Here is a 57671-nt window from a genome sequence, read left to right on the forward strand (position 1 = left end):
GTGTTGGCCGGTTAAGCCGCTAGACTTGTCACGTCTATGGAGGGGAGGGCTATGGCTGGCTTAGTCGAAATCTTGGTTCTTATACTCCTTAGTGTGGTGCTGTTCTATGTCGTGGCGTCCAGGGAGCGGGTCATCCGAGAACTGCGCGATCAGGCAAGTCAGCAGGGCAGGGATATCGCCGCGTTGCGACAGGTGATGGATGCAGTTGCGGATAGGGTGCTTCTCAGCCGCGAGCAACGTCGCGTCAAGTGGTTTGACGAACTGCCACCTCTCGCATTGGAAGACTTCAAATCACTCACTACGGGAGCCGAGCGCGAGCTGATCTTGGCGTGCGGGGGGGGCGATGACGCTGAAGTCCTAGGCTTGCACTACCGGCATGCCCACCTTGAATTTCGTTCGGATGGGGAAAAGGATGCGGTTGCCCACGGTTTCGCCCGCGAATGGGCGAAGGCTGAGACCGACCGTCCTGTTAAGATCTATTTGAACCAGTACGCGCTGACTTCCAAGATTGTTGGATTGAATCAAGATGGCTTCGTTAAGATCGCGCCGTACCGTGCGCGGCTTCCCGAATGAGTACATTGTCCGTTGATGAAGAGCTGGCGCTATTGCTAGCCGAACTTGAGAGAGCGAACGGCGGAAGCGTCGATTTCGATTGGAGCGAGGAGTTCGACTTCCCGAGCTTTGTAACAACAACCAATGGTCAGCAGTGTCACTTCACTCGATCAGCGCTCGCAAGCCTGCACAGGTTGGCGAGGTTGCTCCATAAAAGTAGAAGTCCGTCGGCCACACGAATTGAACTTCCAGAATTCACCAAACAATTGCGGCGCGTGACTGCAAATGCGTTCGCTGATGGTCTTTTGAGTCGCGACGACGAGCAGTTATTGCGCGCAAGCAAGCGAGTACTGAAGAATATTTTAGACACGAGCATCGAAACTGCAGCAGGACGCGTTACGCACTATTTTCCAGCATGGACGACGGGTTTCGTAGCGAATAAGTATTTCTCACTTGGCCCACTTATCATCACCGATATTCGAGGCTGGCTGAAGTTGGTGGAGATATACTCCGGCATTGACGATGAAGTCCTCGATCCGACTTGGAAGGACGCTCTCCTTGGTAGTGCGCCTCGACCGAGCGCAAGTCGCACAACAAATTTATTGCATGAAATCGAGGAGGCGCTCGGCACCTGTGACGCAGTGATCGTCGTCCCCGTGGTCGGCTTTGAGATGGAGTACTCCCGCAAGTTGGCCAGGATCGTCAGCAAGACCTGTCTCGACGCCGTTTCTCTGTTGCATCAGAGTATCGAGGTGTTCCAGCGCCAGAGTCTTTACGATGAACGTTTGAGTCCATTGGACAGTCGTACGCTGTTTGAGGTTGACGGATATCTGGAAATCTCAGGCAAGATGAATCTGCGCCATAAAATGGGACCACGCCAAAATTCGTTCGTGACAGAGGAGGTCAACAGCCATCGGAGGGCTATTGAAAAGGTAGTGGACGGCCTGTTGAGCGAACGCACTGCAACGCATCCAAAGTTGTCTGCACGATGGGCGACGGCACTCAACTGGTTTGCCGAGGGATGCAGAGAGCCTGACGATGCGGTAGCGCTGGCGAAGATCGGTACGGCTCTCGATGTCCTCTCGTACGTCGGTAAGAAGGAAGGCATTATTCAAATGGCATGCAATTTCATCAATGCCGAACGAGGCAGTGTCGTTACGTCCGGGGCGCTCAGCATGACTATGGAGGGTCTCATCAAGCGCATTTACGAATATGGACGCTCTCAAGTGCTGCATGGCAACCATGTTGACCGTCTCAAGTCATTTGCAGACGATCGGCGTGTCGCTTCTCAGTTGACTGGGCACGTGCTGCGTGAAGCCTTGATCCGCTTTGGGAAGTACGAAGGTGCAGACGCCGATGATGCGTTTCGGGCAATGCCGTCGCGAGACTAATGATCTTCTTCTAGAAGTGAGTTGCGATTTCGCACATGCCTCTCGATGAAAGAAGCCACTCATCCTATTAAGAACTAGCTCCCAGTTTCGGGGTGTTTTTCAAGCTGCAGGCGCATCTGTTCAACAATGGTCTCGATGATGGCCTCATCGTTCAACTGGCCCTTAAAGTCCATTGCCTCAGTATTGTCTAAGAAAGCTCTTGCCACCATCGCGAATCGCCCTGGATCCGCCTCGATTCGCTTTAGTAAGCGAATAAAACCCTCCCCTCGGCGGAGGAAGTCCGCATTTAAGTACATGCATGCAGAGGCAATTTCCTCGTTAATAGTATTAATTGGAGCGCTGAAAGAGCCGTCCTTATAGTCTACGTACAACCCTGTGTTTTTTATTTCGTTCATTTCCTTGTGAAATTTGTCCTGGAACTTTTTGAATTCCGCGCGGGCGGCATCCCAGTCGCGACACTCGCGTGCAGATCGTTCTTCGTCCGTTGGCTCTGCGTTGTACGCGTTTGCGTGGTTCTTTACTTTGTGGTCGCGAAAGCTCCTCGTGAGCTGAGCCTCATTGAAGTCGTTCCCTGTGAGGATCGATACAACCGCGCCACCTAAAATGTCCACTTTAGAACACTCCTCCATCGAAATTTGGTGGAGTGTAGCGGCGCGGGCGAAGGCACCGCTTTTCCCAAGAGTCTGTGCCTCCGAGTACAGAGCGATAGCATTCGTGTGGATCAATTCCGCGCCCACGATCAAGCTCTGCATGCGCGACATCGTGTCCTTAGCAACGGTCATGTTCTAATCTTTTAGGTTGGCAAGTCGCTTGGCGACTGAATAGTACATGAGTGGCTCCTCGCGCAAGAGAGGAAGATAAGCAGGTGTCCCAACAAAGCAAGAAGCTTTGGCGCACATAAAGCTGTGCAATAAATCGCACAGGATGCAGTGCGCAGCCCCCTCTCGGGGTGTCTGCTTTCGGCCATAAGCAGACATCCACCCCATCCCTGATAAACATCCCTAGGCCGCAGCAGACCTCGAGCCTGCTGCGGTCAATTGGTTTTGGGGCAGACTACGCCAATGGCCTAAATTCCCCTAGGTCAGTGAGTCTAGCTCGTCCCTTCTAGGACGCCTTAGGCCACTTCAAGTTGATGCATCGTCCGCACAGAAAATCCCATGCATCGCGCCCAGCAGTGCTGCAACGCGCGGGTCTGCCATGCGGTAGATGATCGACCGCGATTCCCGCCGGGTCGCTACAAGCTTTCGTTGGCGGAGTTCGGCCAGTTGCTGGGAGAGCGCCGGCTGTCGAATGCCAGTTGCGTCCTCAAGTCCGCCCACCGTCATTTCACCTTGCGCGAGCTGGCATAGCAGCAACAGGCGCGAGGGGGTGGCCATGAAGCGCAGCAACTCGGCCACTTCGGGCACGCGCTCCTTCATCGTGGCTAGGTCAGACGGGCTGAATGGGGGGCTGGTCACAGGCAATGGCAACTTGGGCGGCTGAGGTGATGCGAACACCATGGGTAACCCGTTCAATCTAGCATGTTTCAATAGTTGCACATATTACGTAACTATGTAATTCTCAGGCCACGAAGCCTCCTGGAGCCAGTCATGATCCCATCCGTAGAGACAGACGCCCCCCTGGAGCAGGCTGTGCGCCTAGTCAGCGATGCGCGTGCCGGCCTGCTTCCCTCGCCTTCCGTGAAGACGTTCTTCGATCCTGCTACGTTCACTGCCAGCCACGTCGTACGCGATCCAACGTCTTCAGCGTGCGCCATCATCGACAGTGTCCTGGACTTCGACATGGCCGCAGGCCGCACGTCCACGTCCTCCGCATCGGCGTTGGTGGACTACGTACGTGCCGAGCGCCTGCAGGTTCAATGGTTGCTGGAAACCCACGCGCATGCCGACCACCTGTCCGCGGCTCCATGGCTGCAGGAGCAGGTGGGAGGCGCGCTGGCTATTGGCGAACACATCACCGCAGTCCAGGAAACCTTCGGCAAGGTCTTCAACGCCGGCACTGCATTCAAGCGGGATGGCAGCCAGTTCGATCGCCTGTTCGCCGACGGTGCCTCCTTCCGCATCGGTAATCTGCAGGCGATGTCGCTGCACGTGCCAGGCCATACCCCCGCTTGTCTGGCGTACGTGATCGGCGACGCCGTATTTCCTGGAGACACGCTGTTCATGCCGGACTACGGCACCGCCCGATGCGACTTTCCAGGTGGCTCGGCGCGCCAGTTGTATCGCTCGATCCAGCGCCTGCTGTCCCTGCCCGACGCCGCCCGCGTATTCCTGTGCCATGACTACAAAGCCACCGGCCGGGACCATTTCGCATGGGAAACAACCATCGGTGCCGAAAGGACAACAAACATGCATGTGCACGAGGGCGTGAGTGAAGCCATGTTCGTGGAACTGCGGGAGGCTCGTGATGCCACGCTTCCGATGCCACGGCTGATCCTGCCGTCAGTGCAGGTCAACATGTGCGCCGGCCATCTGCCCGAACCCGAAGAAAACGGCGTGCGCTACCTCAAGCTGCCGGTGGACCTGCTATGACGCTCTCTCATCTGGCCTGGTATTGGCCGCTCGCTGGCGGTGCCATGATCGGAACAGCGGCCGGAGCCTATCTACTCCTTCTCGGGCGCGTTGCTGGCATCTCGGGTCTGCTTGCCAGGACACTGGGCATGCCGGGTGACGGCGGACGCAGCAGTGCTGCCCTGTTCCTGGCGGGACTTGCCCTGGCGTCAGGCTTGGCAATGGTGGCCAGGCCCATACCCCTGCCGGCGCTCTCCGCAAACGGAGCAGTGGTATTGGTGATTGCCGGACTGCTGGTGGGTTACGGAACTCGCCTTGGCGCTGGCTGTACCAGTGGGCACGGTGTCTGCGGACTAGGCCGGGCATCGCCGCGTTCGGTGGTGGCGACCTGCGTGTTCATGCTCGTGGGCATGGCCACGGCAACCCTGGTACAGATTGCGACCGGAGGCCCGGCATGATCCGTCCTGCCGCGTTCCTGTGCGGCGCACTCTTCGGATTGGGCCTGGTCGTATCCGATATGGCCAACCCAGCCCGCGTGCTTGCTTTCCTGGATGTGAGCGACGCCTGGGACCCCTCCCTGGCCCTGGTCATGCTGGGCGCACTGATTCCTTCCGGCGCAGCCTACCTGTGGATACGCGCCCGAGGAACACCACTGCTTGCCGCATCGCTGCACATTCCCACCCTTCGCATCATCGATCGGCGCCTGGTCATTGGTGCGGCGATATTCGGCCTGGGTTGGGGACTGGCTGGCGTGTGCCCCGGCCCAGCCATTGCGTTGCTGGGAACCGGCCAGCCCTTCGCGATCATCTTCGCCACGGCAATGATCGCTGGTGTGCTCCTGCATGGCCTCATTCATCGCCCCACTACAACTACGGGACAACCATGAACCTCAAGCCACTATCTGCCAGCCTCAAGGTGTCCGGCCAGCTCCTGCCAGGGAATATTGAAGCCCTGAAGGAGCAGGGCATTGCGAGCGTGATCTGCAACCGGCCCGACGACGAACAGCCGGAGCAGCCCAGTCACCATGCGCTGCAGGCTGCCTGCCACCAGGCGGGCATGCAGTTTGCCTATCTCCCGGTGGTGCCTGGCGTCATTACCGATGATCAGGTGAAGACCTTTGCCAAGTTGATCGACGCGCTGCCGCGCCCTGTTGCCGCCTACTGCAGAACCGGCACCCGTGCTGCGATGCTTTGGGCGCTGTCGGAAGTCGTTCACAATGGAGCGGCGTTTGCCGACGTCCTGTCTGTTGCTTCGGACGCAGGCTATGACCTTTCCTCCATCGCAACACGGCTGCAGCAAGGACCGGCGTCCGGCGGCTGACATATGGAAACGCTATCTCTGCTGCAGTGGGTGCTGGGCGGCCTGTCTGGCGTCCTGGTCGGCTTCGTCCTCGGGGTGGTTGGCGGGGGCGGATCCATCCTGGCGGTACCACTGATGCTCTACGTGGTCGGAGTGGAAGATCCGCATGTGGCTATCGGCACCAGCGCCCTGGCAGTGGCGGTCAATGCGGTGTCGAATCTGGTGATACATGCCCGTAGAGGGAATGTTCGTTGGCCCTGTGCCTCGGTCTTCGCCCTGGCGGGGATCGCGGGCGCCTACCTGGGTTCCAGCTTGGGCAAGGCGTTCGACGGCAAGAGGCTGTTGGCGCTGTTTGCTGTGGTCATGATCATTGTCGGCATCGCCATGCTTCGCAGGCGCAACACGCTTGGCTTCGCGGACGCTCGGCTCGGCAGACGCAACGCGGCCGCACTGATTGGGCTGGGCGCCACCGCCGGCGGGCTTTCCGGCTTCTTTGGAATTGGCGGAGGGTTCCTCATCGTGCCCGCACTGGTGGCCGCGACGGGAATGCCGATCATCGCCGCCGTCGGAAGCTCGCTCGTCGCCGTCGCCGCATTTGGCATGACCACCGCATTGAACTACGCGCATGCAGGTCTGATCAACTGGAAGCTCGCGGCAGTCTTCGTCGTTGCCGGAATGGCTGGCGGTACTGCAGGAGCAGCAACTTCGACGAAGCTTGCCAGCTATCGTGGAGCCCTGAACACGGTATTTGCAGTACTGATCTTCATTACTGCCGCATACATGCTGTGGAAGGTGAGCTGACCGGATGTATGCCAGCCCCCGCCAAGGCCTACGTTGGGTCACCTTCACCGAGGGCGGCGCGCAGCAGGAGCAGTTCAACGATGAAACCCAGCGCGGCCCGATCCTCAATGCCACCTGGCGGCCGGACACCGCGCTGGCCGAGCTGGTGGTGAATGCTGGTGTGGATGGCCAATGGCAGGACAACATCGTCCAGCGCTACCGCACCGTGCAGCGCCAGCGCCAGCGCCAGGCTACCCTGCGCGACTGGGACTTCGATCTGGATACGCGCGGTGCGTACGTGCAGGCGGTGATATACCCGATCGACCGGCTCAAGCTGGTACCGGCGCCCTGCGCTGGACGTCGCTGAAGTCCGTCGAGAACAGCAATATCGGCGTGGCCAACGGCAAGACCCTCAGCCATGTGTCTCCCCACTTCGGGGCAACGTACGATCTCGCTCCCGGCATCGCCCTGTTTGCGGGCTACTCGACCGCCTTCCGTGCACCGTTCGGCTTCATCGGTCTTGCAACGCCGGAGCCTGAAACGTCCACCAACGTGGAAGGGGCCTGAAGCTGTCACTGCTTGGGCGTGGACTTTCCGGCGCCGTTACGGTATTCCGGCAGAAGCGCGAAGACGTGGCGGTATCCGAGACTGTCGAGCTGCATCCGCGTTTTCAAGGTTGGTTGGCCTCGCGGCTAAGCTCCCGATCTTGAGCTCCCAGCCGGCCCGACGACGTGGGACCGCCTCATCGCGTGCACAGCGAATGCCATCCGTAGAGACGGGGAAAGTCGGCGCGTTGGAAAGGGTCCGTCAATAGTCGTGGCTGTCATTGTCCCTATATCATCGCCACCTACGGAGCCAACAACTCATCGCCGATGCCGAACGCCCCGACACGACGCCGCCTCTGTACCGCCCTGCTCACCGCAGGTGCTGGGCTGATTGTGCCTGGCGTCCGAGCAAGCAGGCGACTGTCTGGGAGCCGCCAGTCGTTGACGGCCCTGCTTGAGGCTGAGCACCAGCCGGGAATGGCTGCAGTCGTCGTGGAGCGAGGACGGGTCGCCGAAACAGGCACTGCGGGACTGCGCAGGGATGCCAGCGCCGCGCGGGTCGATCGGCATACCGTGTTCGAAATCGGCTCTATCACCAAAGTATTCACTGCCCTGCTGGTGTTCCGGCTCCGGCAGTGGGGCTGGCTTGATACGGACGCCCCTATAGGACGCTACTTGGATGCACTACCAGTGGCATGGGAGCCCATTGCACTGTCGCGCCTGCTGAGCCATACATCCGGCATTCCGAACTACCTGAACGAGCGCAACTTTCTCGAATTGATGCCGATGGATCCTGCGCCTAGAGAACTATTGGCAATGGTCGGGAAAGCGCCCCTCGAGTTCGCCCCAGGAACACGATTCGCTTATTCGAATACGAACTACATACTTCTCGGCCTTGCCATTGAGCGGGTGACGGGCATGGACTACTGGCAGTTTCTGCAGGACGAAATCCTGGGGCCGCTGGACATGCGCGATGCCGGGCCCCGTCGCACCGGCGACCGCCGCAGCATTGCCCAAGGACACCTCTACCAGGATGGACATTGGCTCGATCCGCCCCTCACCGCACCGGGCTCCGCCTGGGCTGCTGGAGGGCTGCTCGCCAGCATCGACGACATGGCACGTTTCGCCGTAGCGCTGGACCGGGGCGATCTGCTGCCCCATACATTGCTGCGTGAGATGTGGCGCGGCACACGCCTTGCCGACGGTACCACAGCCAGCTGGGGCGCTGGCTGGGAGTTGGCTGAGGACGGCGACGTGGTGGGGCATGGCGGCGGGACGGCAGGCTTTACGGGATACATCCGACACGTTCGTTCGCTGCGGCGAACCGTCGTAGTGCTTGTCAATCGCGCTGGAGACATCGGCCCGCAGGGCATCGCTGAGCGCCTGGACTTAGGGTTGCGCGCAAGCAAGGGCTGAACCGCCCGGGTACCAACTCACGCTCGCTAGCAAGCCCAATTCAACCAGCTGCCACAGGTTGTCCCCAGCTTGAGAGTACCTCGCAGCAGGATCATCGCTCCAACGCCGCGGCTTGAATTGCCCTTCGATCAAGTTCGAATTCGAGTGCTTGGATAGCTCGGGACAGTGCTGTACGGGCGTGCTCTCCTGCCGCGTTCACAACGGCGGGGTCTGCTGACCGTGCTAGCGCCCCGAATGCCTTCTGCAGCCGGATGTTGACCTCCAGCGAGCCGGCCGCATCCCTGGAGATTGGTGTGAATGCATCCTCGAACATGTCGCGGACATCGAGGCACTGCACGTGCACATGCGGATAGAGCACATCACACGTCTCAGCGTCCCCGGTGTGGCTGGCCCATGCACAGAGCAGCCTGACACAGGTCCCGATGACGTCGATGCAGGTGCCAGGGTCGTTCACCGCAGGTGACATGGCTCGCTGGGCAATTTCCGCAAGCACGACCAGCCCGAACCGTGGGTCATTCTCGATGGAGCGCGTGTCACTGAAGGAAATGGCTGAGATCACTTCACTCTGCACTTCCGGAAGCGGGCTCCCTTCGATGGCTATCAAGGGACGGGCTGGGGTCGCGAACGTACCCGGCTGGCAGAGCAGATGAACGCGCAGATCATGTTCCCGTGCAATGCCGTCGATCCGGGCGACGTCCACATGTTCAACGTACGCAACCTGATCGCCAACCAGCAGTACCGCCCCCTCCCCTACCGGGACCGCACTGGCTCCGCCGAGTCGAGGCTCCTCGGCGCGGCGCTTCATTGCCGCTTTGGTCGCCCGCTCCACCAGATCGATGGTTTCGCCAACGCGGCCAAAGCGTGAGAACTGCTCGATAGCCCTGAGCAACGTCACTGTGATGACGATGATGACCGCGATGGTTGCCCCGAACAGCACAAGCCGGCCGCTGTCTCCGTAGATGCCGGTGCTGAGCGCGATGAGGCCCACGATCGAGAACAGGAAGGCACCAATGAAGGTGGCCAGCGCACCTTGGGCCCGGGTGTCTTCGATCAGCAGGCGGGCCGCGCGCGGGGTGGCGCTGCTCGACGCGGACCCGTAGGCCGAGACCATGGTGGACAGCGAGAAGGTGGTGACCGTCAGCATCGACGCGGCAAGTATGCCAAGAATGTTACCGACGGAATCGGCGCCGATCCGTGCGGCAAGGCCGGTGGGAATGAGGAACTTCAGGAACGCGCCGGCCAACGCCGTGATGATGCCCAGGGCGCCATACAGGGTCGAGCGGAACCACATCCGCTTTGTAACTTTGCTGGCTGCAAGCCTCAATCTGGTGAGCACGGGCAACTTCCTGGGCAGTTGCGCCATCAATAACACGGTCGGGCGCCGAGGACACGTCAACGCAGGGTCACGCCCGGCCCAAGGCAGATGCCGCTCCTCCGGGCGGCATCTGTGTACGGATTCTACGAGCGCACCTTGTCCAGGAACTGACGGTGGCGCTCGTACTGATCGAGCACATCGTGGATAAGCTGAACCTTGGTCCACCCCATGACGTCGTAGTCCTGCCCGCCCTCCCGCAGATAGACCTCCGCTCGGTAATGACGGGTACCCTCGCTGACCGGTCGACGGGGATCCTGCAGGGCGAACGTCGGCGGCTCATAGGGCTGGGGCCGTACGGAGTAGAAGAAGTCCATCTCCTCGCCATGGCCAACCTGCAGCCACGCACGACCATCCTCCCCCTTGGAGACCTGGACCGGAAGATCCTGCTTGCGCAGCTCAGCCGCAACCTCTTCCAATGCAGGAATGACGCGCTGCTCGATGAAGCCGGTCACCTCGATCTTCAACGGGTTGTGCGCCAGCAGGCGCAGGCGCGCCCGCCAATCCTCGCTGGTGCCCGGCAGGATACGTGCCTCCCGCAGGATCGAGCGCTTGGTCGCATCGAGATGCATGGCCTTCAGCAGTCCCCAGCACATCAGGATCATGACGATCGTAAATGGCAACGCGCTGGCAATGGTGGCTGCCTGCAACGACTCCAGCCCGCCGGCCACCAACAGGGCAATTGCCAGGCCGCCGACCAGCAGCGCCCAGAAGATCCGCTGCCAGACCGGCGATTCCTCCTCACCCTTCGAGGTGAGCATGTCGATTACCAGGGCGCCGGAGTCCGCTGAGGTTACGAAAAACAGCGCAACCAGGATGACAGCAAGCGAAGAGGTCAGCATGGTCAGGGGCAGGTGTTCCAGGAACTCGAAAAGCGCCATCGAGCTGTCGGTTGAGACCGCCTGCACCAACTGCTGGATGCCCTCTGCCCGCACCATGTGCAACGCGGTGTTGCCGTAGATGGTCATCCACAGGAATGTGAAGCCAAGCGGCACAAGCAACACCCCTACCACGAACTCACGGACGGTGCGTCCACGTGAGATGCGCGCGATGAACATGCCAACGAAGGGCGACCACGCAATCCACCAGCCCCAGTAGAACAGCGTCCAGCCACCCAGCCAACCGGTGGGTTCGTAGGCATAAAGGTTGAAAGTCATCGAGAACAGCTGGGAAACGTACATGCCGGTGTTCTGCACCAGTGCCTGCATCAGGTGCACGGTGGGTCCACAGACCAGGACGAAGGCCAGCAGCGCCGCCGCCAGGATCATGTTGAGCTCGGACAACCTGCGTACGCCGCTGTCCAGGCCAGCCACGACCGATCCGGTGGCCACCAGTGTGATGACGGTGATCAAGCCAACCTGGGCGAGCGTACTGACCTCCAGGCCGAACAGGTAGTTCAGGCCGGCGTTGATCTGCATGACGCCCAGTCCCAGCGAGGTGGCCAGGCCGAAGATGGTACCCAGCGCGGCAAACGTGTCTACGGCATGTCCCAACGGGCCGTGGATACGGTCGCCGATGAGCGGATACAGCGCGGAGCGGACACGCAGCGGGAGATTGTGTCGGTACGCAAAGTACGCCAGCGACAGCGCTACCACCGCGTAGATCGCCCATGCGTGGATGCCCCAGTGGAAGAAGGTGATGCGCATCGCCTGGCGGGCAGCGGCGGCGGACTCAGGCGAACCAACCGGCGGCGTGGCGTAGTGCATGATGGGCTCGGCAACGCCAAAGAACATCAGACCGATGCCCATGCCGGCAGCGAACAACATTGCGAACCAGGAACCGTAGCTGTAGTCCGGCGTACTGTGGTCAGGGCCGAGCTTGATGCGGCCGTAACTGCTGATGGCGACGCCGACGACAAAGACCAGGAAGCCGGCTACTGCAAGGATGGTGAACCAACCTGCATCGTTGGCGGCCCATGACTTGGCCGCGGTGAACCACCGCGTGGCCATTTCGGGCGCGAAGGCGGCAAGCGCGAGCAGCGCGATGACGATGGCTGCCGTGGGAATGAACACCTGCGGAAGGATCCGCTGGCGAACGGGGGGATGTTGCGGAGCCGTGCTCTGCATGGATACCTCCGTGTTATTGGGTGGAAGAACCTGCGGCTTGCGCGAGGCCGATCAGAAGTAGAAGCCGATATTGAGGTTCAGCCGCGAATGCCAGCTGGAAGGCCCTCCTTCGTCGATGCCGATACCATCACCACCAGCAAACCACATGTTGCGGCCAGCGATCCAGTCGACATAGGTGAGCATGATGCCTTTCTGCAGGCTGCAACCGGTCACGTTCTGCCACGAATCACGAAGCCCCGCGCGGTGCCCGACCGGGCGGGTCATGCTGAGGTTGTTATAGCAGGTGATGTCATCCAGCCAGCCCTTCTGGCCGAACGAATAGGCGATGTTGGCGCTTGGCACATCCGCCTGCGCTGCAACCTGGAAGGGGGATTGGAACGCCGACAGTGCGATGCGATCTCCGGGCACGTCATACCGGTACCGCGCCCACTGCAGCTGCGCGGTCCAACCATCGCGCTGCCACTGTGCATGGAGGGCCGCGCCCTGATGACCGTAGTGACGCCGTGTCTGAGTGTTCTGCACCTTGCCAGCAAACGCTGATGCGCCCAGCAACAGTTCGCCGCCGCCCCAGTCGCGCGCGCTCTCCACGCGTGCATGCAGTCGTTGCCGCTCGCGATACGGCAACGCCTCGGTCTGCGCGACATCAAAGGAGTAGCGATCGTAGCGAGCCCCGGACCCGTATTCGTCTCCGGAGAACCAGCCAAGATGCCAAGTTGTGCTGCCGCTGCGGTGAATCACTATAAGGCCCGGATCGTAATCATCCTCGACGCCCAGGTAGTAGCCGGAGCCGAACCAGAAACTCTGCGAAACGGTAGGGAGCAGCCCGAACGGGACTTGCTGGATACCTACCTTCAGCTGGGTAGCATCGGAGAACTGCCAGCCCGCGTACGCGTGATGCACGGCGTCGAAACCATCGTACCAGCGGTACTGGGCAGAGAAGGAAAACGGTCCGGTTCCAGCGTCAAGATCTGCGCGCAGCAGTTCAAGCTGCAGGCGGCTGGTCGGCCCGTAGTCGAGCCAGCCATAGTTGAACCTGACGGCGCCTCCTGGATCAAAGTAAGGATCTCTATGGAGGTTATCCTCAGAAGCATCTGCAGCCAGCGAAGTTCCCGCCAACGCGGCAGCGACAATGAAGGGAATTGATCTCACGGTTATGCGCCTTGCCTCCCTGATCTGCTACGGAAAGCACTTGAGTCTAACGTCGATTCATCCAATGCCTCAAACTGGCGTTCTCAAAGAACTCTTGGCGACGCCACGTGAAAATCATGTGCAGTGAGAGAGTAGCTAACACGATCCACTTTTTAGTAGTCGATCCTGTGATTGAGCGACTCATAGTGGATGTGGAGTGACACGCAATGTCATTTGAGAATAGGCTAGGGCCTCGACACCGGGGAAGAATTCATGACTATTGATATCAGCGGCCTTTCTGCCAAGGAACTTCGCTCACTGATTGCTCAGGCGGAGAAGCAGCAGTCCAAAGTGCTGTCACGCCCTAAGGCCACAGCGATGCGCGCCAAGATCAACAAGTACGTCAAGGATCATGGATACACGATAGAGGAACTCTACGGCGCTTCAGTGATCGTGCCCTCCGAAACCGCCAAGAAGCGAGGTGATCGGAGGTCTGCCAAATCGACAGTGCCCAACACCGCCCCCAAGTACCGCAATCCTGCAGTGCGCGGCCAGACGTGGTCCGGTCGAGGGCGGCAACCGCGATGGATAGCCGAGCTGGTAGCAAGCGGAAAATCACTGAATGACTTCCTGATCAAGTAGTGATAGCGGGGCAGCCGTACACCGGTACCGCAGCAAGTCCTGAGAATCATTAGTCATCAGATCGAACAGGATGCTGGTGCGCGGAATGCCCTGCCAGGTTGGCGATCAAAGATTTCAGCTAGTCGCAGTTGATGTGACAGCGGGCGAACAGCAGGCGCTCCCCTTGCCTTTGGAGAGTGCGCTCAGGCAGCAATGATTGCAGTATCCGCTTCTGGCCAGAAGCGGACCTGGATCAGGGCCAATGCGGCCGGGATAGCTTCGGGCCGCTGCGATCCTAGGCAACTCGGTCACTTCACCAGGTTCCAAGAGACGCCGGTGTCGAGCGGTACAGCCTACTAGCGTCAGCGAAAGCAACGGCGTTAGGTCAAAGTTGCGTCGGATCCGAAGGATTAGAGCCCTCATGGCAAACCCTCGTCATGTGAACTCTCGCTAGAATCAGCTAAACCTCCGGGGCGGCAATGGCCAGTAGAAGTCAGCTTCGCCAAGCAATCATTGAAGCTCAGGCTTCGCTACGCTTGGAGGGCCTGCCCATCGGAGATCGAGATGATGACATCTATGCCGCAGCCATTGATGGTTCGCTCCGTAGACCGTTGCGCGATCTGGTCTTGAAGCGTATTCGCGCCGAGTTGGGGCTGGCTCACGAGACGAATGAAAATTGACAGAGGCCGCGAGGGCTAGGCGACGCTATGTCGTCGCCGGCCACCAGACGGCTGTTTTCGTAAGCGGTTTTCACTTAGCGCCTTCAGCACGTTTCGTGCTCCGAGCATCACCGAGAATCCCACATCCAGCGACACATTGCATCGCTGGCCGATTTGCTTGGCTGCCTGCTGAAGTTTGCGGTGGGATCCCGCTTGGTCTGCATCTCCTTCAACCATCTGTAGCGCAAGATCCATTGCCCTGTTCAAGTGAACTCTTTGACTGTACGGACCTTGCTCTTCGTATCTCAATTTGTACTCCTCGTAGACGTCAAGGTGCATCTCTCGTAGCAACTGCCTATTGAGCCTGAAGCGTCTAAGTACAACTTTCATCTGCGGCACATAGTGGTCTTTCTCGGATGCTTTCAGAACATCTGAAAAGCATTTGGCACATCGCTCGAGCCGCTCCGCATGCCTCCCAACAGGTAGCTTTAACGTTGCATAGCTAAACCAAAGATCCAACAGCGGCTCGGAAGCCGCCGCATCCGGGCTTAGCAAGATGTCGCGTGCTGAGATGGACTGGAGAGCGCAGAGATTGACAATGGCACGAATGGTCGTCCGACCCCTGCTCAAGTTCTTGGTAGCGCGGTAGAATTCCGCCTTGAGAGCGTTAGGATATGCCCGCCTCATCGGATGGCCGTCAACGAGCAGTTTCACGAATCGAACATAGTTTTCGAAGGGAATCTGGGGTTGTGAGGGCGTCGCGCAAAGTTCGATTATGGATGCAAGCTGCTGCTGACCCCATGCCTCGTCGCCAGTAATCGCTGCGGCGGCGCCATCACCGGAAAGCGATTGCTTGCATTTGTGGCATCTTCTGCGCCGCTGGTAGTCTGTTGAGCTCGGCTGGTCCGCGCCACACCTTGAACAGGTGGTTTCGAGCTTGCATTTATGCAGGTCACACTCAGCTTGAATGTCGACGATCCACGATAGCGGCTCATATGAGAGATCATCGTCCCAATCGCGGTAGCACACTGGGCACCAGCGGCGGCGCGTTGTGTCTCGGCCTCCTCCGTAGGTTGCCAGTACGTCCTCCAAAACCCAGAATGTGCCGCACTGCAGGTCGTCCTGGGCGGTCAGCATCTTGAGCGTGCTGATACGGTGACTGAAGTCACGGCTGGGACCGCAATACTTGCCCGAGCCCATGACTTGTCCTCTACGCCCACCAGCAATAGCTGGACCGACTATCGACATCATATTGGCCATGGTCACGCCGACTGTCCACGCTTGCCGTAGAACGTAGTGCTCCAAGGATTCAACTCGCGACGTTCCCACACCCTTCAATTGAAGTGGAGGCAAGGACGACCAGGTAAATCGGTGAATGCTAGACTTCACGGCACACCTCCCCATAAGAGGAGGCCCAACTAGACTTGAGTTGTTTCGCTCTGGCTGTGACGCTTCCAGCTTCCATTGCATCCTCGAATTCCTCGATATCTCGCCAAAGGTTGGCAAGATCGTTGTCTGAATAGTAGGAGGCCTCTATGTGACGTTTAAGGATCCGCTCGCTTCCTTCCTGCTTGGCCGCATCCGCAGCTCGCGACAGAAGTTGAGCCACCTCTCCATAGACACCTCCCGTCGCGACCAGTAGATCCGCCGCCATTCGAATCAATAGGTCCTGTTTAGAGAAATTGTGCCTTTCGCTTAGCGACATAAGGAGGCGCAAGAATGGAGCCCGGTCCTCCTTTCTTCTAACGCTATATGGCGGAACCCATATAGACGTCACACTTCGGCGAAGCTCGGATCCGATCGACCAGAGTTGAACTGCCCTGTGGATTCCGCTCATTATCAGCATCGACCCGGCGGACTCTGCTAACGTCATCAAGTGCAATGCATGGTCTGCAGGTGACTTGTCTTTGTGATTCACCAGAAGCGCTGATATTTGATCGATAGCGACATACTTGCAGTCACGCGCAATCATGGACCGCCTCACAGACGACCAACACTCCGCTTCGGTGAGCCTGAGTTGATACCGTCCAAGTTGAAGGTCTCTGTCGCGCACTTCGGCTTGAATGTCCGAAGGGGGAATTGACCGAGGTGATCTGCCCTCCAGCGCCCAAGTCAGAGTCGGCGCGTTAAGCTCTTGCAACAACTCGCGGGCGAGATATCGCGAACTGAAGTATGCTCCAACTGGCAAGCACGCAAACGTCTCGATGGCAGGAACTTTTCCCTTTTCCCACAGGTTTGGATTCCCAAACATCTCACGCATAACGCTCCGACGCATCGTGGTCTTCCCTACACCGGACGGACCGATGACGTAGACCATATGCCCCGGTCTGTGATTGTCTAGGGCTGCCCTCAGTCGATCTCGCGGCCGTCTGTATGCTGAGTGCTGGAGAAGTTCCATCAGAAATCCTCCGCTTTGTCGAGCGCTTCTACACCTTCCTGCGAAGGGCCTATATCTTGGCCCTCGTGACTGGTGGATTCCGCTAGCTCTGCCAGGTGGGAGAGGAGTGCAATCGCAATGATTAATGCAGCCGCGAACCGCCTCCTGGCGTGCAGTTTTCGCGCGAGATCGTCGCGCCGCCGCCTTGCATCGGCGCCCCACCGGAACTGATTTGAGTCGGTAGTCACCATTTCCTTCCCTCAGGTTGGAGATCCCCAGCGCGCCTTCACATGTTCTGATCGCTCAGTGACACTGCCGGCAACCATGCTCATCTCAAAGGCGTCGATGTCCCGCCATAGATTCCTAAGATCCTCACTTCCGTAGTAGGAGATCTCGATGTGTCGCTTGAGAATTCTGTTGCATCCCTCCTGCTTCGCAGCAATATCTGCCCGCCCCAGTAGTTCGACCACCTCAGCGAATACGCCGCCGGTAGCGGCAAGGATATCGTTGGCCATCCGGATTAGCAGATCATCCTGTGATAGCCCGTAGCGAGTGGCCAATGACTTGAGCAAACGAAGGAACGGCAGTTTGTCATCCCGACGCTTATCGCTATATGGAGGCACCCAAACAGTTGTGACTCGGCGTCGCAACTCGGAGTTGACCGACCACAACTGCGTGGCTTTGTGCACCCCAGTCATAACGAACATCACGCCTGTGGCTTCAGCTATCGCCATCAGATGGAGGGTGTGGTCAGCGGGGGACTTGTCTCTGTGGTTGACTAGTAGCGCTGTGACCTGATCGATTGATACGTACTTGCAACTACGCGCTCTCAGGCTTCGCTGCACCATCCCCCAGTACTCGCCTTCTGTCTGTCTTGTTCGCGCTAAGGACGCCCACTCCGATGTTGCTGCGGCGAGCTCGCGTCGTATTCGCAGTTTTGCATCCTCCCCGAGATAGCTTCCGTCCAGTAGCCACGCCAACGTGGGCGCGTGCAACTCTTGCAGAATAGAGACAGCGAGCTGACGCGAACTGAAGTACGCGCCGTGAGGAAGTGTGGCGAATGTCTCGACCAGGGGTATCCGCCCACAATCCCAGCATGCTGGATTGCCAAACATCTCCTGCATTACCGAGCGCCTCATCGTGGTCTTGCCCACGCCCGATGGCCCAATAATGAACACCATATGTCCTGGCCTATGACGGTCGAGCGCCATTCGCAATCGCTTGCGTGGGCCCTCGTAGGCTGGGTGCTGAACCATCTTCATCAGTAGTCCTCCCGTTCATCGAACGGAACGATGTCCTGTGCGATCGCGGGTGGCACTGGTTCGATATCTAGCCTCTCATCGCTGCCGGTCATTGGAACCGGGGCAAGGTGCTCTGTTGCGGGCCTTGCCGCTTGGGCTTGCACTCGGCGTGAATGACGCGCACGGGCAACTTCCTCTTTTCTTTTTGCCGATTGTGAGCGCAACGAGGGTGCCCAGAGCAGATGAAACAATCGCTCCTGATCCGACAAAAGCGCATCGCTTTGCACTTTGTTGTGGAAGGCCTTGAACCAATTTCCGTGAACCTTCACGTAGATCACATTTGGGTCACAGCAGTCGCTACGAACTTCACTGGCATCCTCAGTTCGCAGCTCTTGTAGGAGCTCGTCGCTGGTGAACCAGCCATCGATGGTACGTACACCACGCTGCCGATCGATTCGCTTCTTGATCTCCACCTTGATCGAAGTTCTGATCAGGAATCCGTCATTCCATTCGCACGGTGTGCCTAGAGCGCCATAGGCTGCAAGCGCGTCAGCCCTTCTCTCGATCGGCGTTGTATCATCCGGGCCCGGCGTCATCGGAAGGTCGTGATAGACGAAGTTCAGGAATTCTTCGTGTACGCGGACAAAGTCCGTTCTGGCATTGTTTCGGCTCTTGAACTTGCCGTCGACCTTACGTCCCATCTGGTCGGGCCGCGTGCTTCCTTGGAATCGCTGTGCTACTTGTTCGTTGACCTGCTTGATGGCGTTCTCGGCAATGCCATTCCAGGCACTACCAGCCGTTGGTGAGAACCTTAGACTGATCTCGCCATGGCAGAAGTCCTGTAGCCAGCGGGAGGTGTTCTCCGGCCCTCTGTCCAGATGGATCAACTTGGGTAGGAAGCCCTGTCTTTTGACGTACTCACGCATGAGCAATGCCAATGCGTCGGTTCTTGCTGAGCCAAATACCAATGCATGAGCCATCGGATAGCCCGTTGCTCCATCTATGCCGATGTAGAACTTTGCTTTGCTTGCTGGGAAGCAGTGAATCAGGTTCGGCGCGCAGCGAACATCTAGATCCGACGCATCCACGTGCAGTGTGTGGCCATATCCGATCGGAGGCAGCGAGCGATGGCGAGGATCGGTGCGTGTACGCGTCGCGTGGTAGGCGCGAAAGCCGCCCGTGGATAGGGCATGGCGCGTTGGGCTCTCGCTTCTTCGTCTGGCATCCAGTCGGCCCCTACCGCAAGGCTCAACTCCTAACCGAAGGCACTCCTCTTCGAACACATAGAGCAAGTCCTTCGGTCTATGTACCCTCCCGGTGTTCCAGTGCAGCGCGATGACGGTCTCTATGGCTTGCTCGTGTTCCGGAAGCAGGCGCGATGCTCGGTTTCCGCTAAAGGCATATTTGGTAAGACAAGCCGAAAGCGCGGATCTTCCTTCGGCAACAGCCTTTCGAACCTGTCGCTGTAGAGCGCCCATCCGTCGTGTTGCGGGCAGACTTCCGGCCTCAATCAGCGCAAGCCTACTGAGTCGCTGGCGTGCCCGCTGGAGGTCGGTAGCGGTTGCGACCAGCAATGGATCGTCCACAGCTGGTTGCGACTGACCTTTGACAATGGCTCCAAACAGTAGCCCGTCCGCCTCTTTGGCCTGCTCCTTCGTGCCATACAGATGGAAGCGGTCAGTCCTAGCCACGGGAGTGCTCTGCAATGGACCGAAGGCCGCCGATCTTCCCAGCATCCAAAGCGCTAGGCGCGGTGTGAATCCGGGCACCTCGGCGAGGAGACTGTCCAGCAGTACGGGGCGCTTGGCGATTATCCGAGCTGCCTTGGATACTGCGGTAGTTTCATGTTGCTGAAGGGCATCACCGGCTACCGCGTAGCACGCTTCAAGGTTCTGGAGGTACACACCGGTTGGAGTGGGCGGTACCCAGACTCTGAACACCAGGCCATGCTGCTGTGCCCATTGGGCGTAGGGCAAATAGGTCCATACCGCGTCCTGCTTGACCCAAAGGGAGTCCGGAAGCCCCAGTTGGCTCTCCAGCCACGATAGCGGCTTGCACTCCACTAGCTCTACGTGGTCCCTGCGAAATACAAGAAAATCCACATGTGCAGTGCTGATGTGATTGCGCCCGGACGCCGTGGTGCGCTGCACGCGGCGGCATGGTACTTGTACGTAGTAGCCCAGCACCTCGGGGTCAAGCTCAAGCTCATAGGCAAAGACCAGCTCGCACGTATGGCTTTCAACTGTTCGCGCACCACCGTTCCGGATTGAGTTATGCCTAACGCGAACGTTTCTTAGCGCCGCCTTGCCTACAGTCTTTGTTCCGCTGCCGGCAACCATGCTCTCGATCTGCCGGATACTGAGCTCACTTGCCTTTATGCGGGTGTAAAGCTGGTGACGGTCTTCAAACGATAGGCCATCAGATTGAGCGTCTGTGGACATGCCGATTCCTCATGCGCACCCCACGGGACCACCGTCCAGAATGCCTGGGCGAGCCTTACCAGGCGAGTCGGACATAGGTGCCCGTGGCAGGCCTGCGCAGGCTTGACAGGGGAGTCAGGGAAGGGGAAAGTATCGGCAAGACCTGCAAAGTCGCCGATCTGAGAACCCGTGAGTCCTACCTCACGGGTTTTTTCTTTCCAACTTCCGGCAAGGGAAGTTCAGATTGGGCTAGGTCATGGGCTGCCTGCCTCCCTCGGAGATTGAGGTGCCTGAGATCGAAGGTATGCGCTGACATCGGCGGCGTGAGCGAACCATCCGCGACGACCTTGTGGACGAAACAGCGTCACTGGCAAACGACCTGTGGCGCTTGCCCGCCTAAGTGCTGCCGGGCTATTGAACCCGAGCAGTCGCGACAGGTCTTTGGCCGGCACCAGCCCGCCATAGGTTTGCGCCACCCAAGCCACAGACAATGCATCCGGCTCTTTACTTGGTAGGCTCACGTAAGCTCCAGTGATGCTAAGTTCCAGGTAACCCTAGCGCTCTACCGTAGCCTTTTCATCCAGAGAAATTGCCCTTCCAACGTCTAGTTTTTTTGGAGGTTTCCGATGGGGGAGTTACACGAAGCTTGCCTAGCACTCCAAGCGATGCAGTGCTCCAGTTTAGGTCGCCCTGCTTCTGATGCATCGGACAGGCTGCACTCCAGGATTGTCTGGAATACATGGTCTATGGTGGAAGGCGGTGAGGAAGAGCTGAGGGCACGCTATGTTCTTCGGCGCCACAGCCTAGATGGTCCGTTAATGATGCGCAGCGATGAGTTCAGTGCATATCGGCAGGGATTGCGGTCACTATCACCCAGGCGGCGCAAACACCTTGCCCTGCAGCATCCCCAGCTTGAGGAGGTGGTTAAGTGGCCCTTTGCAGCCCTCAGCCATCGAGAGTGGGATATGAGGACAGTTGTTGGCTGGAATCGCCTATTTACGTCCAGCGCCGGACTACTCGGAGACCGCTATTCATTCCCGGGCGATAGGACCAGTACTGATGAGAACCGCGTGCCTGTGATGGCATATGACCTGGATGGCCTTTACCAACGAGGTGACATCTATGGCTTTCTCATGCTGACGTGCACGTATCGGCTGTTCCACTTGCAGCGGTTGGCTGATCGCCAGTGGTATGCGGCAAGCCACATGATACGAGCACTATCTGGAGCATGCAGAGATCCCAGAGTGCGCCCATACGCTCATGAGTTGATCACACAGACGAAGCAACTTCTTCGCCTGCTGCCGGACACGAGCTTTCCAATTCACGTGAATGACGACGTGATCTGGGATCAGATCCGGAACGACGTCCACGAGCCCTCCTACTTGATGAGGCGGGCTGCTGAAAGGCGTGGCGTTCACATCCCTGAGCCTGTGAGCCCAATCATCTCCTACCGATACCAAAAGTGCGCCCCTCATCAGCAGCCTTTGCTGTTCGCGCGTAACGGGTAGTCTTCTGATCCGACCAGGCCAAAGATCTGCGGCCGGGGAGCGGGGCCGGGAGGTTGGCAGTATCCGCGATCGCCTTCTATTCGAAAGATACCCTCTGGCAATGGGCTATAGGCTGATCCAAATCCAGCTTTCGAAATGCGCCCATCGCTGCAGCGTTCACCACTGAGGGAGCCTTGCTCCCGCAAATCCAGCGCATCGCCTGCATCAATTGGCCGTGGCTAAACACGACCACCTGCTCATGCGCGGAATAGGATTTAAGAATGCGCAGCGCTCGCGCAGCGCGGGCAACTAGCTGGGCAAATGACTCGGCACCAGGTCCATCCACATAGTTTGGATCGCAACGGGACCAGTAGTCCTCTACCCACTTCTTGCGGTCTGCTGCCGAGGTGCCCACGCACCGCTCAGGCGACAGATAAGTGAACTCGTGGACCCCCAGGGGCGCAACGACCATCTTGAAGCGTTCGGCGAGTGGTTGTGATGTCTGTCTAGCCCGGAGGAATGGTGAGGTAAAGATGCGGTCAGGCGCAGCCGACCAGGTCATTGCCAATGCGCGAGCCTGCTCCTCCCCTGCGGCAGTAAGGGCAATGGATTCGGGATCGGCGGTTGCAAATCCCGCATTAGCCATGCTTTGCGCATGCCTAACTACCACTAGCATATTCCCTCTCCCCCTGTTCTGTTTGTCTTCTGGGCAGGTGCCTGCCGCCCGTCTCGGATGCACCCTGACTCCGACGCATAGACCCTCTTAAGCCAGTACCTAGTGCTGTTAGGCCGCCTCGCATTGTCGCAATGGTTCTGGACCATTGTCTGCTGCGGCGGGCTACGCTCGTTTGCCTCGCACGACACAATCTTTGCCACTCAACGGGGGGCAAAGCATGGTCCAAACCCTAACAGGCTGCACAGACTTTGTGGTTCCGGTGGGCACCTACTTTGGTGATGGGATCAAAAGGGCTCTGACCCCAGCCGGGCAGCGTTACACCGGGTAGCCGGTGGCTTCCCGGGCCTTCTTCCAGGCGCTTTCGAATTCGCGCGCGGAGATTTCGTCGTCTTCGTCGAAATCCAGGAACGACACCGGCTGGTCGGCCAGCAGGAAGCGGTCGTCGCTGTGGGCATGCTCGTCGGCCCAGACCATCTTGGTGCCGTAGATTTCCACCTGGCGCACGATCTTCTCGCCGCGTGCTTCCATCAGCACGTTGCCCTTGCCCAGGCCCGATTCGGCCCAGTGCTTGTAGTACTTCTTTGCGGCCGATTTCGCGCCGGATTTTGCGTTGTGCTTTGCGTAGGTCATTGCAGGGGTCCTGGCCGCAGGCGCGGCCGGAGAGTTCGGAATGGCGCCATTATCAGGCATCCGGGGGCCAACCTACTGCGGCAACGCCACGCCCTTCGGCCACAGCATCCAGATGTTGCCCTTCTGCTTCATGTCGCCGGCCAGCTTGCCGGCGGCATCGCCGCTGCCCCAGTACAGGTCGGCGCGCACTTCACCGGCGATGGCGCCGCCGGTGTCCTGCGCGGCCACCGGTCGCACCAGCGGGCTGCCGTCCGGGCGCGTGGTGGACAGCCACAGCAGGCTGCCCAGCGGCACCACGGTGCGATCCACCGCCACGCTGTAGCCGGCGGTGAGCGGCACGTTCAGTGAACCGCGTGGCCCCTCCGGGCTGTCCGGGTTGCGCACGAAGAACACGTAGCTGGGGTTGCTGCGCAGCAGTTCCGGCACGCGTGCGGGGTTGGCCCGTGCCCAGGCGCGGATGGCGTCCATGGTGACGTCTTCCTTCTTCAGCTGGCCCTGGTCCACCAGCCAGCGGCCGATGGCACGGTACGGGTGGCCGTTCTGTTCCGCGTAGGCCAGCCGCACCTGCTTGCCATCGGCCAGGCGCACGCGGCCGGACCCCTGGATCTGCAGCAGCTGCAGGTCCATCGGATCGGTCAGCCAGGCCAGCACCGGGGCCTTGGCGCCCTTGGCCGCGATGGTGCCGGCGTCGTCATAGGGCTTGAGCACCTTGCCGTCGAGGCGACCGCGCAGGCGCTTGCCCTTCAGTTCCGGGTAGACGCTGTCCAGCTGCACCACGATCAGATCATTCGGCGTGCCGTAAACCGGTACGGTGGCAGCGGCCGTGCGGGTGAGGCTGCCGGCGTAGATCGGCTCGTAGTAGCCGGTAATCAGCCCGTCGGCCTGGTGACCGCCGGCACGCAGCGCATAGACATCGAGGTCGCGCTGCAGGAACTGGCGGATCGCGGCCGGGTCCTTATCCGATACCGCGGCGGCGGTGGCGCAGGGCTTGGCCCAGACCGCATCGTTCTTCAGGCGGGTGCAGCTGCTGCGCCAGGCAACGAAGCCGGCCTGCAGGTCGCTGTCGGCGACCGGTGGCAGTGCACTCCATGCGGCCTTGGCATAGGTTGCCGCGGGCGGCGTGGCTGGCGTCGGAACTTCGGATCCGGTGCGGGGAGCGGTGGTGGAGCAGCCGGCGAGCACGGCCGCTGCCAACAGGGCCCAGTGCTTGCGCTTGAAGAAGGTGGCGGAATCGATCATGCCGCCATGGTGGCCGGCCGGCCGCTGGGCGGCAACCCAGCGCGGGGTCAAGCGTTCATGCGCGTGGTCACGGCGTCTGCAGCAGCAGCGAGTGCAGGATGCGGGCGTCTTCGGCATCCAGCGTCTTCGGCAGGTCGTCGCGGCCACGGAAACGGCGGTGGAAGGCAGCGACGGTGGCGTCGCGGTTGTCCAGCGGATAGCCGAAGCGGGCCAGCGCATTCCACGCGTCGAAGCCTTCCGGCGCAGCCCCGTCGGCCGCGCGCGGCCAGACGCCGAAACCAGCCTCCGCCAGCTGCTGCCACGGGAAGAACCGGCTCGGATCCTGCTTGCGCGTCGGCGCCAGGTCGGCATGGCCGATCACCTGTCGCGGCGGAATGTTCAGGCGCGTGGTGAGATCGCGCAGCAGCACGATCAGCGATTCGATCTGGGCCGCACTGAACGGGCTGCGGCCATCGTTGTCGAGCTCGATGCCGATCGAGGCCGAATTGAGATCGGTGATGGTGCCCCAGCGCCCGGCCCCGGCGTGCCAGGCACGGCGCTCATCGGCGACCAGCTGGTAGCGATGGCCATCGGCACCGATCAGGTAGTGCGCGCTGACCGGCCCACCGCTGTTGGCGGTGCGCAGCGTACGCAGGCTCTGCTGCACCGATTTCTGTTCGGTGTGGTGGATGACGATGATGACCGGCGTGCGCGCGTTCTGGTTGGGTGACGGCACCCAGGTGGCGAGCGGGTTGTGCTGCACGGGCGCGGTGGCGGTGCAGGCCGCCAGGGCCAGCGCCAACAGTGTGGAAGCCAGGAGGCGGGGGCTGATCATGGGCAGATTGTAACCATCCTCGCAATCGCGCCGCCCACCAGGTTTACGTGACCTGCATCGACGTGGTACCCGCCATTCCCGGAAAACAGGCCGCTCTGCTGGCCAACACCCTGATAGCTGCGGTTGGCCTTGACTGCACTGGCGAAGCCGTCTGCATTCTCGATAGTGCCGAATGACACCTGCACGTATTGATCGAGGCAGCACGGCCTCAACACTATCGGCGCGAACATTCAGTTCAGTTTGGGCGGATTCAACAAGCCCGCGCAGACTGCAATCATCAACAGCGGCGTAGTTGCTCGAGAACCGCCTCCCGAGCGGGAAAACGTGAAATGTACTCACCATCAATCTCAGAAAGCTCATCACGCCACTGGAAAACTCTATTACCCGGCATAAAAACCGACACAAGATGGGCCAATAGAATCTCGTCAATCTCACCACCACCATCGTCCATCTCAATGCTGAGCAACGCCTCCCCTACCCCGACCACCAATAAAAACCCCTGCGCCGCCAGGTACTCTGCGACTGCCCCACCCCTCAATATTTCAATTCTGATCCACGGCTCATCCTCCGACTTCCGACTCCACTCAGCATTGACTTCCCACTTGTTTACCTTCAAATCAAGAAAACTACTTTCATTCAAATTTTCGTGATCTTGAAAGTATGAAAACGGAACTTCACCCCAAGCCTGATAGACCAGGGAGTTTCTCTCAGGAAGCGCCTCTCCAGCGACCAGCACAACCACGTATCTAGTTCCCATCACATATTTCCCGTTTCCTGAAGACGTCGCAGCCCCTTTTCGGCGTTCTTAACCAACTGATCCCTCGCTGATTGCGGCAATCGTTTGAATGCCTTGTCTATCTGCGGGGCTAGCGGCAATGAAAGGTCTGGACGGAAGTCTACGATTGAGTCTTTACCCCCGCCGGATTGTATTTGAAGCTTACCATTGGGCTCGATGTCGACCCGCAACAACCTCTTTCGACCACCAATAACAGCCTCAACTGGCTGGCCAATGGTCTCGCTCGCTTTGATCACACCCTTGGTTCCAGAAACAGCCGAGCCCATGTCGGGGCTTTTGATGCCCCAACTGCCCCGCAATGCTCCCAATCCCCTATCTGCCCCTCGTGACAGGATCGCAAGGTAAGCAGCCATCTCTTCGGTCTTCGTCATGACCGACGATTGATCGATAGCACCCTGCATGTAGATGTCAGGGTGAGGAGATGATACATAGCCCCGCATCAAGCTCAACGTCGAAGAGAGACCCTCCAATGTTGCCTCGAGGTTTCGCTGACTTTTGTCCATAAACCATCTATCGAGACCCTTGTCCATGATCTCTCCGACGGCTGTCATACCTGAAGCGAGGGCGTTATTTTTAAGCTGACGATAAGCAAATGCTGCATCCGCTCCCGGGGTGGAACCAGCAACCCTGTCCTCAACCGCGACACCATACTGTTCCCAGTATCGGTCGACACGAGTCGCCCACTCGCGCTTCCAGTCGCCCTCTGAAGTCGCTGGATATGAGCGCATGCTCAGCTCAACAGCAGCACCGTACGCAAGCAGCTCACGATCGCGTTCTGCGTTCAGCTCGTCATACGCACGTGTCACAGAGTCCTTGCAGGCTTGGACATCGCCCCCCTTTCCACCACACGCGGCCCGCTCGGACTCCATGAGTGCGATTTCCTGCCTGCTCAACCAGTTGTTCTCAACCGAGTTCTTGGCAATCCCCGCATTCAACGCGATCCCAGCCAGATCCTGTCCCGACAGCCCACCCGCCAGCGCACCCACCGCCTGCGACAGCGCCAGCACCATCTCCTTCTGCTCTGGGCTCAGCTTGGAGGGGTCTCCGCCGGTCAACGTATTCGTCAGTACCTTCGCGGCCAACTCGCCGCCGGCCGCGGAAACCGCTCCGGTTCCCGCATTGCCACCATTGGCTTCCGCCAGCAGCGCACCCAACACCGCATGCGACAGCAATTGCAGAGTCGCATTGGGATCGCTGCCGTGGTTCGGGTCCAGCTTGCTGCCGATGAAGTAAGCGGCATAGGGCGCCAGCGCATTGGACGCGACCTGGCCAGCGCCCTGTCCCGCTACACCACCCACCAGCGCCGTCGTCACTGCGATCAGTGCACGGTTGTACTCGCCGCCCGTGCCCCACTTCTTCGCATTGTCGTAGTCCGGGCTGTTCGCGGTCAGTACCGCATCACGTTGTTCCGCGCTGAGCGCGTTGAACGCCTTCTTCTGTTCCGTTGACAGGCCGTCGTAGTACGTCTGGGTTGCCTTGTTGCTCTGATAGGCCTGCACATCCGCGGCAACCTGCTTGCTGGTTGGCATCAGGCATGGCCTCCAGCGCACGGTATGCCGCCGTCGCATCGGTGTTGATGCCCAGCTCGACTGACCGGTCCACCGTTGCCCGCAGTACGCAGAGTACGCAGGCGCTGCTGCACCGATTTCTGCTCGGTGTGGTGGATGACGATGATGACCGGCGTGCGCGCGTTCTGGCTGGGTGATGGCACCCAGGTGGCAAGCAGGTTGTGCTGCACGGGCGCGGACGTCACCGGTGATCGTGCTGTCCACACAGGGACAGCACGACCTGGTCAGGCCAACGCCGGCGTGCCGCTCAACTTCGAAAGAACGACAGGTTGTACAGGAACAGGCCCCAGACCGCGATCGCGAGTGGGATCTCGCAGAACGCGGAGCGGTGCCGCAACGCCATCCGGATGAACATCACCACGGTCAGCATGGGCTGCCCGAAGAAGCAGACCCAGAAGAGCGCTTCTACACCTGGCACAGTGGACAGCTCGTAGATTCCGAGGGAGTTGTCGGTGTTCCGATTGAAAGTGACCGCCCCCCAAAGGGCGAGCAGGAAAAGCCAGGCCAGTGCACTGGCGCTTGATAGAAACAAGGCCCGTCTACCTGCGACACTCATTTTCGTCCCCATTCGGGTTGATCGAACCTGTACCGATCAATGACCGATGCACATGCTGCCTGGAGCAGACTTCCACGATCCGCTACTCATGCCCGCCATGTCGCTCCTTCGTGCAGCGCACATGCGCGGGAATATCAGGGTGCCGGAGCCGCGCAGCTGTCATTCAGTACTCCGGTCCAGTATCCATCTCCGGTTCGAAGCAGCCCCCAACCTGGGTGAACAATCGGATCGCCTCTTCATCCTCGGCCTCGTACTCGATGGCGAACGGCATGGGCGGACGATGCTTCTTCCGCGGATTCATGCTTCGAAACACTGCATAGCCCTCAAGCACAGCCAGTATCTGGGGTCGCGTCAACAAGACAACGTCCTGGGAGTTCCATCGCGAATGCACCAAGAAGAAATCGGCCGCCCGCAGGACAGCATGTCCCTCTCCATAGTGGACGCATGCGCTGCCCTCGTCACCGTTTGTGGGCGCAGCAAAGGCACTGCGGGTCCGCAGTTCGCTTCCGCGCCCGAGATGGCCGAAGTCTCCATCCAGCCACGCTGCGATTTCACCGACACCCCGTCCCTGCCCATGGTGTACCACCGGCGCGTCACCGATCTTCTCTTCGCTGGATGGAACGTGGCAATCGCCGGTCCAGTAGGGAAAGAGAACTGCCTGGATAGTCATTCGAAACCCATTCCCTGCTGCCGCAACGGAAACCCCTGTCCCACTTCCGGTCTACCCGACCTGCTCGAAGATCACGTCAGTCACGCCAGCCCACTCAAGGCGTGACTTCACTTCCCCACTGACGATCAGTGCGGCACCGAATCCGCCAATCCTGAAAATATGCCACGAGCCCACTTTCCTGCCATCCAGAGCCAGCTTCGCAAACGCGCGATACTGCCCTGCGAGATCAGGTCTCACGGCATCATCCCGCTCGAGCTTCTCGAACTCGGAGCGTGATTCGTCGACACAATCGATGCAGGTTTCGACAATCAATATAAAGTAGCTTTCCCGCGAGTGCCGACCTTCAATCACGACAGGTTCCATCACGGCATTCGCATGGAGCCCGTCGACTTCTGGCGGACCTTCCAGTGCGCTACGGGACCGGGTACTCACGATGGCAACGGGACAGGACACCCTGATCCAGAGCATAGCTTGAAGGAAAAAGGCATCTTCTGCGAGCAACCGTTCACACGTGGAAGTGCTTCAGCCGATGGGAAATGCCGGGCCACGACTCCAGGGCACTCCGGCGTCGGAGAACATCCGTTCGATCTCATCGTAGAATCCTGGATGAAAGGTCGTCTCATCGCTCGACTGCGAACGCAGGTAACGCGAGACCAGATCCAGGCACAGCTCCGTCGCTTCCATGTAGGTATCCAGCCACAGCACCTGCCCCTCGTCGGAAAGCTGATCCGGACGGACAACCGAGAGCTTGTGGCAGAAGGCATCGATGCTGGGAAACCCCAGATCTGCCAGCAGGTCGTGGTAGGTCAGCCGCCACAGACCGGAGGAAAGGCAGCGATAGGTGAGCTCCACCGCGAAGCTCCAGCGTTCTCGATCTGCTGCGCCAGCCGCGCCGTCCACAAACGCATGCGGACTGTAGTCGCCCAGGGTCAGCAGGTAGACATACCATTCGATGTCTTCCATCACTGCTGCGGAAGTCGCCTGGATCACACCTGCTCCGTTCTGTAGTCCATCGAAGTCGTTGGTGGCGAACACGCACACCTGCAGACAGCCATTGAAGCAGGAACGGTAGAGCCACGCCATGCGTGGCTGAGTCGCCGACAGTGCCAAGCAAGCTTGGCACCTACCAGAGCAGTAGAAGTGCCGACCAACGGTCGGCACCCACCGTGGCGGCTGCAGGCGGCTCCGCAGGGCCGCTCGCCGATACCTCAGGCCTCGTAGGCAGACTCGCCGTGCGAAGTCACATCCAGGCCAGTACGCTCTGCTTCCTCGGTGACGCGCAGGCCGACCACGCTGCGCACCACCAGCAGGATCAGCGTGGTCACCACCGCCGACCAGACCACGGTCAGACCGACGCTGACCACCTGCACCCAGACTTGATGGGCGATATCCAGATCGGGCTTGGTACCGCCCAGCGACTGTGCACTGAACACACCGGTGAGAATCGCACCGACGATGCCGCCGACACCATGCACACCGAACACGTCGGCGGTGTCGTCCACCTTCAGCATGCGCTTGAGGCCCGTCACGCCCCACACGCAGACCACGCCGGCGACGAAGCCGATGATGATCGCGCCGAGCGGGCCGACGGTGCCGCAGGCCGGGGTGATGCCAACCAGGCCGGCCACCGCACCCGAGGCGGCGCCCAGTGCCGACGGCTTGCCCTTGCCGATGGCTTCCACCAGCGTCCAGCCCAGCACGGCAGCGGCGGTGGCCAGCACGGTATTGAGGAAGGCCAGCGAGGCGACGGTATCGGCGGCGGCGGCGGAGCCTGCGTTGAAGCCGAACCAGCCGACCCACAGCAGCATCGCGCCGATGTAGGTGAACGGCACGTTGTGCGGCTTCAGCGCGGTCTGGCCATAGCCCAGGCGCTTGCCGACGAACCACGCAGCGACCAGGCCAGCCACACCTGCGTTGATGTGGACCACGGTGCCACCGGCGAAATCGATCGCGCCCAGTTCACCCAGATAGCCGCCGCCCCAGACGATGTGCGCCATCGGGATGTAGCTGAGGGTGAACCACAGCGCCGAGAACAGCAGCACCGCACGGAACTTGATGCGCTCGGCGAAGGCACCGACGATCAGCGCAGTGGTGATGCCGGCGAAAGTCGACTGGAAGGCGACGAACAGGTAGTCCGGCAGGCCCTTGATCGGCGTGTTGCCGACCGAGTCGGGGGTGAAGCCCTTGAGGAAAGCGAATTCGGTGAACGAACCGAAGAACGGATTGCCGGCGCTGAACACCGCGCTGTAGCCATAGGACACCCACAGCAGCAGCACCAGCGAGAACACCACCAGGATCTGGCTGAGCACCGACAGCACGTTCTTCGAACGCACCAGGCCGCCGTAGAACAACGCCAGCCCCGGCACCACCATCAACAGCACCAGCAGGGTGGAGGTGAGCATCCACGCCACGTCGCCGCGATCATAGGCGGCGGCCGCTTCGGCCACGGCCGGTGCAGCGGCTGCCGCTGCAGGATCCTGCAGCGGTTCGACCGCCACGCTTTCGCTGGGCAGCGGTGACACCTGCACCTGGGCGTGGGCACTGCCCGGCCAGGCACCGGCGGCCAGCGCGCTGAGCAGCATCAACAGGCACACCAGATGGAACCGGGCTTGCCACCCGGTGAGAAGGCGCATCTTCATGGGGGGAGTCTCCGGAAAGGGGTTACAGCGCGTCGGCACCGATTTCGCCGGTGCGGATGCGGATGACCTGTTCGACGGCGGTGACGAAGATCTTGCCGTCACCGATCTTGCCGGTGCCTGCCGACGACTGGATCGCTTCGATCACCGCGTCGGCACGCTCGTCGGTGACCACGGTTTCGATCTTGATCTTGGGCAGGAAATCGACGACGTACTCGGCGCCGCGATACAGCTCGGTGTGGCCCTTCTGGCGGCCGAAGCCTTTCACTTCGGTCACGGTGATGCCCGACACGCCTGCGTCGGACAGGGCCTCGCGGACCTCGTCGAGCTTGAACGGCCGGATGATGGCGGAGATCAGTTTCATGCGCATGTCCCGAGGGTGGATGGGGCCAGCGCGCCAGCGCGCGTTGGCATCAGGCAACCAGCGGCCATCAGGGTGATGACCGTGGCTGTTGCACCGGACACGTACTGGGCCGGGACGGCCGTGCCTCTCTCCTTGCACGACCGACGCGGGAGGGAGGGCGGCCCTGGTCGCGTATCCGGTCTCTCTCTTGCCCCTGGATCAGGGGTCAGAGCCCGTTCGTAAACGAACGGGATCCGACCCCGATCTGACCGCGGCTCCCCAGCCGCGAAAACGGGTGCGATGGCGGCGGGTGGGAGGGGGATGCCCACCGCCATCGCCCCCGGTCAGCTGGCGTAGTACAGCTGGTATTCCAGCGGGTGGGTGGCCGCCCGGAACTTGGTCACTTCCTGCATCTTCAGCGCGATGTAGCCATCGATGAAGTCATCGCTCATCACGCCGCCGGCCTTCAGGAACTCGCGGTCCTTGTCCAGCGCTTCCAGCGCCTGGTCCAGCGAAGAGCAGACCTGCGGGATCAGCTTCTCTTCTTCCGGCGGCAGGTCGTACAGGTCCTTGTCGCTCGGTGCGCCCGGGTCGATCTGGTTCTTGATGCCGTCCAGGCCGGCCATCATCAGCGCGGTGAAGGTGAGGTAGCCCGACTGGATCGGGTCCGGGAAGCGCATTTCGATGCGGCGTGCCTTCGGGTTGGACACCCACGGAATGCGGCACGAGGCCGAACGGTTGCGGGCCGAGTAGGCCAGCATCACCGGTGCTTCGTAGCCCGGCACCAGGCGCTTGTAGCTGTTGGTGCCCGAGTTGGCGAAGGCGTTGATGGCCTTGGCGTGCTTGAAGATGCCGCCGATGTACCACAGCGCCAGCTGGCTCAGGCCGCCGTAGCCGTCACCGGAGAACAGGTTGGTGCCGCCCTTGGACAGCGACTGGTGCACGTGCATGCCGCTGCCGTTGTCGCCGACGATCGGCTTGGGCATGAAGGTGACGGTCTTGCCGTTGCGGTGCGCGACGTTCTTGATCACGTACTTCATGCGCAGCAGTTCATCGGCCTTCTGCACCAGGGTGCTGAACTTGGTGCCGATCTCGCACTGGCCGGCGGTGGCCACTTCGTGGTGCTGCACTTCCACTTCGATGCCGACCTGTTCCAGGGTCTTGCACATCTCGGCGCGCAGGTCGTGCAGGGTGTCGGTCGGCGGCACCGGGAAGTAACCACCCTTCACGCCCGGACGGTAGCCGCTGTTGGCGCCGTCGTACTTGGCGCCGCTGTTCCACGCCGCTTCTTCCGAGTCGACCTGGAAGAAGGTGTGGCCCATTTCATTGGCGAAGCGGACCGAATCGAAGATGAAGAATTCCGGCTCCGGGCCGAAGAACGCGGTTTCGGCGATCCCGGAAGACTTCAGGTAGGCCTCGGCGCGTTTGGCGATGCCGCGCGGGCAACGGCCATACGGCTGCATGGTGGCCGGGTCGAGGATGTCGCAGCTGATCACGATGGTCGGATCGGCGTAGAACGGGTCGACGTAGGCACTGGCGGTATCCGGCAGCAGCACCATGTCCGATTCGGCGATGCCCTTCCAGCCGGCGATCGAGCTGCCATCGAACATCTTGCCTTCTTCGAACAGCGACGGCTCGACGATGCTGACCGGGAAGGTCACGTGCTGCTCGACACCACGCATGTCGACGAAACGCAGGTCGACGAACTCGATCTGGTTGTCCTTGATCAGCTTCTCAACGTTTTCCACGGACATCGGTACGACCTCGGATGGGGATGAATGCCTGCTGAGGTACAGCAACGACCGTGCCAACTTTTCGCTGGCCGCAAGTCATTGATTTAAAAAGAAGCGCCCCGTGACGGTGCAGAACGGTGCGCACCAAACGGGTGCACCCACCACCGGACGCACCCGTTTGGTGCAGCAGGGATCGTCTATCCTCTCGACCTTCTTCCTTCCGCCGCGCGTGCACGCACCGTCCATGTCCGACCTGCTCTCCGCCCTGCTGCTGGGCATCCTCGAAGGCTTGACCGAATTCCTGCCGATCTCCAGCACCGGCCACCTGCTCATCGCCCAGCACTGGCTGGGTGCCCGCTCGGACTTCTTCAACATCGTCATCCAGGCCGGCGCGATCGTGGCGGTGGTGCTGGTATTCCGCCAGCGCCTGCTGCAGCTCGCCACCGGCTTCAACCAGCGCGAGAACCGCGAGTACGTGTTCAAGCTGGGCGCCGCCTTCCTGGTCACCGCGGTGGTCGGCCTGGTGGTGCGCAAGGCCGGCTGGTCGCTGCCGGAAACGGTCAGCCCGGTGGCCTGGGCGCTGATCATCGGTGGCGTCTGGATGCTGCTGGTGGAGGCCTACACCGCGCGCCTGCCCGACCGCGACCAGGTGACCTGGACGGTGGCGATCGGCGTGGGCCTGGCGCAGGTGGTGGCCGGCGTGTTCCCCGGCACCTCGCGCTCGGCCTCGGCGATCTTCCTGGCCATGCTGCTGGGCCTGAGCCGCCGTGCCGCCGCCGCCGAGTTCGTGTTCCTGGTCTGCATTCCCACCATGTTCGCCGCCAGCGCCTACACCTTCCTGGAAATGGCCAAGGCCGGGCAGCTGGGCAGCGAGAACTGGACCGACGTGGGCGTGGCCTTCCTTGCCGCGGCCGTCACCGGCTTCGTCGTAGTGAAGTGGCTGATGGGCTACATCAAGTCGCATAAGTTCACCGCTTTCGCCATCTACCGCATCGCGCTGGGCGCGGCGCTGCTGCTGTGGTTGCCGTCCGGCAGCTGAACAGCGCCGGGGGCACGGTAACCCCATTGCCGGCCCCACCCCGTTTCCCCCACGGTTCCCCAAGGAGAATCACCATGAACCGCAAGCTCACCCTGCTCCTCCCGCTGGCCCTGATGGCCGCCTGCAGCCAGACCCCGGCCCCGGCCGGCGCCGGCGGCGACGACGTGGCCCCGGCCGCGGCCAAGGCAGCAGACCAGCAGACGCTGGCGCACCTGGATGCGCAGCGCCTGCAGAGCCAGCACTGGCTGCTGCTGCAGGCCACCGGCGCCGACGGCAAGCGCATCGACGCGCTGTTCGCCCGCGAAGACAAGCCGGTCACCCTGGACTTCGCTGATGGCCGCCTGTCGGTCAGCAACACCTGCAACCGCATGGGCGGTGGCTACACCCTGGCCGACGGCAAGCTGACGGTCAGTGCGATGGCCTCGACCCTGATGGCCTGCACCGACAAGGCGCTGATGGCGCTGGATGAGGCCGTGTCGAGCCGCCTGCAGGGCGAGCTGAAGGCCGAGCAGGATGCCGATGGCAAGCTGACCCTGACCAACGCCAAGGGCGACGTACTGGTGTTCAACCCGGAGCCGACCGCTGAAACCCGCTACGGCGGCGCCGGCGAAACCGTGTTCCTGGAAGTGGCCGCCAAGACCGAGAAGTGCTCGCACCCGCTGATCCCGGACTACCAGTGCCTGCAGGTGCGCGAAGTAAAGTTCGACGACAAGGGCCTGAAGCAGGGTGAGCCGGGCAAGTTCGAGAACTTCTACGGCAACATCGAGGGCTACACCCACGAAGACGGCGTGCGCAACGTGGTGCGCGTGAAGCGCTACGAAGTGAAGAACCCGCCGGCCGATGCGCCGTCGCAGGCGTACGTGCTGGACATGGTGGTCGAGTCGGCCATCGAGAAGAAATAAAACCACAGGAGGGCGGCCGCGAGGTCGCCCTTCTTCGTGGTGGGTAGAGCCGGCCGCTGGCCGGCTGCCCTGCGGAGCACCGCCAGCACACGGATGTTGCCGGCCAGCGGCCGGCACTACCCACATGCATCGGGAGATCGGCATGAAGCACGTCCCCGCCCTCATCATTGCTGCGCTGCTGGCCCTGTCTGCGGATGTGGCCGCTGCCAGCACGCCCAGCACCGATCAGCTCGAGGCACACCGGTGGCAACTGGCGCGCGCCACCGACGCGCAGGGCCGGCGCATCGATGCCTTGTTCGTCCGTGGTCGCCCACCCTACACGCTGCGCTTCCAGCCCGGCTACATGAGCCAGTTGAACCTGTGCAACCAGGCCAGCAGCACCTATCACCTGCAGGGCAACCGGCTGGTTCTGGAGGGCGGCATCATCACCACGGCCGCCTGCATCCGGGCCGAGGTGGCCGAACAGGAACGTGTCGCCGGGACGGTGGTGAATGCGCGCGCAGAGATGACACTTGCGCTGGATGGGCGTGGCCGCCTGCTGCTGCGCAACGCACATGGCGATGTGCTGGAGTTCGCGCCGGTATCCGGTACGGACGAATGAAAAGGGCGGCCGAAAGGCCGCCCTTCTTCATGGTAGGTAGAGCCGGCCGCTGGCCGGCTCTACCCGGTGTGCCGCTCAGCCCAGCGCCGGGTTCAACGTGTAGGTGCCATGCAGTGCGGCCTCGGCCAGCACGTGGCCGTGCATGGCGCGGTAGGCGTCGGCGGCGGTGAAACGTGCCGGCAGCTGCAGCGAGGCCACGTCCAGCGCGAACACACGGAAGAAATAGCGGTGCACGCGCTCGTCGTTGAACGGCGGGTACGGGCCGTCGTAGCCCAGGTAGTCGCCGGCCATGTCCGGGTTGCCGGCAAACCAGCCGGTGAAGTCGTTCAGGCCCTGGCGGCTGCCGGCCGGGCCGGCCGGGGTGGCCCGGCCCTTCACCACGAAGCCATCGCTGCAGCTGCCAGCGGCAATCTCCTGCACCGAGGCCGGAATATCGGCCATCACCCAGTGCACGAAATCAAAGCGCGGCTGGTCGCGCGGCACGCTCATGTCGGTGCGGCCAACCGTTTCCGGCACGGTCGGCACGTCCGGATCGACGCACACCAGCAGGAACGAACGGGTGCCCTCCGGCACGTCGCTCCAGGCCAGGTGCGGATTGCGGTCCGATGCGAAGCCCGCGGCATCGCCGGCGGCGAATTCGCGGTCGATCGGTGCACCGTTGGTCAGGCTGTGGCTGCTCAGTTGCATCGGCGTGTCCTCACTCTTCCGGGTAACCCAGGCGCACCGCGATCGGGGTGAGCTTGGCGAAGGCGGCGCTCATCACGTCGCGGTAGTTGCGCCAGTGGCCCGGCGGGAAGCGCGGCGCGCCCAGCTGCGCGGCCGGCGGCATCGGCCGCTCGAACAGGCGGCCCAGCAGATCGGCCATTGCCTGCGGATCGTTGCCGATCTGGTCGATGCGCAGCAGCACCTGCGGGTACAGGTCGTCCTCGTGCAGCGCGGCGACCTGGGCCAGCGCGCGCGCCAGCCATTCGCTGGCTTCGGCCAGCGAGGTCATCGCCAGCGGTGCAGCCGCACCGTAGGCCACCCAGTCCAGCAGCATGTCGCGCGGATCACGCAGCACCACCAGCAGGCGGCCCTGCGGCAGCTGCGGGCGCAGCGCCCACAGCAGCGCGTTGTCCCACCACAGCAGCCAGTCGATGATCGCGTCGTCCTGCACGCCGCGCGACGGCAGCTGTTCGCGCCAGCGCTGCACCAGCCGCTCCGGGGTCAGCACGCCGGAGGCGAGGTCCTGCAGCGTGTGGTAGTTCTGGAAGGCGTCGTCAGGCGCGTTGGAGGTATAGCGGTCGCTGCGCAGCACCGGGCTGGCCGCGGCCAGGCCGGTCGCCACGCGCTCCACGCCCGACCCCGGCGCGCCCCACAGAAAGATCGGCGCGGAGGTGGCATCGCCGTCGATCTCGCCCTTGTCCGGCCAGCTCGGCGGCGCCTTGGCCTGCGGCGGCAGCGGCAGGCGCTGCGAGGCCTGGTCGGCCTGCAGTGCCAGCCAGGTCTGCAGCGCGTCTTCGTGCTGCCCGGCGCGATCCTGGATCTCACCCAGCCAGGTGCGCAGGTCGGCGCGGTGGCCTTCCGGTGCCATGTCGATCAGCGCCTGCACGCGGGCGACCGCGGCGGCCGGATCGCGCTGCAGCAGGCCTTCGACCAGGCGGGTTTCGCCGCTGACGCGGCCCGGTTCGAGGCTGACGATGCGCTCGGCGATCGCTTCGGCCTGCGCGTGTTCGCCCACCATGTCGTGCAGGCGCAGGCGCGCTTCCAGCGCCGGCAGGTGGCCCGGCATCGCGTCCATCCAGCGCTCGACCGTGGCGGCGGCGGTGGCACTGCCGACCTCTTCCACCGCCAGGCGTGCCAGCCACAGGTCATGCAACTGCGGATGCTGCTCCAGGGCGGCATCCAGGCGTGCGCGGGCCTCGTCTTCGCGACCCAGGCGCTGCCAGGACATCAGCAGCAGCTGCAGCACGTCGCGGTCGTCAGGCAGCGACTCCAGCAACGGCAGCAGGTGCTCCAGCGCCTGCAGCGGCTGGCCGCTGCGCAGTGCCAGTTCGCCGGCCAGGCGGCGCATCGACGGCGTATCCAGGCCCTGCTGCTGCAGCGCGATCTGCATCGCTTCGGCGGCAGCGTCCAGGTTGCCCTGGCGCATGGCCAGCTGCACCACCAGGCCATGCAGCGAGGCAATGGTGGGGTTCAGTTCCAGCACGCGGCGGAACGCCTGCTCGGCGAAGGCCAGCATGTTCTTGCCCAGGTAGGCAAAGCCCAGTGCGTAGAGCACGCGGATGTCGTTGGGCTGGGCCTGGTTGGCGGCCGACAGCAGCGTCAGCGCGCGATCGGCATCATCGCGGCGCAGCGCGATCATGCCGTCGATGGTCAGCAGTTCCGGGTGGTCCGGTTCGACACGCGAGGCCAGGGTGGACAGGCGCTGCGCTTCATCGAAATCGTTGCGGCCGATCGCCAGGTGGGCCTGCATCAGGTAGGCAGCGAATGCGTTCGGGTCCAGCCCGGTGGTGCGCGTCAGTGCCTCGCCTGCGCCGTCGAACTGGCGCAGGGCCAGCAGCAGGCCGGCGTGCTGCAGGTGCAGCTGGGCATTGTCCGGGGCCAGCTGCAGCGCCTGCTGCAGGGCCTGCATCGCGTCCTCGGCCTTGCCCTGCTGCTGCAGCGCAAGCGCCAGCCAGCGGTGGGCCTCGGCCTGGCCGGGTTCATCACGGGTCCACGCCTGGGCCAGCTGCACGGCCTGGTCGGCCTCGTTCTGGCGCAACGCTTGGATGATCTGGTCTTGCATGGCGGTCCGGTTCAAGGGCAAACCCGCATTGTAGCGGCCTGCGCGCCCGTGCCGGTTCAGCCTTGCAGCACGCGCTGCAGGCGCTGCGCCACCCAGCGCTCGGAGAAACCGTCACCGCGCCAGTTTTCCAGGAAGCCGCAGTGGCCTCCCCAGCAGGCGGTTTCCAGGTGCGCCTGGCGCGGCAGCTGCCAGTCGCTGAAGGTCGCGTACGGGATCACCGGGTCGTCCTGCGCCATCAGGATGTCGGCTGGCACCTGCAGCGTGGACAGGCGATCGCCGGCAATCGAGTAGCCATCGAAATAGGCCTGCAACGAGCCGAAACTGGTGTGGCGTTCGACCAGCCAGGCGGTCAACGCGCGGATGTCCAGCTTCAGCACGCGGTCGTCGCAGTCGCTCAGCTCGGGGAACAGGTCGCGCTTGCGCCGCAGCGAACCGGCCCACTTGCGGCGGAAGTACCAGTCGTACATCGCCGGGCCGTTCTCGATGCTTTCCATGGTCAGCGCCGGATCCAGCACCGGGCATACCGAGGCCACGCGCAGCAGCGGCACGCCGGCCGCCGGCGCGCGCAGGGCCAGGCGCAGCACGAAGTTGCCGCCCAGCGAATAACCGGCGGCCACCAGCGGCAACTGCGGCCAGCGCTGGGCGATATCGCCCGCGGCATGCACCACCTCGTCGATCAGGTTGGAGTGGAAGATGCCGGGGTTGAGATGATGGGTATTGCCGTGGTCGCGGAAATTCAGCCGCACCACGTCGAAGCCCTGTTCGAGCATGCGCGCGGCCGCCATGCGCATGTAGCTGGATTCGGCGCTGCCTTCCCAGCCGTGCAGCAACAGGGCCATGCCCTTGGGTTCGCGGCCTTCGACGTGGCTGTGCCAGCCCTGCAGGCGCACGCCATCGCCGCCGTCGAGGATCAGTTCTTCGCTGATCGCGCCGGTCGCGGCCAGCAACAGCAGGCCGCGCTGCAGGCGCATGCGGCTGGAGCTGAGCATCGATTGCAGGTGCGGATTGCGCAGCCAGCGCGGTGGCTGGTAGTCAGCCGCATGCAGCGTCGGCGTGCCGGCGTCCAGGACGGGTGGCGGGATCAGGGCCACCGTACCCTCACTGCGTGCTCATGGCCGCCACGATGCGCGCGCGCGAAGTCTCCGCGATGCGCCGACGGCCTTCCAGGTCCTGCGCACCGATCGGTGCCAGGAAATGCACTTCCGCACGCCGCGCCGGCTCACCGAGCTGGCGCAGGAAATTGGCGAAGAAACTCTCGCCGGGGCCGAACGCGACAATGGTCTGCGCATCGCCCTTGAGCCCGTACACCAGAGCCACCGGCTGCACCGGCACGCCGGTTTCAACCGCGGCCTGGAAGATGCGGGCATGGAACGGGCCCACTTCGTGGCCACCACGGGTGCGCCCTTCCGGGAACACGCCCACCGCCTTGCCTTCGCGCAGGCGATCGGCCATCACCTGCATCACGCCACCGAGGGATTCGGTGTTGCCGCGCTGGTGGAAGATGGTCTGCCCGCGCGCAGCGAGCCAACCGACCAGCGGCCAGCTGGCGATCTCGCGCTTGGCGACGAAGCCCATCATGCGCTGGCTGTGCAGGATGCAGATGTCGACCCAGCTGACGTGGTTGGCGACGAACAGCACGGCACCGGGCAACGGCCTGCCGATCTGCACCAGGCGGAAGCCGAAGATCCACATCAGTCCGCCCTGCCACCAGTTCACCACCTTGGCACCGAAGGTCGCTTCGCCCACGCGCAGTTCGCCCCACGGCCGAAGCATGCCGATCAGGATGAGCGGCAGGAACACGAGGATGTGGACCAACAGCAGCGGTACGCGGTACAGGTAACGGCACACACGCGCCACGCCGCCACGGGGGGCCGGAGTGGGGGAAGTCATCCGCGCACGATACCGGAGGGCCGTCATCGCTGCCAGCCGATTTAGGCCATAACCCCCATCGACCGGGGCAATCGGCAGGGAACGCTGGGTTCCGCTGCCGTCACCGGCCGTCCGGGGCTCAGCCGTGGCCGGCCGCCACCACCGCCAGGGTCAGCCGCGAGATGCATACCAGCCGGCCCTGCTCGTCCTCGATGCGGATCTCCCACAGCTGGGTGCTGCGGCCCACGTGCAGCGCGCGGGCGGTGCCGGTGACCGTGCCCGAACGCACCGCACGCACGTGGTTGGCGTTGATTTCCAGGCCCACGCAGATCTGTTTTGCCGTATCCACGCACAGGTTGCCGGCGCTGCTGCCCAGGGTCTCGGCCAGCACCACCGACGCGCCGCCATGCAGGATGCCGTAGGGCTGGCGGGTGCGCTCGTCCACCGGCATGGTGGCCTGCAGCCAGTCGTCACCGGCCGCGCTGAAGACGATGCCCAGCGACTCGATCGCGGTGTTGCGGCTGAGCGTGTTGAGCTGCTCGAGGGAAACGGCTTCGCGGAACACCTGGGTCATGCGGGCACCTTCATAGGATGGGAACGAGGCCAGCGCCGAATGCGGTCAGCATGCGCACCAGCAGCCACTTCGGGCCGACATTGACCTCGGGGAAGTCGCCCACGGCGACATAGCAGCGGTGGAAGTCCGGGTCCTGCCGCGGCAGCGGCTGCGGGCAGTCAGGGCCGGGCTTGAACTCGTAGTCGGTGGCATAGCGCCACGGCCAGAAGTCGAGGATCGGCAGTGCCTCGGAGGCTTTGCCGACGCTGTAGTTGAGCCCGGACAGCACCGGCGGCTTGGCCCGCGGCGCCACCGTCCACGAGTTCTGCGGATGGGTGTCGCGCAGGATGCTTTCGGCCAGCTGCTCGGCGAAGGCCGGGTCGTCGATGATCACCGCGCCTTCGGTGTTGTAGTTCTCGCTGCGCGGATCGAAGTTGTGGGTACCGACCACGCCGATGCGGCGATCGACCACCAGCGACTTGGCATGCAGGCCCATGCGCGCGCCCTTGCGGGTGACCGGCAACGGCTTGTTGACCGCCTTGCTGCCCAGGAACGAGGGACGGGTCTCGGTGCGCAGCAGGCGCGTTTCGACCTCGCTGCCGGCCGCGCGGCGGCGCTCGCGCGCGTTCTGGTAGGCGCTGCCGGTGCGCGGATGGTTCACCGGGCCCTGCTTGCCGGTGGGCGCCGGCGGCTCATCGCGATCGCGGCTGTCGCCGGCGTTGCTGCCGGCGGCGCTGCCGCCGATCAGCGGGTTGCGCCCGCCGTCATCGTCGCCTTCCGGCGCGGCGATCGGGTCGGGCAGCAGGTTGCGGTAATCAACCGGTGCATCCAGCGGGAACGGCTTGTATTCGAAGATGTTGAAGCCCAGTTCGCGCATGTTGCGCCGCTTGTACTTGTACGACAGCGCATAGACGATCGGGTTGTCGGTAGCCGCCAGGCTGTTGCTGGACACCACCACGCGCGGCGGCTGCGGTCGCTTGCGCAGCTCGCGGAACAGCTTCTGCGCCGGCTTGGACAGCACCAGGTACGGCGTCTGCAGGATCACTTCCTTCTGCGCGCCGGCGATCAGTGCATCCAGCTGCGGCTCGGTCACGTGCTGTCCGGCCAGCGGCGCATCGGCCTTCTCGCGCCGGTGCTTGCGCGGCAGGTCGGCGACATAGCGCACCGAGGCCACCGGCAACGCGGTATCGACGAAGGAACGGCTGACGAAGTCCATGTCGTTGGCTTCGGCACTGACCCGCTGCACCCGCTCGGGGCGGCGGAAGCTGGCCGGCGGCAGGGTCGGCACGCCCTCGCGCAGCAGGGTGCGGCCGACATCGTTCAGGCGCTCGGCCGGCACGCTGCGCTTGGCGCGCCAGAAGGCATCGAAGTTGGCCGCCATCGCCCGCGCCTCCGGGCCGGCGATCAGCACGTCGCGGTCGCGGAAGTTGTACTCGCGGTCCCAGTCGTAATAGTCGTCCTGGTAGTTGCGGCCACCGACCACGCCGATCGCATCATCGATCACCAGCAGCTTGTTGTGCATGCGCTGGTTGAAGCGGCGGAAGCAGCACAGCACGCTGCCGGCATAGTCGAAGTAGTTCAGCCGGGCCTTGCCGAAGGTGGGGTTGTAGACCCGCAGCTGGAAGTTCTGGTGCGCGCCGGACAGCGCGCCGAGGATCTGCAGGTCGGAAATCGCCGAGAGCTGGTCGATCAGCACCCGCACCTTCACCCCGCGCCGCGACGCGGCCAGCAGCTCGTCGATGACCAGCCGGGCGCTGTCGTCCTTGTCGAAGATGTAGGTCTGCAGGTCGATGCTGCGGGTGGCGCTGCGCAGCAGGTTCAGGCGCGCCACCAGGGCGCCCTCGCCCTCGTCGAGCAGGGTGGCGTAGTGGCGCGGCTGTTCCGGGGTGGATTCGGTGAACGCCCGCCCGGCCAGCGCACGCAGCGGCGAGTCCTGCGCGCAGCGGTCGGCGCGCTGGCAGTCGACGTCGGTCGAGCGCGCCTGCACGGCGATCGCTTCGGCACGGTCACGCTCGGCATGCGAGAGCGATGCACAACCACTGCCCAGCAACACGGTTGCCAGCGCCAGTACACGCAGCAGGAGGTTCACGGTTTCGGCGCCTCGCTCAGGCGCGCACGCAATACGAAGGTCACTCGGTCACTCAAGGCAAGCTGCCAGCTGTCCATTCCATACCGGCCTCGCTGCACGGTACCGCGGCTGACGACGTCGCAATCATAGCCGGGTCGGGCGCACTCCGCTTTCTCGACCTGCAGCGACTCGGGGTGGCTGATGCCGCGCAGGGTCAGCCGGCCATTGATGTCGCCGCCCTGTTCCACGGTCTCCGGCCAGTATGGCAGCGAGTCGAACTCGACCACCGGATGGCGCCCGGCATCGAAGAACTCCTCGCCACGCATCCAGCCGGTATAGCGCGCCTTGCCGGGGATCTCCACCGAACGGGTGAACATCTTCAGGTGCACCTGGTGGCGGCCATCGGACAGGATCTCGATACGCCCCTCGAAGTGCGGGAAGACGCCTTCGATGCGCTGGCCAAAGCGGGTGCGCACCTCGAAGCCGATCCGCGAGCGCTGGGTATCCAGGCGCAGTACCCGTGGCGCTTCGGCGGACACGGGCGGCAACGGGGTCGGTGGGGGCGCCGCGGCCCAGGCCGGGCCGAGCGCCAGCAACGCGGGCAGCAGGAAGCGGCTGCGCCGCGCCAGGCTCATCGGATCACGGCCACCAGAACGCGTTCAGGCTGGCCACGCCGGGTTCGATCGAGGCCTCGCGCGGGAAGCCAAGCACGGCCACGCCGCCCGGCGGCATGCCGCGATAGTCACTGCTGGTGCCGTCGGTCATCAGGGCCACCAGCTGCTCCAGGCCCGGGTTGTGGCCGACGATCAACACCCGGTCCAGGTCACGACGCTCGTCCACCAGCGCCGCCAGGGTGCCCGGGGTGGCGTCGTAGATACGGTCTTCCAGGCGCTTTTCGACATAGCCGATGGCCGTCATCACCGCTTCCAGGGTCTCGCGGGTACGTCGCGACGGCGAGCACAGCACGCAGTCGGGCAGCAGGTTGTTTTCCTTCAACCACTTGCCGGCGGCTTCGGCCTCGGCGAGCCCTACCGGCGACAGCGGCCGGTCGAGGTCGGCCTGGCCGGAAACGGCGGGTTCGGCATGGGCATGGCGCAGCAGGATCAGTTCACGCATCGCGGGTTTCCAAGAAAAGAGGGTGGAGACGTGCAGCGTTACAGCTTCAACCAGGACAGCAGCGGCTCCCAGTCGGCCTGGTGCTCGCGCACCTGGGCCGAGCGGTAGTCGAACAGGCTGCGGCCCAGGCCGGTCATGACCACGTAGCTCTGGCTGTCACGCAGCTGCGCGACCACCGGGTACGGCCACTCGCCCAGCATCTGCAGCGCCTGCTGCGAGGTCTGGGTCCAGGGTTTGGTGCGGTTGAGGACCAGCCCCACCGGCAGCTTGCGGCTGTGCACGCGCGGGTTCTGGGCCAGGCTGTTGAGGAAGCCGACGATGGCTTCGATATCCAGTGCCGAGGGCAGCACCGGCACCACCACGGCGTCGGCCGCGTCCAGGAAATGGGGGATATCGTCGGCCAGCGCACCGGCTGGTGCATCGATGATGACGGTATCGGTACCGTCCGGCAGCTTCTGCGCCCACTGCTTCTTCCGATACACATCGATGGGGAGCACCGCGCTTTCCAGCCCGGCACGCCGTTGTGCCCAGCGGGTGCTGGAGCCCTGCGGGTCGGCATCGGCGATCACCGTGGCCTTGCCCTGCAATGCCGCGTACGCGGCCAGGTGGGTGGCGACGGTGGTCTTGCCCACCCCGCCCTTGGAACCGGCCACCAGGATCGTCTTCATGCCAGCCTCGCTTCCGGGTACGTGCCCCGAGCGTACACCGGCGGTGGTGACGGGAGGTAGCACCGTGCTGAACCAGTGGCCATCGCCTTTGCTATCGTGGCGCCCCCGAAGGATCGAACCGGCATGAGCGAACTGCAGGACCTGAGCGCACTGATCCGCGCCAATACCCCCCTGATCGTGATCGAGACCCAGGATGAGGGCCGCATCGTCGAGCTGTTCCGGCAGACGCTGATGCACGTGTGGCGGGCCCTGCACCGCTGGTCCATCACCGAGGGCCTGCGTCGCATCGACCTGGACCGCGAGGACCCGCCGGTCGGTCCGCCCGATGCCAGCGCCGCCCTGCAGATGATCCGCCAGGCCGACCAGCGGGGCGTCTACCTGCTGCTCGATTTCCACCCCTACCTGGGTTATGCCAGCCACCAGCGCGCGCTGCGCGACCTGATCCAGCGCCGCCACAGCGAGCCGCACGTGCTGGTGCTGATCGGCGCCAAGGTCGAGCTGCCGGCCGAGCTGGAAGCGCTGGCGGTGCGCTTCAACCCGCGCCTGCCCGATACCAACGCCCTGCTGAAGATGCTGCGCGAGGAGGCCGACGCCTATGCGCGCGAGCACGGCGGCCGCCGCGTCGAGGTCGACAGCGAGGCGGTGAAGAAGATCCTGAAGAACCTGCAGGGCCTGAGCCTGGTCGATGCCCGCCGCATCGCCCGCCAGCTGATCTACGCCGACGGCGCGCTGCGCGACGACGACCTGCCGCAGCTGGCGCGGCTGAAGTTCGAGCTGCTCAACCGCAGCGGCCACCTGTTCTTCGAGCATGACAGCGCGCGCTTCGGCGACGTGGCCGGTGCCAACCGGCTCAAGCGCTGGATCAGCCAGCGCCGGGTGGCCTTCATCGCCGGCTCGGCACCGGCCGGCCTGGACCCGCCGCGCGGCATGTTGCTGCTGGGCGTGCAGGGCTGCGGCAAGTCGATGCTGGCCAAGGCCACCGCCGCCGGCTTCGGCGTACCGCTGCTGCGCCTGGACGTGGGCGCGCTGTACAACAAGTACCACGGCGAGACCGAGGCCAACCTGCGCCAGGCGCTGGCCTCGGCCGAGCAGCTGGCGCCCTGCGTGTTGTGGATGGACGAGATCGAGAAGGGCCTGGCCAGCGGTGGCGAGGACGGCGGCGTATCGCGCCGCGTGCTCGGCTACCTGCTGACCTGGATGGCAGAGCGCAAGGCGCCCGTCTTCATCGTCGCCACGGCCAAGCAGGTACACGAGCTGCCGGCCGAACTGCTGCGCAAGGGCCGCTTCGACGAGATCTTCTTCGTCGACCTGCCCACCCCCGAAGTGCGCGTGGAACTGCTACGGCTGCACCTGGGGCGACGCCAGCTCAATGGCGACGACTTCGCGCTGCCGGCGCTGGCGGCGGCGGCGAATGGTTTTTCCGGCGCCGAGATCGAGCAGGCGATCGTGGCCGGGCTGTATGCGGCGCACGCCGAAGGCCGGCCGCTGGATACCGAGCTGCTGATGAACGAGATCCGTGCGACGCGGCCGCTGTCGGTGCTGATGGCCGAGCAGGTGGAGGCACTGCGGGCATGGGCGTCGGGGCGCACGGTGTCCGCGGACGATTGAGGGGTTTCCAGCGAACGGCGCAGCCCTTCGTGGCTGGTCGCTCAACGCAGATGCCGGGTAGGGCCGGGCGGGTAGGCTGCGCAGGGGGCGCTGCAAGTACGTCCCTGTAAGCTCGATCGCCGCATCCATGCGGCTCACGCCCCTGCACAGCCTACCCGCCCGGCCTCTGACAATTCCCGGGGCGTCCAGCCACGTAGAAGAAAGTAGAAGAGCAAAAGCAAAAGCGCGTGGCTGGCCGCTCTTGAGGGCATGGGGTCAGATCCGTTTTCCTCTGAAAAACGGATCTGACCCCAGTTCGATTCCTATCCCTGGCAGATCGCATCCACGCATGGCGTGGATCTACCGTGTCGACCAAGGTCGACACCTACCAACAGCTGCCGGAACCTGTCGAAGGCGGGGCACTGTGGGTTTGCGGGGTGTGAGCCGCATGGATGCGGCGACCAAGCCCCCATGGATGGGTTCACGGCGTCCCCGCAAACCCACAGTGCCCCGCCATCCCACAGGAAGCCCGCTGTTGCTGTTGCTTTGGCTCCAGCCCTTGCCTCTGCGGGTGCCGGGTGCAACCCGGCCAAACCCCTTCCCTCAGGGCCAGGCCGGCGGGGCGGCCGCCCAGGCCTGCTGCACTTCCGCCAGCGAGGCGCGCTCGTCGTCACGCCACAACGGCAACAACTGCACATAGCGGCTGCTGTCGCTCCATTGCGTCGGCTCGGTACGCACCGCTGCGGCATACCACTGCACCGCCTCCTGCTTCTGCCCGGCCCGCCACAGCGCCAGCGCATAGGTGGGCGGCAACCAGCCCGGCTTGCTCAGCGAACCACCTGCGGCGGCCTGCCATTGCTCCAGCGCTGCCTCGGCCTGGCCCTGCCGCAGCAGGTCCCAACCGTAATTCCAACGCACGCCACGGCCCAGGCTGCCCTGCACCGGCGCATCCTTCAGCGCTTCGCGATACAGCTGTTCACCCAGTTCGGTACGGCCCTGCGCAATGGCCACCGACGCCAGCTGCACGGTGGCCTCCACGGTACGCCGGCCGCGCTCGCGCTGCTTGAGCAGCTGCGCCACCAGTTCATCCCCGTCGGACTGGACCACGACCATCGGCACGGCGGCCGCATCGCTGTCGAAGTAGAACTCCTGTGGTGCCGGCACCGCCGGCGCGGCCCACACGGGGGCCGTTCCCGAGACCAGCAACATGCTGCCCAGGATCTTTCCTGCAACTGACATCCCTTCTCCCCAGGCCGCAACCGCAGCCTCCCTCTCTCTCCCCGATCCTAACCCCAGCATGGCCGCCGGCGCGAGTGCCGGGCCGGTCGGGCCTCGCTGCTACAATTCGCGCCTTTCCCGCCGCGTGCCTGCACGCGGCCGGTGCCAGCCGATCCTGACCGGGCCAGCCATGACCAGTACCGCGCAACTCACTTCGCCCTCTTCCGCCGACCTGATCGACCGTGACTACACGCTCGACCACAAGTACACCCGCAACGAGGGGCGGATCTACCTGAGTGGCGTGCAGGCGCTGGTGAAACTGCCGTTGATGCAGCGGCTGCGCGACGCGCACGAAGGCATCGACAGCGCCGGCTTCGTCAGTGGCTACCGTGGCAGCCCGCTGGGCGGCTTCGATCTGGAACTGTGGCGCGCGCGCAAGCACCTGGACGCGGCCAAGGTGAAGTTCACCCCCGGCCTGAACGAGGACCTGGGCGCCACCATGGTGTGGGGCACCCAGCAGACCAACCTGTTCCCCGGCGCCAACGTGCAGGGCGTGTTCGGCATGTGGTACGGCAAGGGCCCGGGCGTGGACCGCTGCGGCGACGTGTTCAAGCACGCCAATGCCGCCGGCACCTCGCGCTACGGCGGCGTGCTGGCACTGGCCGCCGATGACCATGCCTGCCGCAGTTCAACCCTGCCGCATGGCAGCGAGGACGAGTTCGTCAGCGCGATGATGCCGGTGCTGAATCCGGCCGGCGTGCAGGACATCCTCGACATGGGCCTGCTGGGCTGGGCAATGAGCCGCTATACCGGGCGCTGGGTCGGCTTCAAGACGATTGCCGAAACGGTGGAATCGTCGGCCTCGGTCGAGGTCGACCCGATGGCGCGCCGCATCGTGCTGCCGGAAGACTTCGAAATGCCCTCGGGCGGCCTCAACATCCGCTGGCCGGACCCGCCGCTGGACCAGGAAATGCGCCTGCACCGCTATGCCGTGAAGGCTGCACAGGCGTTCGCCCGTGCCAACGGCATCGACAAGGTGGTGATGGACGCGCCGCGCGCGCGGCTGGGCATCGTCACCACCGGCAAGAGCTACCTGGACGTGCTGCAGGCGCTGGAATACCTGGGCCTGGATGAAGCGGCGTGTGCCGACATCGGTATCCGCGTGTACAAGGTCGGCATGACCTGGCCGCTGGAGCCGCAGGGCATCGCGCGCTTCGCGCAGGGCCTGGAAGACATCATCGTAGTGGAGGAGAAGCGTGCCTTCATCGAGCGCCAGATGAAGGAGCAGTTCTTCAACTGGCCGGCCAGCTGGGGCCAGCGCCCGTCGATCGTCGGCAAGTACGACGAGAGCGGCGAATGGATCCTGCCGTCCACCGGCGAACTGACCCCGGCCACCATTGCCGGCGTGATCGGCCGCCGCATCCAGAAGTTCTTCAACAACGAGTCGATCGAGCAGCGCCTGCAGTGGATGCAGGAAAAGGAAGCCGAGCTTGCGTTGCCGCGCGCCAGCTTCCCGCGCGTGCCGCACTACTGCTCGGGCTGCCCGCACAACACCTCCACCAACGTGCCGGAAGGCTCGCGTGCGCTGGCCGGCATCGGTTGCCATTACATGGTGACCTGGATGGACCGCAGCACCGACACCTTCACCCACATGGGCGGCGAAGGCGTGACCTGGGCCGGGCAGGCGCCGTTCACCGATACCCCGCACGTGTTCCAGAACCTCGGCGACGGCACCTACTTCCACAGCGGTTCGCTGGCGATCCGCCAGGCGGTCGCGGCCGGCGTCAACATCACCTACAAGATCCTCTACAACGATGCGGTGGCGATGACCGGCGGCCAGCCGGTGGACGGCCCGCTGAGCGTGCCGGACATCGCCAGGCAGATGCGCGCCGAAGGCATCCACACCATCGTGGTGCTGTCGGACAACATCGGCAAGTGGACCAGCCAGCGCGAGCACTTCCCCAGCGACGTCGAGTTCCACGACCGCAGCGAACTGGATGACGTGCAGAAGCGCCTGCGCGAGGTGAAGGGTGTTTCGATCCTGATCTACGAACAGACCTGCGCCACCGAGAAGCGCCGCCGCCGCAAGCGCGGCAAGCTGGAAGATCCGCAGAAGCGGGTGCTGATCAACTCGCTGGTCTGCGAAGGCTGCGGCGACTGCGGCAAGAAGAGCTTCTGTGTGTCGGTGCTGCCGAAGGAAACCGAGTTCGGGCGCAAGCGCGAGATCGACCAGTCCAACTGCAACAAGGACTATTCCTGCGTGAACGGCTTCTGCCCGAGCTTCGTCACGGTGCACGGTGGACAGCCGCGCAAGGGCAGCAAGCGCGACGCCTCCACGCTGCTGGACAACCTGCCGGCACCGTCCCTCCGCGGCAGCCTGGAGCAGCCCTGGAACATCCTGATCACCGGCGTCGGCGGTACCGGCGTGGTGACCATCGGTGCGCTGCTGGGCATGGCCGGCCACCTGGAAGGCAAGGGCGCGACCGTGCTCGACCAGACCGGCCTGGCACAGAAGGGCGGCGCGGTGACCACGCATATCCGCATTGCCCGTCGCCCCGAAGACATCCACGCCGTGCGCATCGCCGCCGGCGAGGCCGACCTGGTGCTGGGCTGCGACATGGTGGTGGTCAACGATTACTGGGCACTGTCGAAGGTGCGCGCCGGCCGTTCGCAGGTGGTGCTGAACACCTACGAAGCGATGCCGGGCACCTTCACCACCCGCCCGGACATGCAGTTCCCCGCCGCCGACATCGTGGCCGGTGTGCGCGTGGCACTGGGTGGCCAGGAGCCGCTGCTGCTGGATGCCACCCAGCTGGCCACCGCGCTGCTGGGCGATGCGATCGCCGCCAACCTGTTCATCCTCGGCTACGCCTGGCAGCAGGGCCTGGTGCCGCTGTCGTTCGATTCACTGATGCGCGCCATCGAGCTCAACGGCGCCGCCGTGGCGATGAACCAGCAGGCCTTCGCCTGGGGCCGCCTGGCCGTGGTCGACCCGCAGGCCGTGCAGCAGGCCGCGGGCCTGGTGCGCAACCGCCACACCGATACCGAATCCACCCCGGGCCCGCTGCATCCGCTGCCGCCAGGCGAGTGGGAGGGCAACGAATGGGGCGCCACTGCGGCGCCGCGCAACACCGGCGACGAACGCGAACTGCGCGGCCTGCCCTCGCACGGTGGCGATGTTGCGTTCCTGCCGCTGGACGACGCCCGCCTGTCGCGCTCGCTGGATGAAATGATCGAGCGCCGCGCCGCCTTCCTGGTCGAGTACCAGGACGCTGCCTACGCCAACCGCTACCGCAGCCTGGTCGAGCGCGTGCGCGCCGCCGAAGCCGACCGCATCGGCGGTTCCACCGCGCTGACCGAGACCGTGGCCCGTTACCTGTTCAAGCTGATGGCCTACAAGGACGAGTACGAAGTGGCCCGCCTGTATACCAGCGGCGACTTCCAGCGCCGCCTGCAGCAGCAGTTCGAGGGCGATTACCAGCTGCGCTTCCACCTGGCGCCGCCGCTGTTCGCCAAGAAGGACGAGCAGGGCCGGTTGCTGAAGAAGGAATACGGCCCGTGGATGTTCAAGGCCTTCGGCCTGCTGGCCAGGCTGAAGTTCCTGCGTGGTGGCCGCTTCGACGTGTTCGGGCGCACCGGGGAACGCCGCATGGAGCGCAAGCTGATCGGCGATTACGAAGCCACCGTGCAGGTGCTGCTGGACGGCCTGGATGACGACCGCCTGGCGCTGGCGGTGGAAATCGCCAGCGTGCCCGAGCACATCCGCGGCTTCGGCCACGTCAAGGAAGCGCATTTCGAGCAGGCCAAGGCGCGCGAAGCCGCCCTGCTGGCGCAGTGGCGCAATCCGAAGGCGCTGCACATCGTGCAGGTGGCGTAACGCCGCGAAACAGGTACTGCCGGCCGCTGGCCGGCAGCCATCCTGGCGCTCGGTTGCCGGCCAGCGGCCGGCACTACTGGCGGTTCACCCCAGCCGCCACAGCAACAGGCGGTTGTTGGCCGGCATCGCCACATCGCCCAGGCGGGTGAATCCGTGGTCGGCGGCCAGCGCCTGCACCGCTTCGCTATCGCGGATGCCGCTGCGCGGGTCGCGCGCCTTCAGCCAGGCATCGAACTGCGCGTTGCTGTCGCTCGTGTAGCGGCCGCCGTAGTTGAACGGGCCGTACACCGCCAGCAGCGCACCATGCCGCAGCACCGATGGCAGCGCGGTGAACAGCGCCTGCACGTGCTCCCAGCTCATGATGTGCAGTGTGTTGGCACTGAATGCGGCGTCGAACATGCTGCCTTCCGGCAGGCTCAGGCCGGTCGCCGGCGGCAGTTCCACCTGCAGTGCCACCGGCGGCAGCAGGTTCAGCAGCGCCGCCTCCGCGCGCCAGGCCTCGATGCCCGGCAGATGGTCCGGATGGTCGCTGGGCTGCCAGCGCAGCCAGGGCCAGCGCTCGGCGAAGAAGGCCGCATGCTGGCCGGTGCCGCTGCCGATTTCCAGCACCCGATGGCGGTCGCCCATCCACGGGTCGAGTGCGGCGGCGATCGGTTCGCGGTTGCGCTCGCAGGCTTCTGAATACGGCTTGCTCGACATCAGGACGGTGTCCAGGCGGGGTCGGCCCCATTGTGCACGAGGGGGTGTTGCTCGGCAGGGCTGCGCCCTGCACCTGCCGAAGCCGGAGCCAGAGCCAGAGCCAGAGCAACGTCAAAAGCTGGCATTCCGTGGGGTGGCGGGGTGGGTCCGGTTGCGGGGGACGCCGTAAACCCATCCTTGGGGGCTTGGCCGCGGCATCCATGCCGCGGACACCCCCGCAACCGGACCCACCCCGCCTTCGACAGTTTCCAGCGGTCTGTCGGAACAGCTCTTGGGGTCAGATCCGTTTTCCGCAGGAAAACGGATCTGACCCCGGATTCATTTCGATATCTGACAGATGTGTCGACCAAGGTCGACACCTACCAACAGCCGAGTGAACCTGTCGAAGGTGGGGCGGTGTCGGATTGCGGGGTGTCAGCCGCATGGATGCGGCTGCCAAGCCTACATGGACGTACTTGCGGCGTCCCCGCAATCCGACACCGCCCCGCCAACCCACGGAATACCGCTCTGGCTCTGGCTTTGGCCGTTGCCGTTGCATTGAGCAGGTGCAGGGCTGCAAGCCCTGCCGAAACCCACCCAACCATGACTGCAGTCACTTGCCCGGACGCGCTGCGCTGGCGAAAGTCGAGTGGTTGACGTGATCGGCTCGGCCTGTTGCCGGCCGCACGCAAGCGAGAGAGAGAAACGCTGTGCAACGACGTGAGTTCCTGGCTTTTTCCGGTCTGGGCCTGGCGGGCCTGCTGCTGCCGCATTCCCGTGCCATCGCCGCCGAGCAACTGCTCGCCCCGGTCGACACCCTCCAGCGCAGGCGCCTGGCGGACGTGGCGCTGGCCACCGCACGCACGGCCAAGGCCAGCTACTGCGATGTGCGCATCGGCCGCTACCTCAACCAGTCGGTCATCACCCGCGAGCACCAGGTCGGCAATGTGACCAACCGCGAATCGTCCGGTGTGGGCGTGCGGGTGATCGTCAACGGTGCCTGGGGATTTGCCGCGACCCACCAGCAGACCGAGGCCGCCGTGCGCGCAGCGGTCGAGCAGGCCGCGGCGATCGCCCGCGCCAACGCCGGCATCCAGACCCGGCCGGTGCAGCTGGCGCCGACGCCATCGGTCGGTGAGGTGCGCTGGCAGACGCCCGTCCGCAGGAACGCGATGGCGGTGCCGATCCAGGACAAGGTCGAGCTGCTGCTGGCACTCAACGCCGCCGCGCTGAATGCGGGTGCCGACTACATCAATTCCACCCTGTTCCTGGTCAACGAACAGAAGTACTTCGCCTCCAGCGACGGCTCGTTCATCGACCAGGACATCCATCGCATCTGGCTGCCGTTCACCGCCACCGCCATCGACAAGGCCAGCGGCAGGTTCCGCACCCGTGCCGGCCTGTCGTCGCCGATGGGCATGGGCTACGAGTTCCTTGATGGCGATGCGCGCGGCAAGGTACACCTGCCCGGTGGCATCACCGCTTACCGCGATTCCTACGACCCGGTCGAGGACGCCATTGCGGCCGCCCGCCACGCGCGCGAGAAACTGAAGGCGCCGTCGGTGAAGCCCGGCAAGTACGACCTGGTGCTGGACCCGTCCAACCTGTTCCTGACCATCCACGAGAACGTCGGCCACCCGCTGGAGCTGGACCGCGTGCTCGGCTACGAAGCCAACTACGCCGGGACCAGCTTCGCCACGCTGGACAAGCGCGATGCGGGTTTCCGCTGGGGCAGCGACATCGTTACCTTCTTCGCCGACAAGACCCAGCCCGGCAGCCTCGGTGCGGTCGGCTACGACGACGAGGGCGTGAAGACCCAGCGCTGGGACCTGGTGCGCGACGGCATCCTGGTCGACTACCAGGCCACCCGCGATGAAGCCCACATCCTCGGCCGCGATGCATCGCATGGCTGCAGCTATGCCGATTCCTGGTCCAGCGTGCAGTTCCAGCGCATGGCCAATGTCTCGCTGGCGCCGGGCAAGCAGCCGCTCAGCGTCGAGGACATGATCAAGGACGTGGAGAACGGCATCTACATCCACGGCCGCGGTTCGTATTCGATCGACCAGCAGCGCTACAACGCGCAGTTCGGCGGCCAGCTGTACTACCAGATCAAGGACGGGAAGATCGCCGGCATGGTCGAGGATGCGGCCTACCAGATCCGCACGCCGGAATTCTGGAATGCCTGCACCGCCATCTGCGATGAACGCGACTTCCGCCTGGGCGGTTCGTTCTTCGACGGCAAGGGCCAGCCCGGCCAGGTCTCGGCGGTCTCGCACGGTTCGTCCACCACCCGCTTCAACGGCATCAACATCATCAACACCGCGCGCAGTCTCGGCGCTTGAGCCACCCATCCTTCGACATGGAGAGCAGCCTTGCAAAGACGTGACTTCCTGGCCCTGACCGGGCTTACCGCGGGCGGGCTGATCGTGCCCTCCTTCTTCGGCAAGGTGATCGCCGCCGAACAGCTGCAGTCCAGCCTCGACCCGGCGCTGAAGAAGCGCCTGGCCGACGCCGCCCTGCAGGCCGCACGCAGCGCCGGTGCCACCTACTGCGACGTGCGCATCGGCCGCTACCTGCGGCAGTTCGTGATCACCCGCGAGGACAAGGTGCAGAACGTGGTGAACACCGAGTCCACCGGCGTGGGCATCCGCGTGATCGTCAACGGTGCCTGGGGCTTCGCCGCCACCAATGCGCTGGGCACCGCCGACGTGGCCAAGGCCGCGCAGCAGGCCGCGGCGATCGCCAAGGCCAATGCCGGCGTGCAGACCGCCCCCGTACAGCTGGCCAAGGCGCCGGGCGTGGGTGAGGTGAGCTGGCGCACGCCGATCCGCAAGAATGCGATGGAGGTGCCGATCAAGGACAAGGTCGGCCTGCTGCTGGACGTCAACGCCGCAGCGATGGGCGCCGGTGCCAGCTTCGTCAATTCGATGCTGTTCCTGGTCAACGAGCAGAAGTACTTCGCCTCCACCGATGGTTCCTACATCGACCAGGACGTGCACCGCATCTGGGCGCCGATGACGGTCACCGCCATCGACAAGACCAGCGGCAAGTTCCGCACCCGTTCGGGCCTGTCCTCGCCGATGGGCCTGGGCTACGAGTACCTGGATGGCGCCGGCGCCGGCAAGGTGGTCAGCCCCAACGGCGTGGTCAACTACAGCTCGTCCTACGACATGAAGGAGGACGCCATCGCCGCCGCCAAGCAGGCGCAGGAAAAGCTGAAGGCACCGTCGGTGAAGCCGGGCAAGTACGACCTGGTGCTCGACCCGTCGCACACCTGGCTGACCATCCACGAATCGATCGGCCACCCGCTGGAACTGGACCGCGTGCTCGGCTACGAAGCCAACTACGCCGGCACCAGCTTCGCCACCCTGGACAAGCGCGAACAGCAGTTCCAGTACGGCAGCGAGCTGGTCAACATCTTCGCCGACAAGACCCAGCCGGGCAGCCTTGGCGCGGTGGCGTACGACGACGAAGGCGTGAAGTGCAAGCGCTGGGACCTGATCAGCAACGGCAAGCTGGTGGACTACCAGACCATCCGCGACCAGGCCCACATCCTCGGCAAGACCGAGTCCGACGGCTGCTGCTATGCCGACTCGTGGTCCAGCGTGCAGTTCCAGCGTATGGCCAACGTGTCGATGGCACCGGGCAAGAAGCCGCTGAGCGTGCCCGACCTGATCAAGGACGTGGAGAACGGCATCTACATCATCGGTGACGGTTCGTTCTCGATCGACCAGCAGCGCTACAACGCGCAGTTCGGCGGCCAGCTGTTCTACGAGATCAAGAACGGCCAGATCACCCGCATGCTGGAAGACGTGGCCTACCAGATCCGCACGCCGGAGTTCTGGAATGCCTGCACCGCCGTGGCCGACGAGCGCGACTACCGCCTGGGCGGTTCGTTCTTCGACGGCAAGGGCCAGCCCGGCCAGGTCTCGGCGGTCTCGCACGGTTCGTCGACCGCGCGCTTCAACGGCATCAACGTCATCAACACCGCACGCAGCCTCGGCTGACCGGTCAGGAGCCCTTACACCATGAGTATCTTCACCGAAGCCCAGGCCAAGGCCATCCTCGACAAGGTCATCGCCCTGTCCAAGGCCGACGAGTGCACCGCCGTGCTGGCCGGCGCGATCAGCGGCAACATCCGTTTCGCGCTGAACAATGTCTCCACCAGCGGCATCGTCGACAACACCGAGCTGGCGGTCACCGTCGCCTTCGGCAAGCGCGTCGGCACGGCCTCGATCAATGAGTTCGACGATGCCGCGCTGGAACGCGTGGTGCGCCGTGCCGAAGACCTGGCGCGCCTGGCCCCGGAAAACCCGGAGTTCATGCCGGCCATCGGCAAGCAGAGTTACCGCGCCAGCCCGACCTTCAGCGAATCCACTGCTGCGATCGATCCGGCGTTCCGCGCCAAGGTCGCCGCCGATTCGATCGCCCCGTGCCGGGGCCACGGCCTGATCGCCGCCGGCTTCCTCGAGGACGGCCAGGGCTTCCAGGCCACTGCCAACAGCAACGGCAACTTCGCCTACCAGCGCACCACCAACTTCGATTACACCTGCACCGTGCGCACCGAAGATGGCCGCGGTTCGGGCTGGGTCGGCCGCAACCTGAAGGATGCCGCCGACTTCAAGGCCGACCAGGACATCCGCATCGCCATGCGCAAGGCCACCGAATCGGCCGAAGCCAAGGCGCTGGAGCCGGGCAAGTACACGGTGATCCTGGAGCCGGCCGCGGCCGCGGGCCTGATCAGCTTCATGATGAACTTCTTCAGCGCACGCTCGGCCGATGAAGGCCGCAGCTTCCTGTCGAAGAAGGGCGGTGGCAACAAGCTGGGCGAGCAGGTCTACGACCCGCGCGTGACCATGATCGCCGACCCGTGGCATCCGGATGCACCGGTGCTGCCGTGGGACAACGAAGGCCTGCCGCGCGAGCGCATGGCCATCATCGAGAACGGCAAGGTCGCCAATCTGGACTACTCGCGCTTCTGGGCGCAGAAGCAGGGCAAGACCGCCAAGGCCTCGCCGGGCAACCTGCTGATGAGCGGTGGCGACAAGAGCACCGCCGAGCTGGTGCGCGGCACCCAGAAGGGCATCCTGGTCACCCGTACCTGGTACATCCGCATGGTCGATCCGCAGACCGTGCTGCTGACCGGCCTGACCCGCGACGGCACCTTCTACATCGAGAACGGCCAGATCAAGCACCCGGTGAA

Annotated in this window: 53 protein-coding genes and 1 pseudogene (1 of these 54 running past the window's edge); 19 read left to right on the forward strand and 35 right to left on the reverse strand. The window is 63.5% G+C overall.

The window, feature by feature from the left end:
• The first annotated feature begins 51 nt into the window (after positions 1 to 51).
• Together BKE09_RS10455 and BKE09_RS23255 are read left to right on the forward strand one after the other, a co-directional pair.
• Positions 52 to 573 carry a hypothetical protein gene (locus BKE09_RS10455; RefSeq protein WP_075675693.1) on the forward strand — a complete coding sequence of 174 codons (522 nt, stop codon included), beginning with the start codon at positions 52 to 54 and terminating at the stop codon, positions 571 to 573.
• The gene (locus BKE09_RS23255) at positions 570 to 1943 is read left to right on the forward strand and encodes a hypothetical protein (RefSeq protein ID WP_139319637.1); all 1374 of its coding nucleotides are present in this window, start codon (positions 570 to 572) and stop codon (positions 1941 to 1943) included. The genes BKE09_RS10455 and BKE09_RS23255 overlap by 4 nt, the downstream gene beginning before the upstream one ends.
• A gap of 74 nt (positions 1944 to 2017) precedes the next feature.
• On the opposite strand, the gene BKE09_RS10465 is transcribed toward BKE09_RS23255, so the two are convergent.
• A complete protein-coding gene (locus tag BKE09_RS10465) occupies positions 2018 to 2725 on the reverse strand; it encodes an AbiV family abortive infection protein (protein ID WP_075675695.1) in 708 nt (235 codons plus the stop codon).
• Positions 2726 to 3067: 342 nt separating this feature from the next.
• The gene (locus BKE09_RS10470; protein WP_049441866.1) at positions 3068 to 3361 is read right to left on the reverse strand and encodes a metalloregulator ArsR/SmtB family transcription factor; all 294 of its coding nucleotides are present in this window, start codon (positions 3359 to 3361) and stop codon (positions 3068 to 3070) included.
• Positions 3362 to 3532: 171 nt separating this feature from the next.
• Here BKE09_RS10470 and BKE09_RS10475 point away from each other — a divergent pair, with 171 nt between their 5' ends.
• The 8 genes from BKE09_RS10475 to BKE09_RS10510 all read left to right on the forward strand — a co-directional run bounded on the left by BKE09_RS10475 (position 3533) and on the right by BKE09_RS10510 (position 8493).
• Complete coding sequence (locus BKE09_RS10475) at positions 3533 to 4474, forward strand: MBL fold metallo-hydrolase (protein WP_232463132.1); 942 nt, start codon at positions 3533 to 3535, stop codon at positions 4472 to 4474.
• Complete coding sequence (locus BKE09_RS10480) at positions 4471 to 4911, forward strand: hypothetical protein (protein WP_005420838.1); 441 nt, start codon at positions 4471 to 4473, stop codon at positions 4909 to 4911. Before BKE09_RS10475 ends, BKE09_RS10480 begins: the two co-directional genes overlap by 4 nt.
• Entirely contained in the window at positions 4908 to 5339 is a 432-nt protein-coding gene (locus BKE09_RS10485) for a YeeE/YedE family protein (protein ID WP_075675696.1), read from the forward strand. The genes BKE09_RS10480 and BKE09_RS10485 overlap by 4 nt, the downstream gene beginning before the upstream one ends.
• Positions 5336 to 5773 (forward strand): TIGR01244 family sulfur transferase, encoded by a 438-nt coding sequence (locus BKE09_RS10490; protein ID WP_075675697.1) that lies wholly within the window; start codon positions 5336 to 5338, stop codon positions 5771 to 5773. The genes BKE09_RS10485 and BKE09_RS10490 overlap by 4 nt, the downstream gene beginning before the upstream one ends.
• An 18-nt stretch (positions 5774 to 5791) precedes the next feature.
• Complete coding sequence (locus BKE09_RS10495) at positions 5792 to 6553, forward strand: sulfite exporter TauE/SafE family protein (protein ID WP_083663114.1); 762 nt, start codon at positions 5792 to 5794, stop codon at positions 6551 to 6553.
• Between the two features lie 4 nt (positions 6554 to 6557).
• A complete protein-coding gene (locus tag BKE09_RS23725) occupies positions 6558 to 6899 on the forward strand; it encodes a hypothetical protein (protein WP_228756463.1) in 342 nt (113 codons plus the stop codon).
• Positions 6900 to 6925: 26 nt separating this feature from the next.
• The gene (locus BKE09_RS23730) at positions 6926 to 7099 is read left to right on the forward strand and encodes a TonB-dependent receptor (protein WP_232463067.1); all 174 of its coding nucleotides are present in this window, start codon (positions 6926 to 6928) and stop codon (positions 7097 to 7099) included.
• A 419-nt stretch (positions 7100 to 7518) separates the two neighbouring features.
• A complete protein-coding gene (locus tag BKE09_RS10510) occupies positions 7519 to 8493 on the forward strand; it encodes a serine hydrolase domain-containing protein (RefSeq protein ID WP_240502897.1) in 975 nt (324 codons plus the stop codon).
• 91 nt (positions 8494 to 8584) lie between these two features.
• On the opposite strand, the gene BKE09_RS10515 is transcribed toward BKE09_RS10510, so the two are convergent.
• The 3 genes from BKE09_RS10515 to BKE09_RS10525 form a co-directional block, all read right to left on the reverse strand.
• Positions 8585 to 9856, reverse strand: a complete 1272-nt coding sequence (locus tag BKE09_RS10515) for a DUF2254 domain-containing protein (RefSeq protein WP_153856698.1) — start codon at positions 9854 to 9856, stop codon at positions 8585 to 8587.
• A gap of 95 nt (positions 9857 to 9951) precedes the next feature.
• The gene (gene betT, locus BKE09_RS10520; RefSeq protein ID WP_049468424.1) at positions 9952 to 11931 is read right to left on the reverse strand and encodes a choline BCCT transporter BetT; all 1980 of its coding nucleotides are present in this window, start codon (positions 11929 to 11931) and stop codon (positions 9952 to 9954) included.
• 51 nt (positions 11932 to 11982) lie between these two features.
• The gene (locus tag BKE09_RS10525) at positions 11983 to 13080 is read right to left on the reverse strand and encodes a hypothetical protein (protein WP_075675700.1); all 1098 of its coding nucleotides are present in this window, start codon (positions 13078 to 13080) and stop codon (positions 11983 to 11985) included.
• Between the two features lie 252 nt (positions 13081 to 13332).
• Here BKE09_RS10525 and BKE09_RS10530 point away from each other — a divergent pair, with 252 nt between their 5' ends.
• Positions 13333 to 13701: an H-NS histone family protein gene (locus BKE09_RS10530; protein WP_075675701.1), complete on the forward strand. Its 369-nt coding sequence runs from the start codon at positions 13333 to 13335 to the stop codon at positions 13699 to 13701.
• Positions 13702 to 14375: 674 nt separating this feature from the next.
• On the opposite strand, the gene BKE09_RS23265 is transcribed toward BKE09_RS10530, so the two are convergent.
• The 19 genes and pseudogenes from BKE09_RS23265 to glnA form a co-directional block, all read right to left on the reverse strand.
• Positions 14376 to 15605, reverse strand: coding sequence for a hypothetical protein (locus BKE09_RS23265; RefSeq protein WP_139319639.1), 1230 nt, complete (start codon positions 15603 to 15605; stop codon positions 14376 to 14378).
• A gap of 112 nt (positions 15606 to 15717) precedes the next feature.
• Positions 15718 to 16737: an ATP-binding protein gene (locus tag BKE09_RS10535; protein ID WP_075675702.1), complete on the reverse strand. Its 1020-nt coding sequence runs from the start codon at positions 16735 to 16737 to the stop codon at positions 15718 to 15720.
• Between the two features lie 239 nt (positions 16738 to 16976).
• Positions 16977 to 17978: an AAA family ATPase gene (locus BKE09_RS10545; RefSeq protein ID WP_049441968.1), complete on the reverse strand. Its 1002-nt coding sequence runs from the start codon at positions 17976 to 17978 to the stop codon at positions 16977 to 16979.
• Positions 17978 to 20398 carry a DDE-type integrase/transposase/recombinase gene (locus BKE09_RS10550; protein WP_075675703.1) on the reverse strand — a complete coding sequence of 807 codons (2421 nt, stop codon included), beginning with the start codon at positions 20396 to 20398 and terminating at the stop codon, positions 17978 to 17980. Before BKE09_RS10550 ends, BKE09_RS10545 begins: the two co-directional genes overlap by 1 nt.
• A 1563-nt stretch (positions 20399 to 21961) precedes the next feature.
• Positions 21962 to 22540 (reverse strand): histidine phosphatase family protein, encoded by a 579-nt coding sequence (locus BKE09_RS10560; RefSeq protein WP_075675705.1) that lies wholly within the window; start codon positions 22538 to 22540, stop codon positions 21962 to 21964.
• 315 nt (positions 22541 to 22855) lie between these two features.
• A complete protein-coding gene (locus BKE09_RS10565) occupies positions 22856 to 23170 on the reverse strand; it encodes a hypothetical protein (RefSeq protein ID WP_049435403.1) in 315 nt (104 codons plus the stop codon).
• Positions 23171 to 23242: 72 nt separating this feature from the next.
• Positions 23243 to 24409: an MltA domain-containing protein gene (locus BKE09_RS10570; RefSeq protein WP_075676693.1), complete on the reverse strand. Its 1167-nt coding sequence runs from the start codon at positions 24407 to 24409 to the stop codon at positions 23243 to 23245.
• Positions 24410 to 24476: 67 nt separating this feature from the next.
• Positions 24477 to 25223, reverse strand: a complete 747-nt coding sequence (locus tag BKE09_RS10575) for an N-acetylmuramoyl-L-alanine amidase (RefSeq protein WP_075675706.1) — start codon at positions 25221 to 25223, stop codon at positions 24477 to 24479.
• Positions 25220 to 25408 carry a hypothetical protein gene (locus tag BKE09_RS23620; protein ID WP_206120589.1) on the reverse strand — a complete coding sequence of 63 codons (189 nt, stop codon included), beginning with the start codon at positions 25406 to 25408 and terminating at the stop codon, positions 25220 to 25222. Before BKE09_RS23620 ends, BKE09_RS10575 begins: the two co-directional genes overlap by 4 nt.
• Positions 25409 to 25500: 92 nt before the next feature.
• The gene (locus BKE09_RS10585; protein ID WP_206120590.1) at positions 25501 to 25965 is read right to left on the reverse strand and encodes a hypothetical protein; all 465 of its coding nucleotides are present in this window, start codon (positions 25963 to 25965) and stop codon (positions 25501 to 25503) included.
• A 14-nt stretch (positions 25966 to 25979) separates the two neighbouring features.
• Complete coding sequence (locus BKE09_RS10590) at positions 25980 to 27548, reverse strand: VENN motif pre-toxin domain-containing protein (protein ID WP_075675709.1); 1569 nt, start codon at positions 27546 to 27548, stop codon at positions 25980 to 25982.
• A 59-nt stretch (positions 27549 to 27607) separates the two neighbouring features.
• Positions 27608 to 27793: pseudogene (locus tag BKE09_RS23735) on the reverse strand (hypothetical protein); the annotation flags it as partial.
• 41 nt (positions 27794 to 27834) lie between these two features.
• Entirely contained in the window at positions 27835 to 28143 is a 309-nt protein-coding gene (locus BKE09_RS10595) for a hypothetical protein (protein WP_139319640.1), read from the reverse strand.
• Between the two features lie 163 nt (positions 28144 to 28306).
• A complete protein-coding gene (locus BKE09_RS10600; protein ID WP_075675710.1) occupies positions 28307 to 28813 on the reverse strand; it encodes a hypothetical protein in 507 nt (168 codons plus the stop codon).
• 51 nt (positions 28814 to 28864) lie between these two features.
• A complete protein-coding gene (locus BKE09_RS10605) occupies positions 28865 to 29245 on the reverse strand; it encodes a DUF1629 domain-containing protein (protein WP_206120591.1) in 381 nt (126 codons plus the stop codon).
• A gap of 90 nt (positions 29246 to 29335) precedes the next feature.
• On the reverse strand, positions 29336 to 29896 hold the full coding sequence (locus BKE09_RS10610; protein ID WP_075675712.1) for a hypothetical protein: 561 nt from the start codon (positions 29894 to 29896) through the stop codon (positions 29336 to 29338).
• A 125-nt stretch (positions 29897 to 30021) separates the two neighbouring features.
• Positions 30022 to 31452 (reverse strand): ammonium transporter, encoded by a 1431-nt coding sequence (gene amt / locus BKE09_RS10615; RefSeq protein WP_075675713.1) that lies wholly within the window; start codon positions 31450 to 31452, stop codon positions 30022 to 30024.
• A gap of 22 nt (positions 31453 to 31474) precedes the next feature.
• The gene (locus tag BKE09_RS10620; protein WP_004134334.1) at positions 31475 to 31813 is read right to left on the reverse strand and encodes a P-II family nitrogen regulator; all 339 of its coding nucleotides are present in this window, start codon (positions 31811 to 31813) and stop codon (positions 31475 to 31477) included.
• Between the two features lie 323 nt (positions 31814 to 32136).
• The gene (gene glnA, locus BKE09_RS10625; protein WP_004153533.1) at positions 32137 to 33546 is read right to left on the reverse strand and encodes a type I glutamate--ammonia ligase; all 1410 of its coding nucleotides are present in this window, start codon (positions 33544 to 33546) and stop codon (positions 32137 to 32139) included.
• Between the two features lie 223 nt (positions 33547 to 33769).
• Here glnA and BKE09_RS10630 point away from each other — a divergent pair, with 223 nt between their 5' ends.
• The 3 genes from BKE09_RS10630 (at position 33770) to BKE09_RS10640 (ending at position 36067) form a co-directional block, all read left to right on the forward strand.
• Positions 33770 to 34564: an undecaprenyl-diphosphate phosphatase gene (locus BKE09_RS10630; protein WP_075676695.1), complete on the forward strand. Its 795-nt coding sequence runs from the start codon at positions 33770 to 33772 to the stop codon at positions 34562 to 34564.
• Between the two features lie 74 nt (positions 34565 to 34638).
• Positions 34639 to 35466 (forward strand): META and DUF4377 domain-containing protein, encoded by an 828-nt coding sequence (locus BKE09_RS10635; RefSeq protein WP_075675714.1) that lies wholly within the window; start codon positions 34639 to 34641, stop codon positions 35464 to 35466.
• 142 nt (positions 35467 to 35608) lie between these two features.
• Positions 35609 to 36067 (forward strand): META domain-containing protein, encoded by a 459-nt coding sequence (locus BKE09_RS10640; RefSeq protein WP_075676697.1) that lies wholly within the window; start codon positions 35609 to 35611, stop codon positions 36065 to 36067.
• 75 nt (positions 36068 to 36142) lie between these two features.
• Here BKE09_RS10640 and BKE09_RS10645 read toward each other — a convergent pair whose 3' ends face one another.
• The 9 genes from BKE09_RS10645 to BKE09_RS10685 form a co-directional block, all read right to left on the reverse strand.
• Positions 36143 to 36754, reverse strand: coding sequence for a YbhB/YbcL family Raf kinase inhibitor-like protein (locus BKE09_RS10645; RefSeq protein WP_075675715.1), 612 nt, complete (start codon positions 36752 to 36754; stop codon positions 36143 to 36145).
• A gap of 10 nt (positions 36755 to 36764) precedes the next feature.
• Positions 36765 to 38834: a tetratricopeptide repeat protein gene (locus BKE09_RS10650; RefSeq protein ID WP_075675716.1), complete on the reverse strand. Its 2070-nt coding sequence runs from the start codon at positions 38832 to 38834 to the stop codon at positions 36765 to 36767.
• Positions 38835 to 38890: 56 nt separating this feature from the next.
• Positions 38891 to 39880, reverse strand: a complete 990-nt coding sequence (locus BKE09_RS10655) for an alpha/beta fold hydrolase (protein ID WP_042359058.1) — start codon at positions 39878 to 39880, stop codon at positions 38891 to 38893.
• 52 nt (positions 39881 to 39932) lie between these two features.
• Entirely contained in the window at positions 39933 to 40724 is a 792-nt protein-coding gene (locus BKE09_RS10660) for a lysophospholipid acyltransferase family protein (protein WP_075675717.1), read from the reverse strand.
• A 118-nt stretch (positions 40725 to 40842) separates the two neighbouring features.
• Entirely contained in the window at positions 40843 to 41277 is a 435-nt protein-coding gene (locus BKE09_RS10665; RefSeq protein ID WP_075675718.1) for a hotdog fold thioesterase, read from the reverse strand.
• Positions 41278 to 41287: 10 nt separating this feature from the next.
• A complete protein-coding gene (locus BKE09_RS10670; protein WP_075675719.1) occupies positions 41288 to 43345 on the reverse strand; it encodes a phospholipase D family protein in 2058 nt (685 codons plus the stop codon).
• Entirely contained in the window at positions 43342 to 43959 is a 618-nt protein-coding gene (locus BKE09_RS10675; protein WP_049444423.1) for a YceI family protein, read from the reverse strand. Before BKE09_RS10675 ends, BKE09_RS10670 begins: the two co-directional genes overlap by 4 nt.
• Before the next feature lie 4 nt (positions 43960 to 43963).
• The gene (locus BKE09_RS10680; RefSeq protein ID WP_075675720.1) at positions 43964 to 44440 is read right to left on the reverse strand and encodes a histidine phosphatase family protein; all 477 of its coding nucleotides are present in this window, start codon (positions 44438 to 44440) and stop codon (positions 43964 to 43966) included.
• A 38-nt stretch (positions 44441 to 44478) separates the two neighbouring features.
• Entirely contained in the window at positions 44479 to 45108 is a 630-nt protein-coding gene (locus BKE09_RS10685; protein ID WP_010487235.1) for a ParA family protein, read from the reverse strand.
• A 123-nt stretch (positions 45109 to 45231) separates the two neighbouring features.
• Between BKE09_RS10685 and BKE09_RS10690 the strand changes: the two genes are divergently transcribed.
• Positions 45232 to 46716 carry an AAA family ATPase gene (locus BKE09_RS10690; protein WP_075675721.1) on the forward strand — a complete coding sequence of 495 codons (1485 nt, stop codon included), beginning with the start codon at positions 45232 to 45234 and terminating at the stop codon, positions 46714 to 46716.
• 582 nt (positions 46717 to 47298) lie between these two features.
• Here BKE09_RS10690 and BKE09_RS10695 read toward each other — a convergent pair.
• Positions 47299 to 47934, reverse strand: a complete 636-nt coding sequence (locus BKE09_RS10695; RefSeq protein ID WP_075675722.1) for a hypothetical protein — start codon at positions 47932 to 47934, stop codon at positions 47299 to 47301.
• A gap of 169 nt (positions 47935 to 48103) precedes the next feature.
• Here BKE09_RS10695 and BKE09_RS10700 point away from each other — a divergent pair, with 169 nt between their 5' ends.
• The gene (locus tag BKE09_RS10700; RefSeq protein WP_075675723.1) at positions 48104 to 51790 is read left to right on the forward strand and encodes an indolepyruvate ferredoxin oxidoreductase family protein; all 3687 of its coding nucleotides are present in this window, start codon (positions 48104 to 48106) and stop codon (positions 51788 to 51790) included.
• Between the two features lie 84 nt (positions 51791 to 51874).
• Here the strand turns inward: BKE09_RS10700 and BKE09_RS10705 are convergent, their stop codons facing one another.
• Positions 51875 to 52489 carry a DUF938 domain-containing protein gene (locus BKE09_RS10705; RefSeq protein ID WP_075675724.1) on the reverse strand — a complete coding sequence of 205 codons (615 nt, stop codon included), beginning with the start codon at positions 52487 to 52489 and terminating at the stop codon, positions 51875 to 51877.
• Between the two features lie 689 nt (positions 52490 to 53178).
• On the opposite strand from BKE09_RS10705, the gene BKE09_RS10710 reads away from it, so the two are divergent.
• The 3 genes in view from BKE09_RS10710 to BKE09_RS10720 are tightly spaced (at most 30 nt apart) and all read left to right on the forward strand, a layout consistent with a single transcriptional unit that may run on beyond the window.
• A complete protein-coding gene (locus BKE09_RS10710; protein WP_049443616.1) occupies positions 53179 to 54810 on the forward strand; it encodes a TldD/PmbA family protein in 1632 nt (543 codons plus the stop codon).
• A 30-nt stretch (positions 54811 to 54840) separates the two neighbouring features.
• Positions 54841 to 56475: a TldD/PmbA family protein gene (locus tag BKE09_RS10715; RefSeq protein ID WP_075675725.1), complete on the forward strand. Its 1635-nt coding sequence runs from the start codon at positions 54841 to 54843 to the stop codon at positions 56473 to 56475.
• A gap of 21 nt (positions 56476 to 56496) precedes the next feature.
• Positions 56497 to 57671: the 5' portion of a TldD/PmbA family protein gene (locus tag BKE09_RS10720; protein ID WP_014035492.1), read on the forward strand. The gene runs 160 nt beyond the window's last position; the window shows 1175 of its 1335 coding nt (coding positions 1-1175); its start codon is at positions 56497 to 56499; the stop codon falls past the right edge of the window.

This window comes from Stenotrophomonas sp. TD3, assembly GCF_001939825.1.
Taxonomy (GTDB): Bacteria; Pseudomonadota; Gammaproteobacteria; order Xanthomonadales; family Xanthomonadaceae; genus Stenotrophomonas.

Bases quoted from the DNA above. Each gene is read 5' to 3' on its own strand.
- BKE09_RS10665 (WP_075675718.1), bottom strand. From the start codon at position 41,277: ATGACCCAGGTGTTCCGCGAAGCCGTTTCCCTCGAGCAGCTCAACACG.
- BKE09_RS10490 (WP_075675697.1), top strand. From the start codon at position 5,336: ATGAACCTCAAGCCACTATCTGCCAGCCTCAAGGTGTCCGGCCAGCTC.
- BKE09_RS10470 (WP_049441866.1), bottom strand. From the start codon at position 3,361: ATGAAGGAGCGCGTGCCCGAAGTGGCCGAGTTGCTGCGCTTCATGGCC.
- BKE09_RS10685 (WP_010487235.1), bottom strand. From the start codon at position 45,108: ATGAAGACGATCCTGGTGGCCGGTTCCAAGGGCGGGGTGGGCAAGACC.
- amt (WP_075675713.1), bottom strand. From the start codon at position 31,452: ATGAAGATGCGCCTTCTCACCGGGTGGCAAGCCCGGTTCCATCTGGTG.
- BKE09_RS10640 (WP_075676697.1), top strand. From the start codon at position 35,609: ATGAAGCACGTCCCCGCCCTCATCATTGCTGCGCTGCTGGCCCTGTCT.
- BKE09_RS10535 (WP_075675702.1), bottom strand. From the start codon at position 16,737: ATGGAACTTCTCCAGCACTCAGCATACAGACGGCCGCGAGATCGACTG.
- BKE09_RS23255 (WP_139319637.1), top strand. From the start codon at position 570: ATGAGTACATTGTCCGTTGATGAAGAGCTGGCGCTATTGCTAGCCGAA.
- BKE09_RS10690 (WP_075675721.1), top strand. From the start codon at position 45,232: ATGAGCGAACTGCAGGACCTGAGCGCACTGATCCGCGCCAATACCCCC.
- BKE09_RS10610 (WP_075675712.1), bottom strand. From the start codon at position 29,896: ATGGCGTGGCTCTACCGTTCCTGCTTCAATGGCTGTCTGCAGGTGTGC.
- BKE09_RS10675 (WP_049444423.1), bottom strand. From the start codon at position 43,959: ATGAGCCTGGCGCGGCGCAGCCGCTTCCTGCTGCCCGCGTTGCTGGCG.
- BKE09_RS10550 (WP_075675703.1), bottom strand. From the start codon at position 20,398: ATGTCCACAGACGCTCAATCTGATGGCCTATCGTTTGAAGACCGTCAC.
- BKE09_RS10620 (WP_004134334.1), bottom strand. From the start codon at position 31,813: ATGAAACTGATCTCCGCCATCATCCGGCCGTTCAAGCTCGACGAGGTC.
- BKE09_RS10700 (WP_075675723.1), top strand. From the start codon at position 48,104: ATGACCAGTACCGCGCAACTCACTTCGCCCTCTTCCGCCGACCTGATC.
- BKE09_RS10630 (WP_075676695.1), top strand. From the start codon at position 33,770: ATGTCCGACCTGCTCTCCGCCCTGCTGCTGGGCATCCTCGAAGGCTTG.
- BKE09_RS10480 (WP_005420838.1), top strand. From the start codon at position 4,471: ATGACGCTCTCTCATCTGGCCTGGTATTGGCCGCTCGCTGGCGGTGCC.
- glnA (WP_004153533.1), bottom strand. From the start codon at position 33,546: ATGTCCGTGGAAAACGTTGAGAAGCTGATCAAGGACAACCAGATCGAG.
- BKE09_RS10545 (WP_049441968.1), bottom strand. From the start codon at position 17,978: ATGAAGATGGTTCAGCACCCAGCCTACGAGGGCCCACGCAAGCGATTG.
- BKE09_RS10560 (WP_075675705.1), bottom strand. From the start codon at position 22,540: ATGCTAGTGGTAGTTAGGCATGCGCAAAGCATGGCTAATGCGGGATTT.
- BKE09_RS10595 (WP_139319640.1), bottom strand. From the start codon at position 28,143: ATGAGTGTCGCAGGTAGACGGGCCTTGTTTCTATCAAGCGCCAGTGCA.
- BKE09_RS10565 (WP_049435403.1), bottom strand. From the start codon at position 23,170: ATGACCTACGCAAAGCACAACGCAAAATCCGGCGCGAAATCGGCCGCA.
- BKE09_RS10455 (WP_075675693.1), top strand. From the start codon at position 52: ATGGCTGGCTTAGTCGAAATCTTGGTTCTTATACTCCTTAGTGTGGTG.
- BKE09_RS10680 (WP_075675720.1), bottom strand. From the start codon at position 44,440: ATGCGTGAACTGATCCTGCTGCGCCATGCCCATGCCGAACCCGCCGTT.
- BKE09_RS10695 (WP_075675722.1), bottom strand. From the start codon at position 47,934: ATGTCAGTTGCAGGAAAGATCCTGGGCAGCATGTTGCTGGTCTCGGGA.
- BKE09_RS10635 (WP_075675714.1), top strand. From the start codon at position 34,639: ATGAACCGCAAGCTCACCCTGCTCCTCCCGCTGGCCCTGATGGCCGCC.
- betT (WP_049468424.1), bottom strand. From the start codon at position 11,931: ATGCAGAGCACGGCTCCGCAACATCCCCCCGTTCGCCAGCGGATCCTT.
- BKE09_RS10705 (WP_075675724.1), bottom strand. From the start codon at position 52,489: ATGTCGAGCAAGCCGTATTCAGAAGCCTGCGAGCGCAACCGCGAACCG.
- BKE09_RS10515 (WP_153856698.1), bottom strand. From the start codon at position 9,856: ATGGCGCAACTGCCCAGGAAGTTGCCCGTGCTCACCAGATTGAGGCTT.
- BKE09_RS10650 (WP_075675716.1), bottom strand. From the start codon at position 38,834: ATGCAAGACCAGATCATCCAAGCGTTGCGCCAGAACGAGGCCGACCAG.
- BKE09_RS23725 (WP_228756463.1), top strand. From the start codon at position 6,558: ATGTATGCCAGCCCCCGCCAAGGCCTACGTTGGGTCACCTTCACCGAG.
- BKE09_RS10475 (WP_232463132.1), top strand. From the start codon at position 3,533: ATGATCCCATCCGTAGAGACAGACGCCCCCCTGGAGCAGGCTGTGCGC.
- BKE09_RS10485 (WP_075675696.1), top strand. From the start codon at position 4,908: ATGATCCGTCCTGCCGCGTTCCTGTGCGGCGCACTCTTCGGATTGGGC.
- BKE09_RS10660 (WP_075675717.1), bottom strand. From the start codon at position 40,724: ATGACTTCCCCCACTCCGGCCCCCCGTGGCGGCGTGGCGCGTGTGTGC.
- BKE09_RS10600 (WP_075675710.1), bottom strand. From the start codon at position 28,813: ATGACTATCCAGGCAGTTCTCTTTCCCTACTGGACCGGCGATTGCCAC.
- BKE09_RS10570 (WP_075676693.1), bottom strand. From the start codon at position 24,409: ATGATCGATTCCGCCACCTTCTTCAAGCGCAAGCACTGGGCCCTGTTG.
- BKE09_RS10590 (WP_075675709.1), bottom strand. From the start codon at position 27,548: ATGCCAACCAGCAAGCAGGTTGCCGCGGATGTGCAGGCCTATCAGAGC.
- BKE09_RS10645 (WP_075675715.1), bottom strand. From the start codon at position 36,754: ATGCAACTGAGCAGCCACAGCCTGACCAACGGTGCACCGATCGACCGC.
- BKE09_RS10575 (WP_075675706.1), bottom strand. From the start codon at position 25,223: ATGATCAGCCCCCGCCTCCTGGCTTCCACACTGTTGGCGCTGGCCCTG.
- BKE09_RS10530 (WP_075675701.1), top strand. From the start codon at position 13,333: ATGACTATTGATATCAGCGGCCTTTCTGCCAAGGAACTTCGCTCACTG.
- BKE09_RS10465 (WP_075675695.1), bottom strand. From the start codon at position 2,725: ATGACCGTTGCTAAGGACACGATGTCGCGCATGCAGAGCTTGATCGTG.